The 57,671-nt window shown below is 65.3% G+C and carries 49 protein-coding genes (2 of these 49 running past the window's edge); 31 read left to right on the forward strand and 18 right to left on the reverse strand.

Annotation, left to right across the window (positions count from 1 at the left end; all coding sequences use genetic code 11):
- A protein-coding gene (locus ACQR1H_RS01710) for a TfuA-like protein (RefSeq protein ID WP_434907036.1) crosses the window boundary here: on the forward strand, positions 1 to 794 show its 3' portion. The gene continues 559 nt to the left of window position 1, outside the view; 794 of the gene's 1,353 nt are visible here — the last part of the coding sequence; the start codon falls outside the window, past its left edge; its stop codon occupies positions 792 to 794.
- Positions 795 to 840: 46 nt separating this feature from the next.
- Here the strand turns inward: ACQR1H_RS01710 and ACQR1H_RS01715 are convergent, their stop codons facing one another.
- Together ACQR1H_RS01715 and ACQR1H_RS01720 are read right to left on the reverse strand one after the other, a co-directional pair.
- Entirely contained in the window at positions 841 to 2,325 is a 1,485-nt protein-coding gene (locus ACQR1H_RS01715) for a UdgX family uracil-DNA binding protein (protein WP_316183639.1), read from the reverse strand.
- Between the two features lie 91 nt (positions 2,326 to 2,416).
- Positions 2,417 to 3,655 carry a putative DNA modification/repair radical SAM protein gene (locus ACQR1H_RS01720; protein WP_316218568.1) on the reverse strand — a complete coding sequence of 413 codons (1,239 nt, stop codon included), beginning with the start codon at positions 3,653 to 3,655 and terminating at the stop codon, positions 2,417 to 2,419.
- Positions 3,656 to 3,839: 184 nt separating this feature from the next.
- Here ACQR1H_RS01720 and ACQR1H_RS01725 point away from each other — a divergent pair, with 184 nt between their 5' ends.
- From ACQR1H_RS01725 to ACQR1H_RS01745, 5 genes are all read left to right on the forward strand, one after another.
- Positions 3,840 to 4,628 carry an ImuA family protein gene (locus tag ACQR1H_RS01725; protein WP_315801242.1) on the forward strand — a complete coding sequence of 263 codons (789 nt, stop codon included), beginning with the start codon at positions 3,840 to 3,842 and terminating at the stop codon, positions 4,626 to 4,628.
- Positions 4,528 to 6,114, forward strand: a complete 1,587-nt coding sequence (locus tag ACQR1H_RS01730; RefSeq protein ID WP_316238777.1) for a Y-family DNA polymerase — start codon at positions 4,528 to 4,530, stop codon at positions 6,112 to 6,114. The genes ACQR1H_RS01725 and ACQR1H_RS01730 overlap by 101 nt, the downstream gene beginning before the upstream one ends.
- A 199-nt stretch (positions 6,115 to 6,313) precedes the next feature.
- Positions 6,314 to 9,874: an error-prone DNA polymerase gene (locus tag ACQR1H_RS01735; RefSeq protein ID WP_316238778.1), complete on the forward strand. Its 3,561-nt coding sequence runs from the start codon at positions 6,314 to 6,316 to the stop codon at positions 9,872 to 9,874.
- A gap of 1,377 nt (positions 9,875 to 11,251) precedes the next feature.
- Positions 11,252 to 12,490 (forward strand): efflux RND transporter periplasmic adaptor subunit, encoded by a 1,239-nt coding sequence (locus tag ACQR1H_RS01740; RefSeq protein ID WP_410053178.1) that lies wholly within the window; start codon positions 11,252 to 11,254, stop codon positions 12,488 to 12,490.
- Positions 12,491 to 12,532: 42 nt separating this feature from the next.
- Entirely contained in the window at positions 12,533 to 15,655 is a 3,123-nt protein-coding gene (locus ACQR1H_RS01745) for an efflux RND transporter permease subunit (protein WP_434907037.1), read from the forward strand.
- Here the strand turns inward: ACQR1H_RS01745 and ACQR1H_RS01750 are convergent.
- From ACQR1H_RS01750 to ACQR1H_RS01795, 10 genes are all read right to left on the reverse strand, one after another.
- Positions 15,652 to 16,353, reverse strand: a complete 702-nt coding sequence (locus tag ACQR1H_RS01750) for a branched-chain amino acid ABC transporter ATP-binding protein (protein ID WP_315801237.1) — start codon at positions 16,351 to 16,353, stop codon at positions 15,652 to 15,654. The genes ACQR1H_RS01745 and ACQR1H_RS01750 overlap by 4 nt on opposite strands.
- Positions 16,350 to 18,113 (reverse strand): branched-chain amino acid ABC transporter ATP-binding protein/permease, encoded by a 1,764-nt coding sequence (locus tag ACQR1H_RS01755; RefSeq protein WP_316238781.1) that lies wholly within the window; start codon positions 18,111 to 18,113, stop codon positions 16,350 to 16,352. Before ACQR1H_RS01755 ends, ACQR1H_RS01750 begins: the two co-directional genes overlap by 4 nt.
- A 43-nt stretch (positions 18,114 to 18,156) precedes the next feature.
- Entirely contained in the window at positions 18,157 to 18,993 is an 837-nt protein-coding gene (locus ACQR1H_RS01760; protein ID WP_315801235.1) for a branched-chain amino acid ABC transporter permease, read from the reverse strand.
- Positions 18,994 to 19,055: 62 nt separating this feature from the next.
- Positions 19,056 to 20,219: a substrate-binding protein gene (locus ACQR1H_RS01765; RefSeq protein ID WP_316215918.1), complete on the reverse strand. Its 1,164-nt coding sequence runs from the start codon at positions 20,217 to 20,219 to the stop codon at positions 19,056 to 19,058.
- Positions 20,220 to 20,265: 46 nt separating this feature from the next.
- Entirely contained in the window at positions 20,266 to 21,141 is an 876-nt protein-coding gene (locus ACQR1H_RS01770) for a nitrilase family protein (RefSeq protein WP_316238782.1), read from the reverse strand.
- Between the two features lie 240 nt (positions 21,142 to 21,381).
- Positions 21,382 to 22,005, reverse strand: a complete 624-nt coding sequence (locus tag ACQR1H_RS01775) for an ANTAR domain-containing response regulator (protein ID WP_172131072.1) — start codon at positions 22,003 to 22,005, stop codon at positions 21,382 to 21,384.
- 14 nt (positions 22,006 to 22,019) lie between these two features.
- Positions 22,020 to 23,195 carry a transporter substrate-binding domain-containing protein gene (locus ACQR1H_RS01780; RefSeq protein ID WP_315801231.1) on the reverse strand — a complete coding sequence of 392 codons (1,176 nt, stop codon included), beginning with the start codon at positions 23,193 to 23,195 and terminating at the stop codon, positions 22,020 to 22,022.
- A gap of 918 nt (positions 23,196 to 24,113) precedes the next feature.
- Positions 24,114 to 25,427: an ATP-binding protein gene (locus ACQR1H_RS01785; protein WP_316238783.1), complete on the reverse strand. Its 1,314-nt coding sequence runs from the start codon at positions 25,425 to 25,427 to the stop codon at positions 24,114 to 24,116.
- Entirely contained in the window at positions 25,424 to 26,086 is a 663-nt protein-coding gene (locus ACQR1H_RS01790) for a response regulator transcription factor (protein WP_316238784.1), read from the reverse strand. Before ACQR1H_RS01790 ends, ACQR1H_RS01785 begins: the two co-directional genes overlap by 4 nt.
- A gap of 58 nt (positions 26,087 to 26,144) precedes the next feature.
- A complete protein-coding gene (locus ACQR1H_RS01795) occupies positions 26,145 to 26,435 on the reverse strand; it encodes a PepSY domain-containing protein (protein ID WP_316238785.1) in 291 nt (96 codons plus the stop codon).
- Between the two features lie 235 nt (positions 26,436 to 26,670).
- On the opposite strand from ACQR1H_RS01795, the gene ACQR1H_RS01800 reads away from it, so the two are divergent.
- The 5 genes from ACQR1H_RS01800 to ACQR1H_RS01820 all read left to right on the forward strand — a co-directional run bounded on the left by ACQR1H_RS01800 (position 26,671) and on the right by ACQR1H_RS01820 (position 31,913).
- Positions 26,671 to 27,426: a COG4705 family protein gene (locus ACQR1H_RS01800; protein WP_316238786.1), complete on the forward strand. Its 756-nt coding sequence runs from the start codon at positions 26,671 to 26,673 to the stop codon at positions 27,424 to 27,426.
- Positions 27,427 to 27,476: 50 nt separating this feature from the next.
- Positions 27,477 to 27,875, forward strand: a complete 399-nt coding sequence (locus tag ACQR1H_RS01805) for a hypothetical protein (RefSeq protein ID WP_316238787.1) — start codon at positions 27,477 to 27,479, stop codon at positions 27,873 to 27,875.
- 94 nt (positions 27,876 to 27,969) lie between these two features.
- Positions 27,970 to 28,743, forward strand: coding sequence for a COG4705 family protein (locus ACQR1H_RS01810; protein WP_316238788.1), 774 nt, complete (start codon positions 27,970 to 27,972; stop codon positions 28,741 to 28,743).
- A 481-nt stretch (positions 28,744 to 29,224) separates the two neighbouring features.
- Positions 29,225 to 30,307 carry an AI-2E family transporter gene (locus ACQR1H_RS01815; RefSeq protein ID WP_316238789.1) on the forward strand — a complete coding sequence of 361 codons (1,083 nt, stop codon included), beginning with the start codon at positions 29,225 to 29,227 and terminating at the stop codon, positions 30,305 to 30,307.
- Between the two features lie 481 nt (positions 30,308 to 30,788).
- A complete protein-coding gene (locus ACQR1H_RS01820) occupies positions 30,789 to 31,913 on the forward strand; it encodes a fatty acid desaturase (protein ID WP_434907038.1) in 1,125 nt (374 codons plus the stop codon).
- Here the strand turns inward: ACQR1H_RS01820 and ACQR1H_RS01825 are convergent.
- Positions 31,910 to 32,875 (reverse strand): amidohydrolase family protein, encoded by a 966-nt coding sequence (locus ACQR1H_RS01825; RefSeq protein ID WP_316238790.1) that lies wholly within the window; start codon positions 32,873 to 32,875, stop codon positions 31,910 to 31,912. The two genes, ACQR1H_RS01820 and ACQR1H_RS01825, sit on opposite strands and share 4 nt — an antisense overlap.
- A gap of 362 nt (positions 32,876 to 33,237) precedes the next feature.
- Between ACQR1H_RS01825 and ACQR1H_RS01830 the strand changes: the two genes are divergently transcribed.
- Positions 33,238 to 34,392, forward strand: coding sequence for an IS4 family transposase (locus ACQR1H_RS01830; protein ID WP_315800429.1), 1,155 nt, complete (start codon positions 33,238 to 33,240; stop codon positions 34,390 to 34,392).
- Between the two features lie 103 nt (positions 34,393 to 34,495).
- On the opposite strand, the gene ilvD is transcribed toward ACQR1H_RS01830, so the two are convergent.
- Complete coding sequence (gene ilvD / locus ACQR1H_RS01835; RefSeq protein ID WP_316238791.1) at positions 34,496 to 36,337, reverse strand: dihydroxy-acid dehydratase; 1,842 nt, start codon at positions 36,335 to 36,337, stop codon at positions 34,496 to 34,498.
- Positions 36,338 to 36,649: 312 nt separating this feature from the next.
- On the opposite strand from ilvD, the gene ACQR1H_RS01840 reads away from it, so the two are divergent.
- Both ACQR1H_RS01840 and ACQR1H_RS01845 read left to right on the forward strand, forming a co-directional pair.
- The gene (locus ACQR1H_RS01840; RefSeq protein WP_316183066.1) at positions 36,650 to 37,015 is read left to right on the forward strand and encodes a copper resistance CopC family protein; all 366 of its coding nucleotides are present in this window, start codon (positions 36,650 to 36,652) and stop codon (positions 37,013 to 37,015) included.
- 2 nt (positions 37,016 to 37,017) lie between these two features.
- Entirely contained in the window at positions 37,018 to 38,676 is a 1,659-nt protein-coding gene (locus ACQR1H_RS01845) for a copper resistance D family protein (RefSeq protein ID WP_316183067.1), read from the forward strand.
- A gap of 6 nt (positions 38,677 to 38,682) precedes the next feature.
- Here ACQR1H_RS01845 and ACQR1H_RS01850 read toward each other — a convergent pair whose 3' ends face one another.
- Both ACQR1H_RS01850 and ACQR1H_RS01855 read right to left on the reverse strand, forming a co-directional pair.
- A complete protein-coding gene (locus tag ACQR1H_RS01850; protein WP_434907039.1) occupies positions 38,683 to 39,189 on the reverse strand; it encodes a DUF3455 domain-containing protein in 507 nt (168 codons plus the stop codon).
- 99 nt (positions 39,190 to 39,288) lie between these two features.
- Positions 39,289 to 40,503 (reverse strand): NADP-dependent isocitrate dehydrogenase, encoded by a 1,215-nt coding sequence (locus tag ACQR1H_RS01855; protein ID WP_316183069.1) that lies wholly within the window; start codon positions 40,501 to 40,503, stop codon positions 39,289 to 39,291.
- Positions 40,504 to 40,805: 302 nt separating this feature from the next.
- On the opposite strand from ACQR1H_RS01855, the gene ACQR1H_RS01860 reads away from it, so the two are divergent.
- The 4 genes from ACQR1H_RS01860 (at position 40,806) to ACQR1H_RS01875 (ending at position 44,636) form a co-directional block, all read left to right on the forward strand.
- Entirely contained in the window at positions 40,806 to 42,005 is a 1,200-nt protein-coding gene (locus ACQR1H_RS01860; RefSeq protein ID WP_434840341.1) for a TrmJ/YjtD family RNA methyltransferase, read from the forward strand.
- Between the two features lie 256 nt (positions 42,006 to 42,261).
- Complete coding sequence (locus ACQR1H_RS01865) at positions 42,262 to 43,107, forward strand: hypothetical protein (protein WP_434907040.1); 846 nt, start codon at positions 42,262 to 42,264, stop codon at positions 43,105 to 43,107.
- Between the two features lie 155 nt (positions 43,108 to 43,262).
- Positions 43,263 to 44,381 (forward strand): DUF2336 domain-containing protein, encoded by a 1,119-nt coding sequence (locus ACQR1H_RS01870; protein ID WP_316183072.1) that lies wholly within the window; start codon positions 43,263 to 43,265, stop codon positions 44,379 to 44,381.
- 30 nt (positions 44,382 to 44,411) lie between these two features.
- Complete coding sequence (locus tag ACQR1H_RS01875) at positions 44,412 to 44,636, forward strand: hypothetical protein (protein ID WP_316215925.1); 225 nt, start codon at positions 44,412 to 44,414, stop codon at positions 44,634 to 44,636.
- Positions 44,637 to 44,666: 30 nt separating this feature from the next.
- On the opposite strand, the gene ACQR1H_RS01880 is transcribed toward ACQR1H_RS01875, so the two are convergent.
- Positions 44,667 to 45,347: a TetR/AcrR family transcriptional regulator gene (locus ACQR1H_RS01880; RefSeq protein WP_315801217.1), complete on the reverse strand. Its 681-nt coding sequence runs from the start codon at positions 45,345 to 45,347 to the stop codon at positions 44,667 to 44,669.
- A 257-nt stretch (positions 45,348 to 45,604) separates the two neighbouring features.
- Here ACQR1H_RS01880 and ACQR1H_RS01885 point away from each other — a divergent pair, with 257 nt between their 5' ends.
- From ACQR1H_RS01885 to cynS, 7 genes are all read left to right on the forward strand, one after another.
- Positions 45,605 to 46,147, forward strand: a complete 543-nt coding sequence (locus ACQR1H_RS01885; RefSeq protein ID WP_315801216.1) for an OsmC family protein — start codon at positions 45,605 to 45,607, stop codon at positions 46,145 to 46,147.
- Positions 46,148 to 46,180: 33 nt separating this feature from the next.
- Entirely contained in the window at positions 46,181 to 47,302 is a 1,122-nt protein-coding gene (locus ACQR1H_RS01890) for an acyl-CoA dehydrogenase family protein (protein WP_316215926.1), read from the forward strand.
- A gap of 47 nt (positions 47,303 to 47,349) precedes the next feature.
- Entirely contained in the window at positions 47,350 to 48,225 is an 876-nt protein-coding gene (locus ACQR1H_RS01895; protein WP_315801214.1) for a sulfurtransferase, read from the forward strand.
- A 96-nt stretch (positions 48,226 to 48,321) separates the two neighbouring features.
- Positions 48,322 to 49,707: a CmpA/NrtA family ABC transporter substrate-binding protein gene (locus tag ACQR1H_RS01900; protein WP_316183075.1), complete on the forward strand. Its 1,386-nt coding sequence runs from the start codon at positions 48,322 to 48,324 to the stop codon at positions 49,705 to 49,707.
- Between the two features lie 178 nt (positions 49,708 to 49,885).
- On the forward strand, positions 49,886 to 50,725 hold the full coding sequence (ntrB, locus tag ACQR1H_RS01905) for a nitrate ABC transporter permease (RefSeq protein WP_316215927.1): 840 nt from the start codon (positions 49,886 to 49,888) through the stop codon (positions 50,723 to 50,725).
- 246 nt (positions 50,726 to 50,971) lie between these two features.
- Complete coding sequence (locus ACQR1H_RS01910) at positions 50,972 to 51,877, forward strand: ABC transporter ATP-binding protein (RefSeq protein ID WP_316215928.1); 906 nt, start codon at positions 50,972 to 50,974, stop codon at positions 51,875 to 51,877.
- A gap of 47 nt (positions 51,878 to 51,924) precedes the next feature.
- Positions 51,925 to 52,413: a cyanase gene (gene cynS, locus ACQR1H_RS01915; RefSeq protein ID WP_315749292.1), complete on the forward strand. Its 489-nt coding sequence runs from the start codon at positions 51,925 to 51,927 to the stop codon at positions 52,411 to 52,413.
- A gap of 67 nt (positions 52,414 to 52,480) precedes the next feature.
- On the opposite strand, the gene ACQR1H_RS01920 is transcribed toward cynS, so the two are convergent.
- A complete protein-coding gene (locus ACQR1H_RS01920; RefSeq protein WP_316183078.1) occupies positions 52,481 to 52,804 on the reverse strand; it encodes a DUF1476 domain-containing protein in 324 nt (107 codons plus the stop codon).
- A 310-nt stretch (positions 52,805 to 53,114) separates the two neighbouring features.
- On the opposite strand from ACQR1H_RS01920, the gene purC reads away from it, so the two are divergent.
- From purC to ACQR1H_RS01950, 6 genes are all read left to right on the forward strand, one after another.
- Entirely contained in the window at positions 53,115 to 53,882 is a 768-nt protein-coding gene (gene purC, locus ACQR1H_RS01925; protein WP_016843454.1) for a phosphoribosylaminoimidazolesuccinocarboxamide synthase, read from the forward strand.
- A 13-nt stretch (positions 53,883 to 53,895) separates the two neighbouring features.
- Positions 53,896 to 54,138 (forward strand): phosphoribosylformylglycinamidine synthase subunit PurS, encoded by a 243-nt coding sequence (gene purS, locus ACQR1H_RS01930; RefSeq protein WP_316215929.1) that lies wholly within the window; start codon positions 53,896 to 53,898, stop codon positions 54,136 to 54,138.
- Positions 54,139 to 54,155: 17 nt separating this feature from the next.
- On the forward strand, positions 54,156 to 54,572 hold the full coding sequence (locus ACQR1H_RS01935) for a hypothetical protein (RefSeq protein WP_315801207.1): 417 nt from the start codon (positions 54,156 to 54,158) through the stop codon (positions 54,570 to 54,572).
- Positions 54,573 to 54,581: 9 nt separating this feature from the next.
- Positions 54,582 to 55,283 (forward strand): phosphoribosylformylglycinamidine synthase subunit PurQ, encoded by a 702-nt coding sequence (purQ, locus tag ACQR1H_RS01940; protein WP_315801206.1) that lies wholly within the window; start codon positions 54,582 to 54,584, stop codon positions 55,281 to 55,283.
- A 196-nt stretch (positions 55,284 to 55,479) separates the two neighbouring features.
- Positions 55,480 to 56,727 carry a DUF1236 domain-containing protein gene (locus ACQR1H_RS01945; RefSeq protein WP_316216113.1) on the forward strand — a complete coding sequence of 416 codons (1,248 nt, stop codon included), beginning with the start codon at positions 55,480 to 55,482 and terminating at the stop codon, positions 56,725 to 56,727.
- Between the two features lie 236 nt (positions 56,728 to 56,963).
- Positions 56,964 to 57,671, forward strand: partial view of a tetratricopeptide repeat protein gene (locus ACQR1H_RS01950; RefSeq protein WP_316215930.1) — the 5' portion only. 30 nt of this gene lie beyond the right edge of the window; the window shows 708 of its 738 coding nt (coding positions 1-708); its start codon is at positions 56,964 to 56,966; its stop codon lies beyond the right edge, outside the window.

The following is a 57,671-nucleotide window of genomic DNA, read 5'->3' on the forward strand; positions in this document are numbered from 1 at the left end:
CCGCGCTCGAGGCCTGGCTGCCGGATCACCGCATCGACCAGAAGCGCGAGGACGCGCTGGAGATGCTGCGGACGATGCGGCGCCGGTTCGCCGGAGACGTGGTGCCCAAGGCGGTCGAGTACGCCTTCGAACACACGCAGTTGTGGGACGGGCTGATCCAGGACGCGCAGCGCTCGGCGGCCGCAGAACGCGAGTCCGGCATCCCGGACGGGACGCCGCAACTGATGGACGAGCTGCGGCTGCTGGCGGCGCGCGGCGGCGACCTGTCCGACAAGGCGATCGCGCGATTTCTCGCCGCATCGGAGGCCAAGCGCCGCGGCGTCAGGGTCGACGCCCAGGCGCTGAGCGCGGAGATCATCCGGTTTCGCCAGAGCAGGGATCTGATGGACCCGGCCGAGCTCGAGGCGTGGATCGCGCGCAACGGCCTGACCCGCTCGGAGTTTCTGGAGCTGATGCTGGACGAGGCGCGCATACGCTCGTTCAGGAAGGGGCTCAACGGCTCGGCCCTGAATGCGCTGGCCGACTGGGCCCGGATCGACGGCCATTTCGAGGATCTGCTGGCGCGCGCACGCGACAAATGCGAGGTGCTGAAGCAGGCGGAGATCGATGGCGGCGGCTGTCCGGCCGATTTCGGGATCAGCGAGGACGAGCTGATGGCGAGATATCTGCCGGCAGCGCCCGGCGACGGAGGCTGGGACGAGGCGGAGCTGGCGGGATCGCTCGGGTTTCCGGATCGCGCCGCGCTGATCCAGGCCCTGCTGCGCGAGCACGTTTACACGTCGCGCAAATCCTGACCGACGGTTGCCGCGTCGTGCTTCACGCCCGATGGCGGGGAGGCGGTCATGCCGCGTGGGCGCGCTTGAGCGCGGCGGCGGCGATCTTCAGGTCTTGCACGAAGAGTTCGTATTCACGCGCCTTGGCGTCGGCGTCGGGCAGGCGCAAGAGATAGGACGGGTGCACCGTGATCATCGCCCTGACACCATCGGGCAGGTCGACCACATGGCCGCGATTCTTGGTGACCTGGGTGATCTTGCCGAACACCGACTGCGCCGCGGTGGCACCCAGCGCCACGACCAGAGCGGGCCGGACGGCGGCGAGCTCGCGCTCGTACCATTGCCGGCAGGCCTTGATCTCCGGCGTGGCCGGCTTCTGGTGCAGCCGGATCTTGCCGCGCGGCACGAACTTGAAATGCTTCACCGCATTGGTGACGTAGACCTTGGACCGGTCGATGCCGGCCTCTGCGAGCGCACGGTCGAGCATCTGTCCCGCCGGGCCGACGAACGGATGGCCGGCCAGATCCTCCTTGTCGCCCGGCTGCTCGCCGACCAGCATCAGCGGCGCATGCTCAGGACCTTCCCCGAACACGGTCTGGGTCGCATCCTTCCACAGCGGGCAGGCGCGGCAGGACGCGGCTTCTTCACGCAAGGTCTCAAGGTCGGCGGCGACAACATCACGTGAGGTCTCAGCAGCAGCATGCGCGTGGGCTTTCGGCTTGCGGGTCATCGCGGTCTCCTCGACGCGCTTCTGTGGCTTGTGCGGTTCGGTGCCAGGTTCGGCGATCATCTCGGTGGTGCGCCGGGCGGCAGCCGCGATCAGCGGCTGGATCAGCTTGGCCTCGGGCAGGTTCTGCCAATATTTCTTCGGCATCTCCTTTTCCATTGCCTTCACTTTGAGCCGTGCCGGATTGAAAATGCTGGCATAATAGCGCAGCCACACCTCTTCGAGGCGGTCTTCCGACGGCGCTTCGGCCTTGCTCACACCCGGCGTGAACGAGACGTGGCTGCCGTCCCAATGCGCGCAGATTTCCGGGGTGAGGATCGACCAGGGCATGTCGGCGAAGCGCCGGGCGAAGAACGGCGCGGCGCGCTCGACGATGTGATGCTCCGGCTCGAACCAGGCGACGTAGCGTGACTCGCGCTCGCGGCCGACCTCGCGGAAACGGACGAAGGCGTGCATCTTGTGGACGTCGCGGCGCACCGCGCGCGCCAGCGCATTGGCCTGCGCGACGTCGGGATCGGTGGCGATGTCCATGAGATCGTGGTTGGTCCGCAGACGCCACAGCAGCCGGTAGAGCAGGGTGAAGCGGCTGGGGTCGCTGTGCAGGATCGCGCTTTCAGCAAGCTCCATGAAGCTCGCCGGCACCGAAAACGCGCCCTTGGGCACCTCGGGCAGCTGGGTGTCAGCATGGTCGTCGAACAGATCGGGCGCCGCGCCCTTGACGCGCCAGGTGACATCCGCCGGCCTGACGTCGTTCATCGCCAGCGCCCGCGCCGCCCGGCGCCAGCCGTCGAAATCGGTGTCGCTGTCGAGGGTTACGACGTGCATTTGTCTCCTCACGTCATTGCGAGGACGAAGCAATCCAGAGTCGTCGTGTCGCCCCTGGATCGCGTCGCTGCGCTCGCGATGACGGCTTCCGTCAAAATCCAAATCCCAGCTGCTGCGGTTTCGGCCGCAGCCGGGCTCTGAGGCTGGCACCGTCGAGCAAAGACGGAGACGGCCGGTGGTCGGAGAGAACGATGAACGGCAGCGCCTTGTTCCGGACGACGTTGAGCCGGGCGAGATCCGCAAGGCGGATCGTGGTGGTGCGCCGGGTCGCGAGGATGCGCTGCACGGTGCGGGTGCCGAAGCCGGGTACGCGCAGCAGCTCCTCGTGGCTTGCGGTGTTGATGTCGAGCGGGAAGCGGTCGCGGTGGCGCAGCGCCCAGGCAAGCTTGGGGTCGATGTCGAGCGGCAGCATGCCCTCGTTCTCCTCGACGATCTCGTCGGCGTCGAAGCCGTAGAACCGCATCAGCCAGTCGGCCTGGTACAGCCGGTGCTCGCGCACCAGAGGCGGGGCCTGCAGCGGCAGCGCGCGGCTGGCATCGGGGATCGGGCTGAAGGCGGAGTAATACACGCGCTTGAGCTTGTAGGCGCCGTAGAGATTGGCCGAGGTCGACAGGATGACGCGGTCGTTGGCCGCGTCGGCGCCGACGATCATCTGCGTGCTCTGGCCGGCCGGCGCAAAGCGCGGCGGCTTCGCCCGGCGCACCGTCTTCTTGGCTTCCGCCGTCTCGTCGAGCTTCAGCCTGAGACGGCCCATGGTGCGGCGGATCGCGCGCTGGTCCTTCTCCGGCGCGAGCTGCGTCAGGCTCTCTTCCAGCGGCGTCTCGATGTTGATGCTGAGCCGGTCGGCGTAGCGGCCGGCTTCCGCGATCAGCGCCTCGTCGGCTTCGGGAATCGTCTTCAGATGGATGTAGCCGCGGAAGCGATGCTCCTCGCGCAGCTTGCGCGCGACGCTCACGACCTGCTCCATCGTGTAGTCCGGGCTGCGGATGATGCCCGACGACAGGAATAGCCCCTCGATGTAGTTGCGGCGATAGAAGTCGATGGTGAGCTTCACCACCTCGTCGACCGTGAAGCGGGCGCGCGGCACGTTGGAGGAGGCGCGGTTGACGCAATACAGGCAGTCGTAGTTGCAGGCATTGGTCAGCAGAACCTTGAGCAGCGAGATGCAGCGTCCGTCCGGCGCATAGGAATGGCAGATGCCCATGCCGGGCGCGGTCGAGCCGAGACCCTTGCCGTCGCGGGAATCCCGCATCTCAGTACCGCTGGAGGCGCAGGACGCGTCGTACTTGGCGGCATCGGCCAGGATCTCCAGCTTGCGGAGCAGCTCCATACCTTTGAATCCCTTTGATTCCATTCGTTGAATCGTATCCGGGGCAATCCCGATTGACTCTCTCGAAGGCGTTAGCTTTATATTAGAACGTATCATGAACAAAGAGGGTCGTCGCGGGTTCAACTGCCTGCTTCACTTGAGAACGGCAGCGCCCGCACGATGGATTGAAGAGGAGCGGCGACGGATGACCGGCGCACGCATGGATACGCTCGCGCGTCTGCGCGGCCGCATTGCCCGTCTCGAGGCGGGAGATGGCGCACATGATTTGCGCCGGGTCGCGCTCGGCCATGACGCGGCCGATGCGGTGCTGCAGGGTGGGCTCGCCACCGGCGCGCTGCATGAGGTGTTCGCCGAGACCGGCCGCCAGGCGGCGGCCGCGACCGGTTTTCTGTGCGGGCTTGCCGCGCGTGTCGCCGCGCGCCGGCCGCTGATCTGGATCCGGCAGGATTTCGCCGAGCGCGAGATGGGCGCGCTGTCGATGAGCGGGCTCGCCGAGCTCGGCCTCGATCCGCGTCGGATCGTGATCGTGCGCGCGCCCGATCTCGATCACGCCCTGCGCACCGCCGCCGACGCGCTCGCCTGCGATGCGCTGGGCGGTGTGATGCTGGAGGTGTGGGGCGAGACGCAAAAGCTCGATCTCGTCGCCAGCCGCAAGCTGACCCTGGCGGCGCAGGAGTCCGGGGTGACGGCGCTCATGCTGCGCATCGCGGCCACGCCCGAGCCCTCGACCGCCGAGACGCGCTGGATCGTCCGCACCGCGCCGTCGCTGCCCTCGGCGCCCTGGATGGCGTGGGGCGCGCCGCGCCTCGATGCCGAGCTCATTCGCAACCGTCACGGCCAGACCGGACGATGGATCATGGAGTGGACCCCCGATGCATGCCGTTTCAATGAACCGGCGGCGGATCCTCAGCTTGTGGCTGCCGCGCCTGCCCATCGATCGCATCAAGCGCAGCCGCGCCGCCGATCCGCATGATGGCCTTCCGCAGGCCGTCGTCCTCAAGGATGCCAATATGCTGCTGATCCATTCGTTGGACGAGGCGGCGGCGCGTCACGGCGTCAGCCTCGGCCAGCCCTTGGCGAATGCCCGCGCGGTCTGTCCCGATCTCGTCGTGCACGAGGCGGATTTGGCGGCTGATGCAAAGATGCTGGAGGGCATCGCCGACTGGTGCGACCGCTTCACGCCGCTGGTGGCGCTCGATCCCCCGCATGGGCTTTTGCTCGACATCACCGGCTGCGTGCATCTGTTCGGCGGCGAAGCCAGACTGATGCGGTCGGTCTGCGACGCGCTGACCGCGCACGGCCTCATTGTGTCGGCGGCGATCGCCTCCAACGCCGTCTGCGCGCGGACGCTGAACCGGCAGGTGCACGGCCGCATCGTGCCTGATGGCGAGGAGGCGACTGCGGTGGCGCCGCTGCCGGTGGCCGCGCTGGGCGGCAGCGAGGCGATCACGCTCGGCCTGCGCCGCGCCGGCTTGAAGACGATCGGCGACGTCGCCGCGCGCGGCCGCAACGAGATCACCGCGCGGTTCGGCGCCGCTTTCACCCGTGTGCTGGCGCAGGCGCTGGGCGAGGCCGATGCGCCGATCAGCCCGCGCAAAGTCCCGCCGGACTACATCGTCGACAAGCGCTTCGCCGAGCCGGTCGCGACCGACACCGTGATCGCGGCCAGCCTCTCCAGCCTGGCCGCGATGCTGGTGGCGGCGATGGCACAGCAGGGCAAGGGCGCGCGGCGGCTGGAGGCCTGCTTCTTCCGCACCGATGGGCTGGTGCGCGTCATCGCGGTCGACACCGGCCAGCCGGTCACCGAGGCCGCCGTCATCGACCGGCTGTTTCGCGAACGGCTCGAGGCGCTGAACGATCCGCTCGATCCCGGCTTCGGCTTCGACATGATCCGGCTGTCGGCCAGCCGCAGCGAGATCGTGGTGCAGCAGCAGCGCGATCTCGATGCCCATGTCCATGACAATGACGAACTGTCGGCCTTGATCGACCGCATCGCCGCGCGCATCGGCGGCAAGCGTGTGGTCGTGCATCTGCCGGTGGACACGCATATTCCGGAACGCGCGGCGCTGCCGCTGCCGGCGCAGCAGCATCTGGCGGCTTCGAATGTTGCCGACTGGCCGGAGCGCAGCGAAGGCGAGCCGCCGCTGCGGCCCTTGCGGCTGTTCGCGCGTCCCGAGGCGATTCAAGTGATCGCCGGTGTGCCCGACGGCCCGCCCGCGCGCTTCGTCTGGCGTCGTGCCGCGCATGCGGTGGTGCGCGCCGAAGGCCCGGAGCGCATCGCGATGGAATGGTGGCGGCCGGACGGGCGGGGCCTCACGCGTGACTATTTCCGCGTCGAGGACGAGCACGGCCTGCGCTTCTGGCTCTACCGCGACGGTCTGTATGACCGCGAGCTCGAGCAGCCGGAGAACGGTTTGCCGATGCAGCCCGCCTGGTACATGCACGGGCTGTTCGCATGAGGGGCAGGTCCATTCCATATGAGGATATGGGGCTGTCGCGACCAGCGACCCGCTCAATTATTGACTCCGTCATGGCCGGGCTTGTCCCGGCCATCCACGTCGTTCGGCATCCTGGGAGCGACGTGGATGCCCGGGACAAGCCCGGGCATGACGACTGGGGGTGCAGGGCCGCCGCTATTCCAGCACGAGCGCCTCCGCCATGACCTCCATCCCCTATGCCGAGATCGGCATCACCACCAATTTTTCCTTCCTGCACGGCGGCTCGCATCCGCAGGACTATGTGCATCAGGCCGCCGAGTATCGCCTCACCGCCATCGGCATCGCCGACCACAACACGCTCGCCGGCATCGTCCGCGCCTATAGCGAGCTGAGTAGCGACCGGCTGAGCTGCAAGCCGAAGCTGCTCTACGGCGCGCGGCTGGTGTTCACCTGCGGCACGCCGGACATCCTGGTCTATCCGCGCGACCGCGCCGCCTACGGCCGGCTGTGCCAACTGCTCACCCGCGGCAAGCGCGGCAGCGATCTCGACAAGGTCGCCAAGGGCGACTGCCGCCTGAGTTTCGAGGATCTGTTCGAGTTCATCGAAGGCCAGCTCGTGGTGCTGATGCCGCCGCATCGCTTCGACGAGGCTGTGCTCGGCAAAATCCTGGCACGGCTGAAAGACAGCCCCGCCGAAGGCGTGTGGCTGGCCGGCAGCCTGCTGTATCGTGGCGACGACCGCCGCCGGCTGGCGCGGCTCGCGCGCCTTGCGGCGTCCAGCAAAGTGCCGCTGATCGCCACCAACGACGTCCTCTATCATCATCCGCAGCAGCGCATGCTGCAGGATGTGCTCACCTGCATCCGCGAGAAAGCCTCGATCGAGACCATCGGCCGAAGGCTCCAGGCCAATGCCGAGCGCCATCTCAAGCCGGGCCACGAAATGGCGCGGCTGTTCCGTGACCACCCCGACGCTGTGACCGAGACCATCCGTTTCACCGACCGCATCGTCTTCTCGCTCGACCAGCTCAAATACCAATATCCGGACGAGCCGGTGCCTCCCGGCAAGACCGCGCAGGGGCATCTGCAGGATTTGACCTGGGCCGGCGCCAAGACCTGTTTCGGCGACCATCTCGATGACAAGCTGCGCGCTGTTCTCGACAAGGAGCTGGCGCTGATCGCCGAGCTCAACTACGCGCATTACTTCCTCACCGTCCACGACATCGTCCGCTATGCCCGCAGCCAGGGCATCCTGTGCCAGGGCCGCGGCTCCGCGGCGAATTCGGCCGTGTGCTACGTGCTCGGCATCACCTCGGTCGATCCAACCAAGATCGATCTGCTGTTCGAGCGCTTCATCTCCAAGGAGCGGCTGGAGCCGCCGGATATCGACGTCGATTTCGAGCATTCGCGGCGCGAGGAGGTGATGCAATATGTCTATCGCCGCTACGGCCGCCACCGTGCGGCGATCATCGCCACCGTCATCCATTATCGCCCGCGCAGCGCCATCCGCGACGTCGGCAAGGCGCTCGGCCTGACCGAAGACGTCACCTCCGTGCTCGCCGACACCGTGTGGGGCAGTTGGGGCGACGGCCTGTCGGACATGCAGGTGCGCCAGGCCGGGCTCGATCCCGCCAACCCGATGATCCGTCGCGCGGTGGAGCTGGCGGGGGAGCTGATCACCTTTCCGCGCCATCTGTCTCAGCATGTCGGCGGCTACGTGCTGACGCAGGATCGGCTCGACAGCTACGTGCCGATCGGCAATGCCGCGATGGACGACCGCACCTTCATCGAATGGGACAAGGACGACGTCGATGCGCTCAGCATGATGAAGGTCGACGTGCTCGCGCTGGGCATGCTGACCTGCATCCGCAAGAGCTTTGCGCTGATCGAGCAGCATAAGCATATTCATCACGATCTGGCGTCGGTGCCGCGGGAGGATTCCAGAGTCTACGACATGCTGTGCAAGGGCGAGTCGCTCGGCGTGTTCCAGGTCGAGAGCCGGGCGCAGATGAACATGCTGCCGCGGCTGAAGCCGCGCACCTTCTACGACCTCGTGATCGAGGTTGCGATCGTCCGGCCCGGGCCGATCCAGGGCGATATGGTGCATCCGTATCTGCGACGTCGGAACAATCAGGAAAAGGTGACCTATCCGTCGCCGTCGCCCGATCACGGCCCGGCGGACGAACTCTACAAGGTGCTGCACAAGACGCTCGGCGTGCCTTTGTTCCAGGAGCAGGCGATGCGGATCGCGATCGAGGCGGCAAAGTTCTCGCCGGAGGAGGCGAACGGCCTGCGCCGCGCGATGGCGACGTTCCGCAACGTCGGCACCATCGGCTCCTATGAGGAGAAGATGGTCACGAGCATGATCGCGCGCGGCTATGATCCGGCCTTCGCCAAGAGCTGCTTCGACCAGATCAAGGGCTTTGGCTCCTATGGCTTTCCGGAGAGCCATGCCGCGAGCTTTGCGCAACTGGTCTATGTCTCGTCCTGGCTGAAATGCTTCCATCCGGATGCGTTCTGCTGCGCGTTGCTGAACTCGCAGCCGATGGGATTCTATGCCCCGGCGCAGATCGTCGGCGACGCCCACAAGAACGGCGTCGAGATCCGCAACATCGACGTGTCCCACAGCTTCGCCGACAACACGCTGGAGAACACGAACGACAAATACTGCGCCGTCCGCCTCGGCTTCCGCCAGATCGACGGCTTCCGCTGGATCGACCGCGACGAGGAACGGATCAGGAAATTGTCGGAGAAGATGCGGAGAGAGACGCTGGCTGATTCCACACCTTTATTGCCAGCTGTCTCCCCGGTGTCATTCCGGGCCTGCGCCCAAGAGGGCGCATCCCGGAATGACGGTGGGGATACAGCGGGTGACTCACAAAGACTTGATGCGTTTCGAGGGCTCGACGCTGTCGCTTCGCCTTGGAATGACAACGAGCAACAAATTCACTTGTCACTCCCAAACGACGACCGCGAAGACGACTGGGCCGACCGCATCATCAAGGCCCGCGCCCGCGGACCGTTCACCTCGCTGGAAGACTTCGCCCGCGACACTGCGCTGCCCAAGCGCGCGCTGCTGCTGCTGGCCGATGCCGATGCGTTCCGATCGCTCGGGCTCGACCGTCGCGCCGCGCTCTGGGCCGTGCGCCGGCTGCCCGACGACGTGCCGCTGCCGCTGTTCGAGGCCGCCATCGCCCGCGAGCAGCCGGACGAGGGCGCCAAGCCGCTGCCCGAGATGCCGCTGCCGGAGCACGTCGTCGCGGACTATCAGACCATCCGCCTGTCGTTGAAAGGCCACCCGATGGAGTTCCTGCGCCAGCGCTTCGCTGCCGAAGGCGTGCTGGCCTGCCGCGACGTCAACCACGCCAACGATCGGCGCCGCGTCCGCTGTGCTGGCGTCGTGCTGGTGCGGCAGCGGCCCGGCAGCGCCAAAGGCGTCGTGTTCATGACACTGGAGGACGAGACCGGGATCGCCAACATCGTGGTTTGGCCGAAGGTGATGGAGACCTTCCGCAAGGAAGTGATGGGTGCGCGCCTCGTGCTGGTCGAAGGCCGCATCCAGAGCAGCCCCGAGAAAGTCGTTCATCTCGTCGCCATCAGCCTGGTCGACCGCAGCGCCGATCTCACCTTGCTGTCAGACGACCGCCTCGGCGCCGTCCCTCATGGCGCCACGCCCGCCGAGCCGCTCAACGACGACCGCCGCGACCACCCCGACACTCCCTCCCAGCGCGTCAGCCACCCCCGCAACGTCCGCATCCTGCCGCGCTCGCGGGATTTTCATTGAGGTACGGAGAGGTGTTGCCACATGGCTCGCCTAACATGTTGGGCGCGGTGTTTCGTGCGATGCTTCGCATCGCCCGAAGTAACTTCCTCCACCAAGTGCAATGACGATCCGCATCAACGATTGGAATTATCATCGCGGTGTTTGCACGTTGAAAGATCGTGCGCAGTGCAAGTGAATGCGCCCTCTCCCCTTGTGGGAGAGGGCATGTAGGAAGGTGCGGCAAGTTCGGTTGGGTGAGGGGTCTGTCTCCACGGTCGTTGCTTTCGGAGAGATACCCCTCACCCAATCGCGTTTGTGGACAGGTCGGAGATGCCCTCTCCCACAAGGGGAGAGGGCGCTGTATCTCACAGCGCATCCAGGACCTAACTTAAGCTGATAACGGCGCTGCGCGACCTGCCCACCGGCAGAGGTCGCATCATTGGAATTCAGAAATCCGGAAAACTTCGCTCCACTCCAAAATTCCTCTTTCATTTTTTCAGAAATCATGCTCTATTCCGCGCATCCCGCTCCATGAAGAAGGGGCGTAGCGCGCGATCGTCACGACACGCGGGGCGGGGAGCGATGGCTGTGTTCATGCCGCAGCGTAGCTTGGCTACGCGGACGAACGGCGTGGCACGGACGGGAAGGCGTGTGGTCCTGGCGCCCCGACGCTGGCGCTAAGTCCGCGGGTGATGATCCCGCCGACGACGGTGGCTATCAAGCCGGACACCGGGGAGAGCGCGCTATAACCGTGAAAACCATCGCGCAGGGAAGGCCGGGCGTTCTCGGCTGCACCTGTGGTACCTGCCGCCTGCATTCTTTTCGCAGGCGGGCCGCAGGCGCCAGCCGGCGCCTGGCCTTCCCTGCGCCCTCTTCACGAGAGGGTGAAGCGATCGGCAAGAAAATCAGCAAGACTCGGACGCATCTGCGCCGCGAGACTGCGTCTTCATGTGCGCGTCCCAGTCACCTGATCGAGGCTGCCATCGATGATCGCATGGCCGCCAGCCATCGCAGGGCCATGGAAACCATGACTCGATTTTCGCGAACACGCACGACGTTGCGATCTCGCCCGAGCCGGAGCACAAAAGGTGAGGCCGGAGTAGGGGCGTACCCGCGGAGGTTGGCTCATCGACCGGCGACACCGTCCCGGCGATCCGCGGCGCCGTCGATGCGTCCATGGTGCGCCGCGGTGTAACCGCGATTGCCCGGAACGAGCTGAATGCAAGCTGAACGGCTGTCGTTGAACTTTCAAATTTTTAAAGCAAAACAGGGACGAGTTGGGCGATTTTTAGGTTGTTTAAAGCTCCAGTTCCGCACTATTAGCGCCACGATGAGACCGCCAGAGCCGGAATCGTCGACAGATAAAGCGAGCCTATCTGACCAGCCATGGCGTCTGACATGAACCCATCCCCGCAGATGCTCAGCACCAAGCGGCTGCTGATCGGCCTGACTGCCCTGGCGGTGGCCGGCGCGGGCGGCTATGGCTATACGCAATTCCAGTCGGGATCGGCTGCGAAAGACAATATCGAGCTCTCCAGCCAGTCCAAGCGCAACGGCACCACTTTCACGCCATCGGCGGCGGAATGGGCGACGCTGACGATCGAGCCGGTCTGCGACAAGATTTTCCGTGCCGAGCACGTCACCGAGGGCAAGGTTGCCGTCGACGAGGACCGCTCGACGCCGGTGTTCTCGCCCTATGCCGGCCGCGTCACCAAGCTGTTGGCCCGCCCGGGCGACAACGTCAAGCAGGGCCAGCCGCTGTTCGTGATCGAGGCCGCCGACACGGTGCAGGCCCAGAACGATTTCATTGCGGCCATCACCTCGATGAACAAGGCGAAGTCCGCGCTCGATCTCGCCGACATCCAGTACAAGCGCGCCAAGGACCTGTTTGAAGGCAGGGCCATCCCGCTGAAGGATTTCCAGCAGGCGGAGGCGACCTCCGTTCAGGCCCAGAATGACATGCGGTCGTCACAAACGGCGCTGGAGGCCGCCCGCAACAAGCTGCGCATCCTCGGCTTCACGGATGCCGCGATCACCGATTTCCAGAGCAAGGGCGTGATCGACCGCGAGATCACGATCTATTCGCCGATCGCCGGCACGGTCGTGCAGCGCAAGGTCGGCCCCGGACAATACGTAAACTCCGGCGCGAGCGACCCGGTGTTCGTGATCGGCGATCTCTCCACCGTCTGGCTGACCGCGTTCGTCCGTGAGAGCGATGCGGCGCTGGTGAACATCGGCGAGGAAATCCTCGTCAACGTGCTGGCGCTGCCCGGCCGGCCGCTCAAGGCCAGCATCAACTACGTCGCCGCTTCGATCGACCCGGCGAGCCGCCGGCTGCTCGTCCGGGCGACCATCGACAACAAGGACGGCCTGCTGAAGCCGGAGATGTTCGCCAATGTGACGATCTATTCGCCAGGCGAGCAACCCGCCGTCGCGGTGCCCCGACAGGCGCTGATCTACGAAGGCAACCAGGTTCGCGTCTGGGTCGCCCGTCCCGACAAGTCGATCGAGCTGCGCAAGATCAAGACCGGTCTGATCAATGGCGATCAGGTCGCCGTCGAAAGCAATCTGAGCGCAGGCGAGCAGATCGTCACCAAGGGCAGCCTGTTCATCGATCGCGCAGCCTCGGGCAGCTGAGATGCGCGCCTCCCGCCTGCCTTCCTGAAAGTGCCGATCTGAATGGACCGCCTCGTCGCCATCGCCGTCCAGCGGCGCTTCCTGATGGTCGGAATGTTCGTCGCCGTCCTGATCGGCGGCCTGATCGCGTTCCGCCAGCTCAACATCGAAGCCTATCCCGATCCGACCCCGCCGATGGTTGACATCGTGACGCAGAGCCTGGGTCTCTCGGCCGAGGAGATCGAGCGCTACATCACGATCCCGATCGAAACCCAGGTTGCGGGCATCAAGAACCTGCGCACGATCAGAACGATCTCGTTGTACGGCCTGTCCGACGTCAAGCTGCAGTTTTCGTTCGACTACACCTACGACGAAGCTTTGCAGCAGGTGCTGAACCGGCTGTCGCAGCTGTCACCACTGCCGGGCAACGTCACGCCGCAGATCTCGCCCTTGAGCGCGGTCGGCGAAATCTATCGCTACCGGCTGCGTGGTCCGCCCGGCTACAGCGTGCTCGACCTCAAGACCCTACAGGACTGGGTGCTGCAGCGGCGCTTCCGCGCCGTGCCTGGCGTCATCGACGTCACCGGCTGGGGCGGCAAGACCAAGACCTATGAGATCCAGGTCGATTTCAACAAGCTGGTCGCCAACGGCCTGACCCTGCCGCAGCTCTTGCAGGCGGTCGGCAACTCCAACATCAATGTCGGCGGCAACACGGTCGAGATCGGCACGCAGTCGGCGGTCGTGCGCGGCGTCGGCCTGATCCGCTCGATGGACGACCTTGCCAATACCATGGTGTCGCAGAGCGGCGGCAATCCGGTGCTGGTGAAGGACGTCGCCAACGTCACGGTGGCGGAGAAGCCGCGGCTCGGCATCGCCGGCCTCAACAACAACGACGATATCGTCCAGGGCATCGTGCTGATGCGGCGCGGCGAGCAGAGTTCGCCGACGATCGCGCGGGTCGAGCAACTGGTCGACCAGATCAACAACTCGACGATCCTGCCGCCGGGCGTGCGCATCGAGCGCATCTACGACCGCAAGGACCTGATCGACACCACGACCCACACCGTGCTGCACAACATGGTGGTCGGCATCGGTCTGATCGTGCTGTTGCAGTGGATCTTCCTCGGCAATCTGCGCAGCGCGCTGATCGTCGGCGCCACGATTCCGTTCGCGCTGTTCTTCGCCGTCATCATCCTGGTGCTGCGCGGCGAGTCGGCGAACCTGCTGTCGGTCGGCGCGATCGATTTCGGCCTGATCGTCGATGCCACCGTCATCATGGTCGAGGCGATCTTCCGCCGGCTGACGCAGACCACGCCATTGTCCGAGGCCGAGGAGAGCCACATCTCGCCAGAGACGATGATGGGCATGAAGAGCCACGCGATCCTGTCGGCGGCCGCCGACGTGTCGCGCTCGATCTTCTTTGCCGCCGCGATCATCATCGCCGCGTTCCTGCCGCTGTTCACCCTGAGCGGCGTCGAGGGCAACATCTTCGGGCCGATGGCGCGCACCTATGCCTATGCGCTCGCCGGCGGTCTGCTTGCGACCTTCACCGTGACGCCGGCGCTGAGCGCGATCATCCTGCCCGCACATGTCGAGGAGACCGAGACCCGGCTGATGCGGCTGCTGCACGCGATCTATTCGCCGGTGCTGCGCTGGGCGGTCGGCAACCGCAATCTGGTGATGACCGGCGCGATCGGTCTCGTGCTGCTGACCGTGGTGGTCGGCCGGCTGCTCGGGCTCGAATTCCTGCCCAAGCTGGAGGAGGGCAATCTCTGGATCCGTGCGACCCTGCCGCCGACGATTTCGCTGCAGGAGGGCAACGCCTACGTCAACGAGATGCGCAAGATCATCCGCGCGCGGCCCGAGGTCGATGCGGTGGTCTCGCAGCACGGCCGTCCCGACGACGGCACCGATGCCGCGGGCTTCTTCAATGCCGAGTTCTTCGCGCCGCTGAAGCCGGTGAAGGACTGGCCCGGCACCAAGGACAAGGATCAGCTTACCGCGGAGTTGCTGAAGCAGCTCGACGACCGCTTCCCCGGCGTCGAGTTCAATTTCTCGCAATATCTGCAGGACAACGTCTCCGAAGCCGTCTCCGGCGTGAAAGGCGAGAACTCGATCAAGCTCTATGGCAATGATCTGCAGGCGCTGACGGATACCGCCAACAAGATCAAGCAGGTGCTGTCGACGGTGCAGGGCATCACCGATCTCGCGGTGTTCACCTCGCTCGGACAGCCGACCGTGCAGATCGACATCGACCGCGCCAAGGCGGCGCGCTACGGGCTCGCGCCTGGCGACATCAACGCCACCATCAAGGTCGCGATCGGCGGCGACACCGCGGGCGATCTCTACGAGCCCGGCTCCGACCGGCATTTCCCAATCATCGTTCGTCTGGCGCCGGAATATCGCAAGAGCGCGGAGGCGATCGAGAATCTGCGCATCGGTGCGCAGGGGCCGAACGGCATTACGCAAATTCCGCTGAGCGAGGTCGCCGCCATCAAGCTGGTGTCGGGCGCGGCCTATATCTATCGCGAGCAGCAGGAGCGCTATCTGCCGATCAAGTTCTCGGTGCGCGAGCGCGACCTCGGCAGCGCGATCCAGGAGGCGCAGCAGAAGGTCGCCGAGCAGGTGCAGTTGCCGCCCGGCTCGCATGTCGAGTGGGTCGGCGAGTTCGGCAATCTGCAGGATGCGATCAAGCGGCTGTCGATCGTGGTGCCGATCAGCCTCGCGCTGATCGGCGTGCTCCTGTGGTTCAATTTCGGCTCGATGGCCGATACCTTGCTCGCCATGAGCGTGATCCCGATGGCGATCTTCGGCGGCGTGGTCGGCCTCGTCTTGACCGGAATCCCGTTCAGCGTCTCGGCGGCGATCGGCTTCATCGCCTTGTTCGGCATCGCCGTGATGGACGGCATCATCATCCTGTCGCAGTTCAACCAGCTGATCGACGAGGGTGTCGACCGCATCGAGGCCGTCATCCGCACCGGCGAATTGCAGTTGCGTCCGGTGCTGATGACCTGCGTCGTCGCCGGCATCGGCCTGATGCCGGCCGCGGTGTCGACCGGCATCGGCTCGCAGGTGCAGAAGCCGCTCGCGATCGTCGTGGTCACCGGCATGATGCTGGCCCCGATGGTCATCCTGATCACGCTGCCGGTGCTGATCTCGCTGTTCTCCCGCCGAGGCGTTCGCTAGATCCGCATGTGCTCGTCGATGCGCGCGGCGGAGTCACGGTCGACCGCGGCGGCATCGACGATCTCGCCGCGCTTGAACACGAGGTATCTGTCGCTGATCGAGAGCGCGAACGGCAGATGCTGCTCGACCACGATCATCGAGGTGCCGATCTCGCGGCGAGCCCGCACCAGCACCTCGGACAGCCGGTCGACGACGGACGGCTGCAGACCTTCCGTGACCTCGTCGAGCAGCAGCACGTCGGGCTTCGCCATCAGCGCGCGCGCCACGATCAGCATCTTCTGCTCGCCGCCGGACAGTGTGCCGGCCCGCTGGCTCAGCCGCTTGGTGAGCACGGGGAACCAGCCGCCGACCTGCTCGAAACGCGCGGTCATGTCGTCGTCCGTGAGCACGCCGAGCCTGAGATTGTCGCGCACCGACAGATCCTGGAACAGCGCATGCTCCTGCGGCACATAGACCAGCCCCATCTTCCGCTTCAGATGCGGCGCTATCCGCGTCACGTCCTTGCCTGCAAGTCTCACTCGGCCGCGCCAGGCCGGCAGGAAGCCGACGATGGCCTTGAGCAGCGAGGTCTTGCCCATGCCGTTCTTGCCCACGATCGCGAGGGTTTCGGCTTTGCCGAGCGCAAAACCGACATTGCTGATCACCTCCGACGAGCCGTAGCCGCTTGCCAGCTCGTGAACATCCAGAACGCTGCTCATGCGAGGGCCTCCGCATGCGGAACATGCTGTCCGGTGTATATTTCGCGCACCAGCTCGCTGTTCACGACCTCGTCGACCGAGCCGTCGAGCGCGAGGTGCCCCTGGTGCAGCACAATGATGCGCGACGAGATCTCGCGCACGAAATCGAGATCGTGCTCGACCAGGAGAATGCAGAGCCGGTCGCGGCGGGCGAGGGCGGTGAGGATGTCGGCGAAGCTCTGCCGTTCCGCGCGCGTCAGTCCGGCGGTTGGCTCATCCAGCAGCAGCACGTCGGGCTCGAGCGACAGCACCATCGCGAGCTCGAGTGCCTGCTTGAGCCCGTGGCTCAGATTGCGCGCTTCCTCATCGAGCCGCTCGCTGAGCCCGGAGCGTTCGACGACCGACATGGCTGCAGGCGGCAGCGCCAGCGTCACCGCGCGCGAGGTCAGTGCGGGAGGATCAGCATGTGTCCGCGCGACGCGCAGGCATTCCGCGACGGTCAGGGTTTCGAACACCGACGCGGTCTGGAACTTGCGGCCGAGACCAAAGCGAACGACGCGATCCGGTGGCAACCGCGCGATGTCATGGCCGGCGATCGCGACGTCGCCGGCCGAGCGCTCGCGGCCGTCGGAGAGGCAGCGGATCAAGGTGGTCTTGCCAGCCCCGTTGGGACCGACGAGGCTCAGCAATTCGCCGCGATATGCCGTGAACTGCACGCCGTCCAGCACTGCGAGACTGCCATAATGCTTGCCGAGCGCGCGAACTTCGATGGCAACGGCGTCCGGATTGCTGACCGCCGTGGCGGCAGCGGCCGGCCGCAGCGTCGTCGCAGTGCGCCGTCCCGAACCGCCGCGCTTGACCAGGCGCATCACAGCGCCAAGCAGGCCGTCCGGGAAGACAAGGATCACGATGATCAGCGCAAGCCCGACGATCAGCTCCCACACATAGGGGAGGCTATTGGCAAGGTAGGCGCTCGCCACCTCGATGCACAGCGCGCCGATCACCGGACCGATCACGGTGCCGCGGCCGCCGAGCGCGACCATGATCACGAGGTTGGTTCCGAAGCTGAAGCTCGCGTTTTCGGGCGCGGCGATACCGCCGAATCCGGCATAAAAGAATCCGGCCAGCGCGGAGACGATCGCGGATAATACCAGCACCGTGATACGCAGCCGCGACGTGTCGATGCCGAGATAGGTGCAGCGTGCGTCGTTGTCGCGCAGCGCCGCCAGCAGACGTCCGGTGTCACTGCGCATCACGACGAGCGCGAGCGTCGCCGTCGCCAGCAATCCGAAACCAGCGAGTCGCAGCCAGGTCTCGATCTCCAGATCGAAGCTTTCGAAGCCGACAAGTCCGCTCGACGAGCCGGTGAATGTGCCGCCGGAATAGAGGATCTGCACCAGCACGATCGGCACCACCAGCGAGATCACGGAGGCGTAGAGCGGCGTCGAGCCAGGGTAGAACGACAGCCAGCCGGTGAAGGCGGCGACAGCGGCCGCCACCACCACGGCTGCGCCGATCGCGGCGCAGATCTGCCAGGGGCCGAAGCCATATTCGGTGAACATGATCGCGAGCGCATAGGCCCCGATGCCGAAGAAGGCGGACTGGCCGAACGTCAGCGTGCCGCAATAGCCCCACATGATGTCGACGGTGATCGCCGCGATGGCGACGAAGCAGGCGCGCACCAGGATGTTCACGAGGTAGGTATCGAGCAGCAGCGGCGCCACGACGATCACGCCGGCGGCGAGCGCGACCAGCAACGCGGGGACGATCAGGAGCGGCATCGCGCGCTTCGTTGGGGACACAGGAGAGGCGAGGGGGCGCGCATCAGGCACGGGCAAAACCCTCCGGGCGGATCCGCAGCACGACGGCGGCGCAGATCGCGATGGTGAGACCGCCGAGGATCGGATTGACGAAGGTCGAAACCAGGACCTGAAGGGTGCCGAGGACCGCGCAGGAGCCGGCCAGCGCCAGCAGCGAGCCGCCGGACACCATGACCAGCATGAACGCACCGATCAGCCAGGGCACGCCCATGTTCGGGTCGACGCTCGACAGCGGCGTGATCAGTGCGCCCGACAGCGCGGCGAGCCCGCTGCCGAGTGCGAAGGTGATCAGCCTGACCCGTGAGGAGTCGACGCCGAGGCCCTGCGCCAGCATCTCGTTCATGATCACGGCCTTGGTCGACAGACCAAGCCGCGTGCCGTTGAGAAGAGCGGTGAACAGCAGGCCGACGATGATGGCCGCGGCGATCATCACCAGCCGGTAGGCCGAATAATCGGCGCCGAACAGATGCACCGTTCCCGAGATCGGCGCTTGCACAAACTGCACCTCGCGGCCGAACATCAGCGTGATGAGCTGCCCGAGTACGATGCCGAGGCCCCAGGTGGCGAGGATCGCATCGAGCGGACGCTTGTAGAGCCGGCGGACGATCACGATCTCCGTCACGCCGCCGCAGACCGCGCCGGCGACGAAGGCGAGCGGCAGGATCAGAAACCACGGCAGGCCCAGTTGCGCGCCGACCAGGGCTGCATAAGCGCCCACGGTCAGGAAGGCGGCATGGGCGAAGTTGATGATCTTCATCACGCCGAACACGATCAGAAGGCCGGCGGCGATGATGAAGAGCATGGCGGCCGTCGTGACGGCATCGAGGGCGACGGTCAGCATGGTCATTCCCGGTCGAGAGGTTGCGGGGCGGACGCGCGTCCGCCCCGCGGGAGCATACGCGATCAGGACTTGCCCGGGCACTGCGCTCCGGGATCGACGTTCGCAAAGCTCTGGATCACCTTGACGCTGCCGTCGGCCTGGACCTGGCCGAGATACATCGTCAGCGGCGCATGGCGCTGCTTGTCCATCTTGATCGTGCCGCGCGGGCCGTCGACCGAGACCTCGGCCAGCGCCTTCAGCACCTTGTCCTGGTCGGTGCTGCCGGCCTTCTCGACCGCCGCCTTGTAGGCGTACACCGCCTCATACTCCGGAACCGACAGATCGTTCGGCGTCTTCAGCTCGGCACCAAACTTCTTGGCCATCGCCGCCAAAAAGGTCTTGTTGGCAGGGGTGTCGATGCCCGTGACGTACGAGGCCGACAGATAGATGCCGGCGGCATCAGCACCCATGCCCTTGGCGGTGCCCTCGTCGACGGCGAGGTTGCCGTAAGGCAGATTCACGCCGGCGGCGCGCAGTTGCTTGGTCAGGGTCACGTTCGGCGCGCCGCCCGCCGTCGAGGTGATCAGCGCGTCAGCCCCGGAAGTCTTGAGCTTGGAGATGATCGAGGTCCAGTCCGAGCCGTCCATCGGCAGATATTCCTCGCCGACCACCTTGCCGCCGGTCTTCTCGATGTAGCTCTTGGTGAAGCCGAGCATGCCGCGGCCGAAGGCGTAGTCGGAGCCGATCAGGAAATAGTTCTTCGCCTTCTTCTCCTTGTTGAAGTAGTCGACGATCGGCGGCACCTGCTGGTCCGGCACCCAGGCGTTGACATACAGATAGGGGCTGCAGGACTTGCCCTCGTAGAACGAGGTGTAGATGTAGGGCGTCTTGCCGCGGGCGACGATCGGCAGGCCGGCGTTGCGGGCCGCGCTGGTCTCCATCGAGATCAGCACGTTGACCTTCTTCTGAAAGATCAGCGCGTCGAATGCCTTCTGGGCGCCGGCCGCGCCCGAGGCGTCATCGGCGACCTCGAGCGCGAGCTTGCGGCCGAGCACGCCGCCCTTGGCGTTGATCTCCTCCACCGCGAGCTCGGCGGATTGCACCACCGACGGTGCAACGACGGAGTTGGCGCCCGACAGGCCGACGGGAACGCCGATCTTGATCGGATCGGCGGCCAGAGCAGGCGAGAGTGCCGTTCCCGCCGCAAGGGCGAGCGCCAGCGAGGTGGTGATCAAACGCGACGTCATCGATTGTCCTCCGTGAATGGTCGAGATGAAAATTGCCGTGGAGCAGTCAGTACCACCCCCGTTTGACCTCGCTGCCGAGCATCTCGTCATAGACATCGGAGCGGCGGTCGCGCAGGACCTGGTTGAAGGCGTTCCAGTTGCGGGCGCGGCGGGCCTCGCCGAGCGAGACGTCGGCGACCACGATCTCCTCCTTGTCCCGGCTCGCGGGACCGGCGACAGGCCAGCCGGTGTAGCTGACGATCAGGCTCTGACCCTCGAACGGCTGGCCGCGCTCGATGCCAACGCGATCGGCGCAGGCGATGAAGATCGAGTTGGAATGTGCGGCGGCCATGGCGAGAATGTTGGCCATCGCCTCGCGGCCCGGCGCCTGGCCGGGGATCGGCACCCAGTTGGTCGGCACGCAGACGATGTCGGCGCCTTGCAGCGCATTGAGACGATAGCTCTCGGGGAACCAGCCGTCGTAGCAGATCGCCATGCCGATGCGGCCGATCTCGGTGTGGTAGACGGGGAAGCCGAGATTGCCGGGCTCGAAATACAGGTTCTCCTCGTTCCACAGGTGCACCTTGCGGAACGTGCCGATATAGCCGTTCGGTCCGATCAGCACGGCGCTGTTGTAGAGCTTGGCGCCGTCGCGCTCGCAGATCCCTGCCACGAGATGCAGGCCGTGCTCGGCGGCGATCTCGCTCCAGGCGGTCACTGCGGGACCGCCTGGAATGGTCTCGGAGGCGGCGAAGGCCTCCTCGCGCGATTTGAATACGTAGCCGGAGGAGGCGAGCTCGGGGAGCACCACGAGCCTGGCGCCTTGCGCCACGGCCTGGTGAATCAGGTCGAGGCTGTGGGCGAGGTTGGTTGCCAACTCGCCGACCATCGGCTGCATCTGGATGCAGGCGATCCGCAGTTTGCTGTCGTCATCCGTCGTCAAGGCACGAGTCTCCGTTGCGTTCGCGAGGGTCGCGCGCGCCAAACAAAAAGCCCCCGACTGCGCCTTGCGGCGCAATGCGAGGGCTGCATAGCCTGATGTGAAATGGCCGACCGGCCATTGGCGGACATCCGATGTCCGCGACGTCCTCAAGTAATTCCCATGCTTGATACGAAGTCAACGCCATCGGCTGCAAAAATTTCGGGCCGCGGCTGCCCAGCGCATGAGCGCGGAAACACCCGCTCAGCGCGAGGCCGGCGCATCCAGCACACCCAATCCGCCGAGCGTCTCCTGCGCATTGATGATCGAGATCGCGATATCCGCCATCGCGACGCGCTTCTGCGTCGCCTGCGCGCGGATCAGCTCATAGGCCTCGACCTCGCCGACCTGCTTCAGCCCCATCAGGATCTTCACCGCCTTGTCGACGTCGCGCCGCGCCTTCAAGGTCTCCTCCAGCTTCTGCACCTTGCCCTCGAGCCTGCGCGTGTAGCCGCGTAGCGAGCGCGCGAGCACCAGCGACGACAAGATGCCGAACGAGCGGATCGGCTTGTTGACGACGCCATGCGCGTTGCTGTCGAGCAGCCGCTTCAGGATGGTCGGATTCTCGTAGTCGACGATGGCGATGAAGGTGAGGGGATGCTCGCTGGTGCCTTCTGGAAAGATCATCTCCTCGGAGGTCTCGATCAGCTGGAACACGGTGTCGATGTCGTGCGGGATCGCGGCCGGCGGCGGCCACACGCCGCGCACGTTGCAGCCGATGCGCTTGAGCTGGTCGATCAGCGCATCGCCCTCGGCATCGCGCGGATGGATCACCAGCACGCGCGCGCCGCGCAGCTCCTCGATCAGCCGGCGCACCCCCGGCTTCATGCGGTCATCCGGTCTCATGCTGAGAGCGCCTCTTCGCTCAGCCAGCGGCCACCGATCGGCGAGACTGACAGATACGGGTCCGGCTTGATCGGGCTTTTGCTCTCCCAGACGATGTCGAACTGCCCGTCGGCGCGCACGCGCCCGATGCGCGGCGTGGTCCAGACGTGGTTGTTGTCGGGATCGATCCGCATCGGTCCCTCCGGCGCCTCCAGGCTGAGGCCGAGCGCGGCTTCGACCAGCTTCTGGGTATCGAGGCTGCCCGCCTGCGCCAACGCCAGCGCGAACAGCTTGATCTGCGCATAGGCCGAGGCGCTCCACATGCTGACCGGCTTGTCGGCGCCGAAGGCGGCCGCGAACGCCGCCTTGAAGCGGTCGTTGCTGTCGCGCGCGAGCGTGCCGAAATAGCTCGCCGCAGTGAGGTGGCCGGCGCAATATTCGGGACCGATGGCGCGGACCTCGCCCTCGGCCATCGTGAGACTGGCGATGGGCAGCCGCTTCGGATCGAAGCCGGCCTGCGCATACATGCGATAGAAGCGCTGCGCGGTGCGGCCGACGATGGTCGAGAACACGACGTCGGGCGCGGCATCCCTGATGGCATCGAGGCCGCGCGAGAGCTCGGCATCTGTCGCCTCCATCGCCACATATTGCTCGCCGACGACGCGGCCGGCATAGGACTCGACGAGGTCGCGCATGATGCGGTTGGATTCGCGCGGATAGATGTAGTCCGAGCCGATCAGGTAGACCCGCGGCCCATGCTTGCGCACGATGTATTCGGCAAGCTGGAACGCGTTCTGGTTCGGCGCCGGCCCGGTGTAGATGACGTTCGGCGAATATTCAAAACCCTCGTAGAGCGAGGGATACCACAGCAGGCCGTTACGACGCTCGATCGCCGGCAGCACCGCCTTGCGCTCGGCCGAGGTCGAGCAGCCGAAGATGACGGAGGCGCCGTCCTCGGTCAGCAGCCGATCGGCGAGCTTGCGGAACGTCTCTGGCTGCGAGCCCGGATCATAGGCGATGACCTCGATCTCGCGGCCGAGCACGCCGCCATCCCGGTTGATCTCCTGGATCGCCAGCGCGGTGCCGAAGAAATGCTCGGACTCCGTGACCTCCATCAGGCCGCTGCGCGAGAACAGCACGCCGACGCGCCAGACATCCTTGTCGGATGATTTTGCGGTCGGTCTCGTCGTCATCATCATGCCTCCAGGTCGACGGGCCGGTCGCGCCGGCTCGGAAGCGCTGTTTATTGCGACTCATCGCGCGGTTGGCAACCGGGGCGGAGGCCGCAGACGAGGATCCGGATCAGGACGAGCCGCAGCATCGCCGCGACGCCCAGTGCGTCCGGGTCATGCGATAGGCGGGCCCTCGTGACATGATGAGGGCGCAGGGAATGCCGGGCGCTGGCCGCACCCATGGCCCGCCTGCAGAAAAAAAGCAGGCGGCAGTCACCACAGGTCAGCCGAGACATCCCGGCATTCCCTGCGCGGAGGTTTTAACGCTTATACGCGCTCTCCTCGGTGCACCGGGCTTGTTGGCCACCGTACGCGACGACGCGCTTCTCGCACGCCGCCGCGGGGACACCAGCTTCGGGGTGTCAGGACCACGCGACTTCACGTCCGCAAGTGCATCGTTCGTCCGCACATGATGCGTGCCGATGCCCTCACGTCCACCGCATTGCCGGCCCAACGTATCGTGACGACGCGTACGTCCCTCATCCGGACCGGAACGCGGGCAGCATACGCCTGATTTGCTGATTTTCGGAAGCGGTTTATTTTTCGCGCAGGCTCTTGAAATGGGCGTTGTTGTTGAGCGTTCAGGCCAAATCCGCGTTTCAGCGCACCGCTTCGCCGCACATTGGGACGCTGTTTACGAAGCTGCCGTGCCGGCGGCTAAGCCGGGAATCCCTAGCCAGCCGCGCCTGGCCGTCCGTGGTCATCTTTCGTACGGACCCGTCGAGCCTGGGGTGACGAGGTGCCTGGTTCAAAGGCCGCATGCGGTGCGGATTTTCGTGCAGCGGGGCTGCCTGCAACCGCTGCCGGGTGAGATTCACGTGGTAGGCGGCGCGCCGCGCCGTCATAGTCCGAACCGAACAATACCAGGGAAGCAGGTCACTATGCGGGCACCTTGTCCGAGGCGGGCAAGCGTAGAATGACGCGAAGGCCGGAGCGATCCGCCTCCACGATATTTTCGACGTAAATCGATCCGCGATACCTCTCGACGATGCGTTTGACGATCGAGAGACCGAGCCCCGATCCTTCGCCGCCGGCCTGTCTCGACCGGAAAAAAGGCTCGAAGATGCGTTCGAGATCCGATAGCGGGATGCCTGGCCCGGTATCTTCGATCTGCACGATCGCTGTTTCGCCCTCCCGATAGATACCGATATCGACTCTGCCGCCGTCTGGGGTGAATTTGATCGCGTTTTCGATCAGGTTCCGAACGGCCGATATGACGAAGAACGCCGTGCCTTCCACCACGACCGTCTCGGCCATCGTGAAACCGACGTCGATGTCGCGGCTGGCGGCTTCAGGCAGAAGATCGGCCACCACGCCCTTCGTGATCCTGTGCAGATGTAACGGCTCGTGGGTTGCGGGCATTTCGGCGTCGTGACGGGCGAGGGCCAGAAGCTGCTCGAGCAGATGCTTCGTTCGCCGCATACCGCTTTTCAAAGCGGCGAGGCGTTCCCGAGACGCCGCCGGCATCTCCATGAGGTCGAGATTTTCCGCCTGCAGGCTGAGAGCCGTAATCGGCGTCCGGAGCTCGTGCGCCGCGTCGTCGATGAAGCGCCGTTGCTGCTCCATCATGGCGCGCATGCGCCGAAGCAGACCGTTTATGGAGTCGAGGAAAGGTTGCAGCTCGCTGGGGCCGGTCGTGGCCTTCAATAGTTCGATATCGTCAGGCTTCCTCGCATCCAGCTCGCCGGCCAGAACGATCAGGGGCCGCAGGGAGCGGGCGATCACGATCGCGATGACCAGCATCAGGCACGGGATCAGCGCGAGGATGGGAAGCAGCGTGCGCAGCGCCATATCGCTCGCGAGCTCGGTCCGGATTTCCGTTCGTTGCGTGATTGCGAGCCGGGTCCCGTCGGGACGCGTCCGGAGCAGAGCACGCACCGGTTGCCCCTGATACGTATCGTTGTGCAATCCATCCTGAAGACCCCAGAACCGACGATTGTCGGCCGGACCACGCGGGATCTCGCCCAATTCGACGATGGCGATCTCCGACTCGGCGTCGACCCCATTGAGCGGCTGGCTCTGCCTGATCGGGGAGCTCAGCGCGAAGACCCCGATCTGGTTGAGGACGGAGTCCTGCATCTCGATGGCCTCGTCGTAAGCCCAGACATATGCAAATGCTCCTCCGACCGCTCCTGCAACGACGATGACGGCAGTGAGTCCGGCGAAGAGGCGGCCGCGCAGCGATCCGATCATGTAGAGCGATCCACCATCCAGCCGACGCCTCGAACGTTTCTGATCGACGTATTGCCGAGCTTCTTCCGCACGGCGTGGATCAGGAACTCGACGGCGTTGCTTTCTACTTCTTCGCTCCATCCGTAGATATGTCCCTCCAGCTCGCTTCGGGACAGGATCGTTCCAGGCCGTGCGAGCAGCGCCCGAAGCAGCGCGAATTCGCGCGCGCTGAGAACCGCCTTTTCCTCGAAATAGGAGGCTTCGCGCGTCGCCGGGTCGAGTTGAAGCTTTCCGTTCGTCAGAATTGGCGCCGCACCGCTGCCCTCCCGCCTCGTCACCGCCCGCATGCGCGCCAGCAGCTCCCCGATCTCGAACGGCTTGACGAGGTAGTCGTCGGCTCCGAGATCGAGACCTCTGATGCGGTCGTCCAGCGCGTCACGCGCGGTCAGTATGATCACCGGCAGGCGCGCGCCGCCGCTGCGGACTTTCCGCAGTATCTCCAGACCGTCGATCTCGGGCAGGCCGAGATCGAGCAGCGCGATATCGTAGGCCTCGCTTCTCACCGCGTCGATCGCGAGTTCGCCGTCCCGCACCCAATCCACTGCGTAGGCGGCGTCCTTCAACGCCTGCGAAACCGCGGCACCGATCATCGCGTCGTCTTCCACGAGCAATACACGCATCTGTCCGTCCCCGAACGGCGACCGGAAGATAAGCCTGCCGGCCGCCGAGCACCTTCGATCAATCGGCCTTGTCGTTGTCCTCGTCGTCCCTGTCCGCCGCAGACGCCACGATCGTTCCCTTCTCCGGATCGACCTTGACGTCGGTCACTCCGTTGTCGGCCTTCACTTCGACGTCGTAGACCCAGCTTCCATCTTTCTGCTTTTCGTATTCCGCCCGGACCGTCTTGCCGTTGGCGTGCCTCTCGGCGATGTCGATCGCGGACGGCAGCGAGATTCTGGCCGTTGCGATCGGACCGGCCTCATTCGGGGCTGTGCTCGGAGTTTCCGCCGAAGCCGCGACGATCGTCAACAGAAGGATGGAGCAGGCGGCGATTGGTGAACGTAGCATTCCGTTTCTCCGTTTCATGTCCCCCTCCGGCACCATGACGATCGCGACTTAGGGGCGACTTAGCCGCGTTCAGAGGTTCCCTCTAAGGCGGAGCTAAGTCTGAGCAGGCACCTTGCATGGGAACGACGAAACGTCGCCAGACCAGATCGAACAGGAGTTGCGCGAAATGCCCGGGAACGAATGGACAGGCCACAGGATGCTCAACAAGGTCCCCGAGGTCAGCCTCGTTTTCTGGGTGATCAAGATCATGTCGACCACCGTCGGCGAAACCGGCGCTGACTATCTTGCCGTGCACGTCGGGTTGGGAACGACGGTGACCGGTCTCGTCATGGCGGGCCTTCTTGCAGCGGTGCTCGCGGTCCAGCTAAGCATGAAGAGGTACGTGCCCTGGATCTACTGGCTGACCGTGGTCCTGGTCAGCGTGGTTGGCACCCAGATCACCGATGCGCTGACCGACAAACTCGAGGTCAGCCTGTATGTCAGCACGGTGGCGTTTGCCATCGTCCTGGCTGCGATCTTCGCGGTCTGGTACGCGTTCGAACGGACGCTCTCGATCCATACCATCTTCACGACGAGGCGCGAGGCCTTCTACTGGTCCGCGATTCTCTTCACGTTCGCGCTCGGTACCGCCGCAGGCGACCTCGCGACCGAGGCTTTGGGGCTTGGCTTCAACGTCGGCGTCTTTGCCTTTGCGGGTCTGATCGCCGCCGTCGCCGTTGCCTCTTTGCTGGGCGCGAACGCCGTGCTGACCTTTTGGCTCGCCTACATCCTGACCCGTCCGCTCGGAGCCTCGCTCGGAGACCTCCTTTCGCAGTCACGCGAATATGGCGGACTCGGACTAGGCACCATCCATACCAGCCTGGCCTTCCTCGCCGTCATCATCGGGCTGGTCGCATGGTTGTCCTTCGAAGACGACCGCCCTCGGAAGACCGAGGCCTATCTGAGCGAATGATCTAGTTCCTCGCAAACCGATCCAACCCAGACCACCATCGGAGTCCAACAATGAAGAAGACCCTGTTCACGAGCACCGCAGTCATCCTCGCCCTGTCCATCGCCCAGTTGGCCCCGGTCGCCCGCGGAGGCGCTTTCCTGGTGCCGCGCGCGGAAGCGGCGCAGTCGAAGCTCGGCGACCTGACCGCCTTCAGAAGCATCGCCGCCGAAGTCGCGGCTCTCGTCGACAAGGGAGACCTTTCGGGCGCCAAGACCCGCATCAAGGACCTAGAGACCAAGTGGGACGAGTCGGAGGCTGGCCTGAAACCGCGCGCCGCGGCCGACTGGCACACCGTCGACAAGGCGATCGACCGGGCGCTCGAAGCCGTCCGCGAGACCAAGCCGGACGCAGCGAAGTGCAAGACGGCCCTCGCCGTTCTGCTGTCGGCGATGGACTCCATGAAGGCCTAGCCCGCGTCTCCAGAGCCGGTGGCGGCCCATTTCGCAATGGGCCGCCACGTTCCGGCGCACCGGAGCAATCTACAATCAAATGAAAGATCGCCGCATGAACGACGGCATCGAGACGAGCAAGGTTCCGGAAGTGACCCTGATATTCTGGGTCATCAAGATTTTGGCGACGACGCTTGGCGAGACGGGTGGCGACGCCGCTTCGATGTCGATGAAACTTGGATACGGGGTCAGCAGCGCGATATTCATCGGCCTCTTCCTCGTTGTTGTCGCCGCCCAGATCGCGGCAGGAAAATTTCGCCCCTTCCTCTATTGGTTGGTTGTCATCGCCACGACCACGGCCGGCACGACCGTGGCCGACCTTGCCGACCGCTCCTTGGAAATCGGATATGCTGGCGGCACGTCGCTTCTTTTCGCGCTGTTGATGCTCTCCCTCCTCGTCTGGTACCGATCGGAAGGATCAATCTCGGTCAACACCGTTTCGACTCCGCGTGTCGAGGCCTTCTATTGGATATCGATTCTGTTCTCTCAGACGCTGGGTACCGCGCTTGGGGACTGGATGGCCGACACCAACGGTCTCGGCTACGAACGCGGTGCTCTCGTCTTCGGCGCCGGCCTAGCGGCGATCGCCGCTGCCTACTATTTCACCTCGCTGTCGCGCACGACGCTGTTCTGGGCCGCGTTCATTCTCACCAGACCGCTTGGTGCGACGCTCGGCGATTTTCTGGACAAGCCGATCGCGAACGGCGGGCTGGCGTTCAGCCGGTACTACGCGTCGGCAATTCTGGCGGCAGTGATCATCGGATGCATCGCGCTCCTCCCGCAGCGAGCCGGTATCTGCCCAGGCGAGCGCTTGAGCAGCCGGGTCTAACGCACGCCATCTCGGAAGTCCTTCGGCGCGACCCGCCCTACGACCTCATAGCAGCGCGCAGGGCGGATTGCCGTAGCACAATCCACCATCTTCTCGCGCCAAGCTTTCGGCGGGTTACGCTGCGCCAACCCCCGCCCTGTGAACTGATCTGCTGGTGTTCAGAAGCGATTGATTTTTCGCGGAAACTCTTGAAATTGGCGTTGTTGTTGAGGGTTCAGGCGAAATCCGCGTTTTGGCGCACGCTCTCGCCGCTGCCCCGGAATGACGGCGGGGAGGCGGGGGCGTCCCTGACACCGCGCGTGATATGAGCGCGACGCGATGATGGATGTCATGCAACGTGCCGCATCGATCTCGCGACCAGCTTGGAGCCCGAATGGCGCGTTCGCGCGTTGACCCCTGTTGGATTCGGCGATAGCCGACTCGCGATGCTCGAAAGACCACGGCACGCGTCCAGATGTCGCGGCCAGACTGGAAAGTTGACATGCGCAGCTTCGAAGACCGAGTTCTGTTGTTCCTGCTCGTGGTGATCACGCTGATGCTCGGCTGGATCCTGCTGCCATTCTACCCTGCCGTGCTGTGGGGAGTCGTGGGGGCCATCGTGTTTTCTCCCCTTCACCGCCGATTGTCGCGGTCGATGCACGGCAGAGATGGGCTTGCCGCAGCCGTCGCCGTACTGCTGGTCGTCCTGATCGTCATTCTGCCGCTGTCGCTGATCGGGGCGGCGCTGGCGCAGCAGGCCTCCGGTGTCTACGGCCAGGCGCAGTCGGGCCAGTTGGACCTCGGGCAGTATTTCCAGAAGATGCTGGAGGCGCTTCCGACATGGGTGGTCGATCTCCTCAACCGTTTTGGACTTGGCAGCCTGGCCGGACTGAAGGACAGGCTGTCGGCCGGCCTGCTGAAAGGCAGCCAGATGATTGCGGGCCAGGCGCTGAACATCGGCCAAGGGACCTTCGAGTTTTTCGTCAATCTGTTCCTCATGCTGTATCTGCTGTTCTTTCTGCTTCGCGATCAGGAGGCGTTGTCGGCGCGTATCGCCAACGCCATTCCGCTGCGCGCGGAGCAGCGGCACGCGCTGCTGGGCAAGTTCACGGTCGTCATTCGCGCGACGGTGAAGGGCAATCTGGTCGTGGCGCTGGCGCAGGGCGCTCTGGGCGGTCTGATCTTCTGGTTCCTCGGCATCACCGCGCCGCTGCTATGGGCCGTCGTGATGGCGTTTCTGTCGCTGCTTCCGGCTGTCGGAGCTGGGTTGGTGTGGTTTCCGGTCGCGCTCTATCTGCTGGCCACCGGATCGGTCTGGCATGGCGTGATCCTGATCGCCTATGGCGCCCTGGTGATCGGGCTTGTCGACAATCTGCTGCGTCCCCTCTTGGTCGGCCAAGACACCAAGATGCCCGACTATGTCGTGCTGATCTCGACCCTCGGCGGGATCGAGGCGTTCGGTCTGAACGGCTTCATCATCGGGCCGGTCATCGCCGCAATGTTCATCGCGATCTGGAACATGTTCTCCGACGCGCGCGGCGATGGGGCGTTCGTGCACGACACCACGCAGGGTACTGGACGATGAGGCACGTCACGATGGGCCGATGACCGCCACCGTGAGGATGACTCGAATTCTGCTCCCGTCATTCCCGGGCAGAAGCGCCAGGGGTCGGCCCGGATTCATGACCACCAAAAGGCCGTCATTGGCGGGATCATCGCTGCGCTCGTCTCATCTCGTGCAGTGGTGGCTACGGAGCCCGGGCCCACCCCGCAATAACCCGGAGAAAACAGCGCAGCGCCATATCGGCGCGGCAAACAAGAGGGAATTAACGGATCGTAATCCGCCATCTCCTAGCAATGCGGAGTCCGGCGGGTTACGCTGTATGATCTGTCCTGCGCGCCCTTGACCTCTCTCCTGCGGGCATGTCTCAGACTGCTCTTCCAGACCGGCTCATCGTCGGGCGCACGATGAATCATTTGGCTTCGACCCCCGGTTGAATCCGCGAAAGCTCTGGTTTCGAACGCCTGCGGCGGTCCGCAGGGGTCCATTTGGCCGCGGTCCCGCCATGCGCGATCGCCAAGAACACAAGGTGGAGACGACATTGCAGTTCGATCAGCCAGTCGCGATGGCGACTGTGCCGCCCAAGGACCGCGCCACGCTGCGCGCCGGCGACGACGAGGGCCGCGCGGCGGCCGACGCAAGGTACTGGATGCAGATTCTCAGCAGCTATCGCACGCCAAACCGCCTGCGCAGCGTGACCGAGCTGGTGATCACGGCCGTGCCGCTGGTGGCGCTGTGGACGGCCGCCTGGTTCGCGTTCTCGCTCGGCCATGCCTGGGCGTCGTTGCTCATCGCGATTCCTGCCGGCGCCTTTCTGGTGCGTCTGTTCATGATCCAGCACGATTGCGGCCACGGCACCTTCTTCGCCGGGCGTCAGGCGAACGACTGGGTCGGCCGCATCCTGGGCGTGCTGACCCTGACGCCTTACGACTGGTGGCGGCGCACGCATGCGATCCACCACGCCAGCAGCGGCAACCTCGACAGGCGCGGCATCGGCGATATCGATACGTTGACCGTGCGGGAATATCAGGCGCGGTCGAGCTGGGCCCGGCTGCGCTACCGGCTTTACCGCCATCCCCTGGTCATGTTCGTGGCCGGTCCCGCTTACCTGTTCTTCCTGCAGCACCGTCTTCCGTTCGGTCTCATGCGGGCTGGCTGGTCGCCCTGGGTCAGCACGATGGCCACCAATCTCGGCATCGCCCTGGTGGTCGCCGGGCTGATGTGGCTGATCGGCATCCAGGCGTTCCTGGTCGTGCATCTCCCGATCATGCTGCTCGCCGCCATGGCCGGGGTGTGGCTGTTCTACGTCCAGCATCAGTTCGAGCACACCGTCTGGGAGCGGGGCGAGCGCTGGACGCAGCAGCAGGCTGCGCTCTACGGCAGCTCACATTACGACCTGCCGGCATGGCTGCACTGGCTCACCGCCAACATCGGCATCCACCACGTCCACCATCTCTCGAGCCGAATTCCCTATTACCGGCTGCCGGTCGTGCTGCGCGATCATCCCGAACTGCGCGAGATCGGCCGCATCACGCTGCCCGAGAGCCTGCGCTGCGTCCGACTGGTGCTGTGGGACGAACAGCAGCGCCGGCTGGTGTCGTTCCGAGACGCCAGGATCGCGAGGAGCTAGAACCCGTAAAGCTGCGCCGGATTATCGACCAGGATCTTTTTGCGGACCGCGGCGTCTGGCGCCCAGACCGGGAGCTGGTTCATCAGGCGGCCGTCGTCGATGGGATAGAAGGGCCTAACATCCGTGACCTTCAGCTCGGGATGCGGCGACGAATCCGGGTGGGGCCAGTCGGTGCCCCAGACGATGCGGTCGGGGTTGGCCTCGATCAGGGCCTTCGCGAACGGGATCACATCGGTGTAGTCGGGACCGCGGGTCGAGGCGCGATAGGCGCCGGAGATCTTCACATAGGCCTTGCCGCTGCGGACGAGCTCGACCAGATCGGCAAAGCCCGGCTGCCCGAGGCCGAGATCGGCCTGCGCCCCGCCGAAATGGTCGAACACGGCCGTCACGGGCGATTGCATCACGAGGTCCTTGATCGCCGCGATCATCGCCGTGTTGGTGTAGAGCTGGACGTGCCAGCCGCGCGCCTTCATCCGTTCGACCGCGGCCTGGAAGCGGGCGCGGCCGACATTGGGGTCATTGATGCCGCCGGTCGCGAGATTGAGGCGGATGCCGCGGAAACCTTCCGTTGTCATCGTATCGAGCTGCGCCTCGGTGGTCTTGTCGTCGATGACGGCGACGCCGCGCGCGTCATTGCCGCGCGCCTTCATCCCGTACAGCGTCGCGGAATTGTCGGTGCCGTAAACGCTCGGCGTCACGATCACCACGCGCTGGATGTGCAGCGCCTTGTGCAGCGCCGCCATCTCTTCCGGTGAGGCGGGCTCGGGCGTGTAGACACGGTTGGCCGCGAACGGAAACTTCTCGGGATCGCCGTGGATGTGGGTATGGCAGTCGCAGGCGCCGGGCGGCACGTCGAAATCGACTGGGGTGGAAGGCTGCGCGGGCTTGGCGCGTGCGGCTGTCGTGGTCATCGTCACTCCGGCGGCCAACGATCCGAGCAGCAGGCTGCGGCGGTTCAACATGGCGGTCTCTCCACGGAAAGGCGCATGCGTTGCGGCTGACGCGCTCGTTGTGGAGGATGAGCGTGAACCTGCTCGCGCGAGGGGGCAAGAGCGAAATGATGGAAACGTCGTGCATCCGCGTGGAGTGTAACGCGGCCCTCGGCAGGGCTCGGTTGCAACGAACGATCCTGCCGATGAGTTACTCCGTCATGCCCGGGCTTGTCCCGGGCATCCACGTCGTTCTCAGTATGCCGCACGACGTGGATGGCCGGGACAAGCCCACGGCTGTCCGGTTCAGACAGACTGGACATGGTGCATGGCGTGGATTCTTCTGCGGTCTTGAGCATCGCCAAATGTTCGAGACACACCAGGAAGGTCCCGCCATGCCGCATCAGAATACAGTATTCCGAGACATTCTGAAGTTGGTCCCCTGGCATCGCTTCGAGGCGCTTGTGGACGAGCATGGCACGGACGCGCGGATTCGACGGCTTTCCACCAAAGACCAATTTGTGGCGCTGCTGTACGGTCAGCTTTCGGGGGCTTCCAGTCTGCGTGAGATTGTCACCGGGCTGTCGAGCCACACCGCGCGGCTTTATCACCTGGGTGGGGGCCCTGTCCGCCGCTCGACTTTCGCGGACGCCAATATGAATCGGCCTGCGGAGATGTTTGCCGCCCTGTTGGCCATCATGATGAAGCAGGCCCATCGCCGGTTACGCCGCAAGCTTGCCGAGACGACGTATTTGATTGATTCGACCAGCGTACGGCTGACAGAAGCCAGCGCTGGCTGGGCACGGTTCTCTACCGGTGTCTGCGGTGCCAAGGTGCATGTGATCTATGATGCCGACGCCGACCGGCCGATTTATGCGGCAATCAGCGGAGCCAACGTCAACGACAATACTGCAGCGCATCAGATGCCCATCGAGCCGGGAGCAACCTACGTCTTCGATCTCGGCTATTATGAATATGCTTGGTGGGCTCAACTGGACGCCGCCGGTTGTCGAATCGTGACCCGGTTCAAATCCAATACGCCGCTGCGGGTCGTGGAGGAGTTGCCTGTCATCGCGGATGGCAACATCCTCTCCGACCGCATCGGCTTCCTTCCACAACGCCAAGCCTACAGCCGCCGCAATCCAATGCAGACTGCGGTGCGCGAAGTGCGCGTCACCTTGGAAACGGGAAAGATCCTGCGCATCCTGTCGAACGACCTCGATGCCAGCGCTCAAGAGATCGCCGACCTCTATCGTCGCCGCTGGGCCATCGAGTTGTTCTTTCGTTGGGTCAAGCAGACCCTCAAGATCACCAGGTTCCTCGGGACTTCTGAGAACGCCGTTCGTATCCAGATCGCCGTTGCCCTGATCGCCTTCCTCTTGCTTCGCCTCGCGCAAGACCTTCAGAAGGCAATCCAAAGCCCCTTGGTCTTTGCCAGATTGGTCCGCACCAACCTCATGCATCGCCGCCCCATCGATCAATTGCTCACGGGGCCACCCCAACTTGCCAAAAACCCACAACAGTTGAGCCTCGCAATATGCGGAAGCTGAACCGGACAGCCGTGGGACAAGCCCGGCCATGACAGTGGAGACAGATCGGCGCAAAACTCCGATCATCGTAGACGATAGTCCTGGCTAGGGACCGTCGAGCGTCCTAGTCCTTCACGATGCGTACCGCGCCCTTGGCGGCGCTGCTCGCGAACGCGGCGTAGGCCTTCAGCGCGGTCGACACCTTGCGGGCGCGGGTCTTCGGCTTCCAGGCCTTGTCGCCCTTGGCCTCCATTGCCGCGCGACGCTGCGCGAGCTCGGCATCCGAGACCGCCAGATGAATGGTGCGGTTGGGGATGTCGATCTCGATGCGGTCGCCGTCCTGCACCAGGCCGATCAGGCCGCCCTCGGCGGCTTCCGGCGAGACATGGCCGATCGACAGCCCCGAGGTGCCGCCGGAGAAGCGGCCGTCGGTGATCAACGCACACGCCTTGCCGAGGCCCTTCGACTTCAGATAGCTGGTCGGATACAGCATCTCCTGCATGCCTGGGCCGCCGCGCGGGCCCTCATAGATGATGACGACGATGTCGCCGGCCTTGATCTTGTTGGTGAGGATCGCTTCGACCGCGGCGTCCTGGCTCTCCATCACGCGCGCAGGACCCGAGAACTTCAGGATCGAGGCATCGACGCCCGCGGTCTTCACGATGCAGCCGTCGCGCGCGATGTTGCCGGTCAGCACGGCCAGGCCGCCATCCTTGGAATAGGCATGCGCGAGGTCGCGGATGCAGCCCTTCTCGCGGTCGAGATCGAGCTCCTGGTAGCGGCGGTCCTGGCTGAACGCGACCTGCGTCGGCACGCCGCCGGGGGCGGCCATGTAGAAGTTCTTGACGCTCTCGCTCGCCGTGCTGCGGATGTCCCAGCGCTCCAGCGCTGATGCCAGCGAGGCCGAATGGACGCTCGGCAATTCGGTGTGCAGCAGGCCGGCGCGGGCGAGCTCGCCGAGGATGCCCATCACGCCGCCGGCGCGGTGCACGTCCTCCATGTGCACGTCGGCCACGGCGGGAGCGACCTTGCACAGGCAGGGGACCTTGCGCGACAGGCGATCGATGTCGGTCATCGTGAACGGGATCTCGCCCTCATGCGCGGCGGCGAGCAGATGCAGCACGGTGTTGGTCGAGCCGCCCATCGCGATGTCCATGCTCATCGCGTTCTCGAACGCCTTGAAGTTGGCGATCGAGCGCGGGAGCACGGACGCATCGTCCTGCTCGTAATAGCGGCGGGCGAGATCGACGATCAGGTGACCGGCCTCGACGAACAGGCCGCGGCGGTCGGCATGCGTCGCCAGCACCGAGCCGTTGCCGGGCAGCGACAGGCCGAGCGCCTCAGTCAGGCAGTTCATGGAGTTGGCCGTGAACATGCCGGAGCAGGAGCCGCAGGTCGGGCAGGCCGAGCGCTCCATGACCTCCACGTCGGCATCGGACACCTTGTCGTCGGCGGCCACGATCATCGCATCGATCAGATCGACCTTGCGCAGCTTGCCCTCGATGTTGACCTTGCCGGCCTCCATCGGACCGCCGGAGACGAACACCGCGGGGATGTTGAGCCGCATTGCGGCCATCAGCATGCCGGGCGTGATCTTGTCGCAGTTGGAGATGCAGACCATGGCGTCGGCGCAATGCGCGTTGACCATGTATTCGGTGCTGTCGGCGATCAGCTCGCGCGACGGCAGGCTGTAGAGCATGCCGTCATGGCCCATCGCGATGCCGTCATCGACCGCGATCGTGTTGAACTCCTTGGCGACGCCGCCGGCCTTCTCGATCTCGCGGGCGACCAGCTGGCCGAGGTCCTTGAGGTGGACATGGCCCGGCACGAACTGGGTGAAGGAGTTGACGACGGCGATGATCGGCTTGCCGAAATCCTCGTTGGTCATGCCGGTGGCGCGCCACAGGCCGCGGGCGCCGGCCATGTTGCGGCCATGGGTGGAGGTGCGGGAGCGATAGGCGGGCATGACGGGTTTCCTCAGGCGTTCCTCGAAAGGCAATGTTGGTCCGCGGGCCGGCAGGCCGGGCCGGACAGACGGAATGATGCGGCGAGGCATACAGCGAAGTGCTTGATGATTCGACCCTAAATTTCGCCGTTCCGGGATGCTCCGCGGGCAGGGCCGGCGCGCGGCTGTCCACAGCCGCAGGTCCCCGTTCGGCGCAGTCACGACTTTGTGGCTACGCGGGGAACAGGAAGGGCGCTTAGATTTGAACGGTAGAGTTTTGTTCGACCCGGTCCAGCCCGAACGTTCCCGCCGCAGCCTCCGCCCGCGCGTCCCATGTCGTCCGTCATCCGATTCCGTCACCTGCCGACCCTTGCCGCGCTGCTTCTGGCCGCCCCCGGCGCCGCCTCGGCCCATGCTATCATCGTCTCGTCGCAGCCCGCGGCGGGCGGGACCATCGAGAAGCAGCCGACACTGATCCGGCTGCGCTTCAACAGCCGCATCGATCACGCCCGCTCGCGGCTGAAGCTGCGCGCGCCCGACGGCGCCGAGCAGGCGCTCACGCCGGCCGCCGACGCGCCGGCCGACGAGATCGACGCCGAGGCCAGGGCGCTCAGCCCCGGCGCCTGGCATCTGCAATGGCAGGTGCTCAGCGTCGATGGCCACATCACCCGTGGCGACATTCCTTTCAACGTGCGCTAGCCGTGTCGCTCTTCCTCGACATCTTCGGCTATCTCTCGGTGGTGCTGCGCGGCCTGACCCTGCTGGCACAATCCTTCACCGTGGGCGGCCTGGCGTTTCTGCTGTTGCTGCTTCGCCCGCTACAGCAAAGGCTGTCCGCCGACGCGATCGTCGTGGGGAAGCGCAGCCAGCGCTTCCTGCGCCGAAGCGCGTTCGGCTGGTTCGCGGTCGTGCTGGCCTCGCTCGCGGTCAACATGGCGGCGCTGATCGGGACGCTCGACCTCTCGCTCGGCGAGGCGGTCGGCGCCGACTTCGCGCGCTCCGGCATGGCCGTTGCCGCCTGCGCGCTCGGCATCGCGGCGCTCGCCCGGACCGGCAGCTGGGCCGCCTGGCGCGTCGTGGCACTGGCCGTGCTGGCTGGTGCCGCGCTGCTGCTGCAGCTCAACCTGACGCACGCGGCGAGCCGGCTCGAGGTGCGCTGGCCGCTGCTCGCCGCCGACTTCCTGCACATGCTCGGCGCCGGAATCTGGATCGGCGGCCTGCCGTATTTCCTGATGGCGCTGAACGGCTGCAAGGCGGATGACGATCAGCGCCTGATCGGACGGCGCTACTCGCTGATGTCGATGGTCTCGGTGGCGGCGATCGTGCTCGGCGGCATTGTGATGGCGATCGCCTATCTCGGCTCGTTCGAGGCGATCTACGGCACCGCCTATGGCGTGATGATGTCGGCCAAGGTCGCGATGCTGCTGATGCTGCTGGCGCTCGGCGCCGGCAACTTCTTCGCCGTCGAACGTTTGCGCCGCCGTGATCCCGCAGCACCGCTCTCGCGCATGAAGCGCTTCGTCGAGGTCGAGCTCGGCATTGGGCTGACGGTGCTCCTGACCGCGGGCTCGCTGACGTCGCTGCCGCCCGGCATCGATCTCAGCCAGGACCGGTTGAGCTTAAGCGAGATCGTCGAGCGCGCCGCGCCGCAATGGCCGCGGCTGACGAGCCCCTCGGTCGACCAGCTCACGATCTCGCAGCTGCAGGCGAGGATCGACGCCGCCGACGCGCAGCGCCTGACGGCGCCGCAAGCCTATGTGCCGGGCGAGGGCGTGATCCTGCCGCGCAGCGCCGCCGACATCGCCTGGTCGGAATACAACCACCATTGGGCCGGCATCTTCGTCGTGCTGATCGGCCTGCTCGCGCTGATCGAGCGCTTTGCCTGGGGCAGGTGGGCGCGGCACTGGCCGCTGTTGTTCCTGGTGATGGCGGCGTTCCTGTTCCTGCGCGCCGACGAGATGGCCTGGCCGCTCGGCCCGATCGGTTTCTGGGCCTCGTGGCGCGATCCGGAAGTGGCGCAGCACCGGCTGTTCGTGGTGCTGATCATCTTGTTCGGCCTGTTCGAATGGCGGGTGCGGCTGCGCGGGCAGCAGGCGGGGCGGGCGGCGCTGGTGTTTCCGCTGACGGTCGCCGCCGGCGGCGCGCTGCTGCTGACGCACTCGCACGCCATCGCCAACATCAAGGACCAGCTCCTGATCGAGATGAGCCACACGCCGCTGGCGCTGTGCGGCATCACCGCCGGCTGGGCGCGCTGGCTGGAGCTGCGCATGGACGGCCGCATCAGCCGCGTCGCCGCCTGGGTCTGGCCGGTGGCGTTCGTGCTGGTGGGATTGATCCTGCTGGATTATCGCGAAGCGTGAGGCGCCTTACTGCTTCCGCAGGCACACGTAGTCCGCGGAATAGGCGACGCTGCGGAGTTGCCCGGCGGCGTCGCAGGCGCCTGCCAGCTTGCCGCCGGCCGTGTTGATCCGCTGCACGGTGGTCACATCCGAGAGCACGCCCTTCGCGCCACGATGGGAGACGACCTCGAGCTTCAGCCAGGGGATATCGTTGTCGGTGGCGCCGACCGCGGTGCCCTGCACGCGGCCGCCGACGATCGAGCCGTCCTGATGCTCCCAGCTCGGGCCGGCGTAGTGCCGGCCGACGGTCTTGCCGTCCTCGAACAGACTGGCGATCGGTTCGCGAAAGGTCCAGGCGAGCTTGCCGTCCTTGTCGGCCTTGCAGTCGTAGACCTGCGCGCCTTCGGCATGCAGCGTCAGCACGGCCTTTTCGCCGGCGGCGACCAGCGCGTCGGGAATCGTGGTCTCTGCGGCGTGGGAGGAGCCGATCTGGGCACCGAGCACCAGCAGAGCGAGCGATGAGGTCAAGCGCATGATCAGGTTCCTCGACGGCAGGAGTGAAACGAAAACGGGCCGCGCTGGCGGCGCGGCCCGTTGATAGGTGACGAAACCAGAAGGCGAAAGTGGGGAAACTTACGCCGCCATCGCCTTGGTGAGGTTCTCGGCGATCTTGTCGAGGAAGCCGGTGGTCGAGAGCCAGCGCTGGTCGGCGCCGACCAGCAGCGCGAGGTCCTTGGTCATGTAGCCGGACTCGACGGTGTCGACGCAGACCTTCTCCAGGGTGGTCGCGAACTTCGCCAGCTCGGCATTGTTGTCGAGCTTGGCGCGGTGCGACAGGCCGCGGGTCCAGGCGAAGATCGAGGCGATCGAGTTGGTCGAGGTCTCCTTGCCCTTCTGGTGCTCGCGGAAGTGACGGGTCACCGTGCCGTGGGCGGCCTCAGCCTCGACGGTCTGGCCGTCCGGGGTCATCAGCACCGAGGTCATCAGACCGAGCGAGCCGTAGCCCTGGGCCACCGTGTCGGACTGCACGTCGCCGTCATAGTTCTTGCAGGCCCAGACATAGCCGCCCGACCACTTCAGCGCCGCGGCGACCATGTCGTCGATCAGGCGGTGCTCATAGGTGATCTTCTTGGCCTCGAACTTGTCCTTGAACTCCTTGTCGTACACCTCCTGGAAGATGTCCTTGAAGCGGCCGTCATAGACCTTGAGGATGGTGTTCTTGGTCGACAGGTAGACCGAGTAGTTCTTGGCGAGGCCCATGTTGAGCGAGGCGCGGGCGAAGTCGTAGATCGACTCGTCGAGGTTGTACATCTCCATCGCGACGCCGGCGCCGGGCGCCCTGAAGACTTCCTTCTCGATCACGGTGCCGTCGTCGCCGACGAATTTCATCGTCAGCACGCCCTTGCCGGGGAACTTGAAGTCGGTGGCGCGGTACTGGTCGCCATAGGCGTGGCGGCCGATGATGATCGGCTTGGTCCAGCCGGGGACCAGGCGCGGCACGTTCTTGCAGATGATCGGCTCGCGGAACACGACGCCGCCGAGGATGTTGCGGATGGTGCCGTTCGGCGACTTCCACATCTCCTTGAGGCCGAACTCCTTCACCCGGGCCTCGTCCGGGGTGATGGTGGCGCACTTCACGCCGACGCCGACCTTCTTGATGGCGTTGGCGGCATCGATCGTGATCTGGTCGTTGGTCTTGTCGCGGCTCTCCATCCCCAGGTCGAAATACTGCAGATCGATGTCAAGGAACGGGTTGATCAGCTTGTCCTTGATGTACTGCCAGATGATCCGCGTCATCTCGTCGCCGTCGAGCTCGACGACCGGGTTGGTCACCTTGATTTTTGCCATGATCGATGGGGCCTTCTTGGGAACAGCGCGCCAGGAATGGAAAGCGCTTGTGAAATCAAGCGCGTCATAGCACTGCTGCACCGCGGGCGGAAGCGCACCCGGTATGCGTCCGGTGCTGATTTTCGCAGCCCGCTCATGCGGTGGGCAACGGCGGCGAGGCGGCCGGCTGCGGTTTCGCGCAAACCGTAAAATTCTTGGCTAAGCCGATTATTTTGCTTGAGAATTCTCGCCAGCCGGGCCAACGGAGCGGGCAGGGCGCGCGGGCGCGCCCTTCAACCGGATCTGGAAGTCGAGGATTGACCGTGTCGGGCACCGACAAGACGAAGGCGGGATTGGAGATCACGGGCCCGGTGGTGATCCTGGTCGAGCCGCAGCTCGGCGAGAACATCGGCATGGCCGCGCGCGCCATGGGCAATTTTGCGTTGTCCGAGCTGCGACTGGTCAACCCGCGCGACGGCTGGCCGAACATCGCCGCCCAGCGGGCCGCCGCCGGGGCCGACCACATCATCGATCATGTCCGGCTGTTCGACACCCTGCCGGAGGCGATCGCCGACCTCGACCTGGTGTTTGCCACCACCGCCCGCGCCCACGACCAGGCCAAGCCGGTGATGGGCCCGGAGGCGGCCGCGCGGGAGATGCAGGGCCAGATTGCCGCCGGCGGCCGCGCCGGCATTCTGTTCGGCCGCGAGCGGGCGGGGCTCACCAACGAGGAGGTCGCCCGCGCCAATCGCATCATCACCTATCCGGTCAATCCGGGCTTCGCCTCGCTGAACCTCGCGCAGGCCGTGCTGCTGATGGGTTATGAGTGGTTCAAGCTGGCGACGTCGGGCGCGCTGCCCTTCGCCATGCCCGAGCGCTCGGAGCGCGCCAGCCAGGGGCAGATGGAAGCGTTCTTCGAGAACCTGGTGCGCGAGCTCGACCGGGTCGAATTCCTGCGCCCGCCGGAGAAGCGCGAGACCATGCTGGTCAATTTGCGCAACATCTTCTTCCGCATGGAGCCGTCGCGGCAGGACATCCACACCCTGCACGGCGTGGTGATGGCGATCGCCGAGGGACGCAAGGGACCGGCCAAGGGCGGCGTGCTCGACAGCGAGCAGGCGACGCGGCTGCGCGCGCTGATCGCCGAGCAGGGTACCGTCGCCAACCTGCCGGATTCGCGCGGCTCGCTGCGCGGGCTGGCGCGGCTGCTCCGCCGCAATCCCACCGACGCCGAGCGGGCGCTGTGGCACGCGCTGTCGCGCGACCGCCGCTTCGCCGGCCAGTTCAAGCGCCAGACCCCGGTCGGCCGCCACATCCCCGATTTCGTCTCCTTCATCCACCGCCTGGCCATCGAGCTCGTCGGCCCCGACGAGAGCGAGGGCGTCGTCGCCGATCGCAGAGCACGGCGGGCATGGCTGGAAAGCCGCGACTATCGCGTCACCGAGGTGAAGGCGGCGGATGTCGAGGCGAATCTGGAGGCCGAACTGGTGCGGCTGCAGGCGCTGATCGGCGCAGCCAAGTAGTCGCCGACGGTCGCATCGCGTGCCGCGTGGCGGCTATCGATGGCTTCGCGCATCCGTCCATCGCGCGCAATTGTCGATTGAGTTGTCGCGCGGCTCACACGGCCCTGGCAATTCATCCGCGCCCCGGCGGGCCTCGAGTCTGCGATCACGTTTACACCGGCTGAACGATGATTTGCGAACGCAATTCCAGATTGTGGCTCGTCCGATCGGTTCTGGTTAGATCGCAGCACAAAGAGCAAGACCTAAGGGGGCATTCATGGCTACGCGACGATGGCGCTCGTTTTTGAGTGGTGCGTTGATCACCGGTTCGATCTTCGGCTTGTCGGCGAGCGCCGAGGCGGCGGCACCGAAGCGGTGTACGACCGCGGCCGATCTCGGCGCCGACGAGCGCATCGCCGGCTGCACTGTCGTGATCGAGCACGGCAAGCCGGCGACGCCGCAGGTGATCGAAGCCCGTTTCGCACGCGCCGGCGCCTATTTCCGCAAGGGAGATGTCGAGCATGCGATCGACGACTACAAGATCGTCATCGAGCAGTCCTCGGCCGGTCTTCTTGCCGCATTCGATCGCGCCGGCCCCGATCTGCGCGAGAGCGAGCCGCAGCCGGGGTCGGGTTTCGGGCGGGCGTTCGGTCGCAATGGCTACCGCGCGCAAGCCTATCGCGCGCTGGGGATCGCAAGCTTCCAGGCGGGTCTCCTGGAGCAGTCGCAGGACGACTTCCGATGGCTCAGCGAGATCGATCCCAACAATGCCCATGCGGCCTTGTGGCTGGACCTGGCGCGCCGCCGTGCCGGGCTCGCGAGCGAGCTCGCCGACCACGCCAAGCGGCTCGACATGGGCAAATGGCCGGCGCCGATCGTCCGCCTGTTCCTCGGCCAGGAAACGCCAGAGGCCGTGCTTGCGGCGGCGGACCGCGGTGCTCCCGCCACGCGCCAGGCACGGCGCTGCGAGGCGAGCTTCTTCGCCGGCGAGTTGATGCTCCACCAGGGTCGCGAGCGCGACGCCATGCAGCTGATCGACCGGGCTCTCGCCGAGTGCCGGTGGACGTCGCGCGAACGGTCGGTCGCCGAGGCGGAGGCGCGCGCACTCCACGTCATGCCGTAGACAGCATGCGCGTGCGCGCATGCTTAACGCGCACGCGCGCATTTGAGTGAAAATGCCCGGTCAAATCCGCACGCGGCGGGTTACGGAACGCTCGGGTTCGAACGGTATGATCTGCGCATTGCCCTTCCATTGTTGCAGCGGTGCGGCCTTTCATCATGAACGAAACCAGATCGGTGTTGCGGGACCTCGAGGATGCGATCGCGCGGGGGACCGCCGACAGCCGGGAGCGCGCGCTGTGGCATGCGACCGACCTGCTGATCGCGGGACGGTACTGCGAGGAGGAGATCGCCACCTTCGGCGAGGTCATCGGCCGGCTGGCTGACGAGATCGAGGTCGAAGCGCGCGCCAAACTCGCCGATCGCCTCGCCAGGATCGAATATTCACCGGCCAGCGTCATCCGCAAGCTCGCCTTCGACGACGAGATCTGGGTCGCCGGCCCGGTGCTGCGCGAATCCGAGCGGCTCGATGACGCCACGCTGGTCGAGAACGCCAGCACCAAGAGCCAGGACCATCTGCTCGCGATCGCCGAACGCCGAACGCTGAGCCCGGCGGTGACCGATGTGCTGGCGACGCGCGGCAACCGCGCGGTCGCCACGGCGGTGGCGCGCAACCAGGGCGCCCAGTTCTCCGGCGCCGGATTCCTGCACATGGTCAAGCGCGCCGAGAACGACTCGATCCTCGCCGAGCATCTCGGCCGTCGGCTCGACATCCCGCGCCATCTGTTCCAGCAGCTCATCGCCAAGGCCTCGGACGATGTCGGCAAGCGGCTGGCCGGCGAGCGCCCTGAACTGCTCGGTGAAATCAACAGCTCGGTCGCCAACATCGCCGGCGACCTGCAGTCGAAGTTCGGACCCGGCTCGCGCAACTACTTCGTCGCCAAGCGCACCGTGACGATCCAGCACCGCCTCGGCAATCTGCACGAGAGCACGATCGCCAGCTATGCGACGGCGCACAAGGTCGAGGAGGTGACGATCGGCCTCGCGCTGCTGTCGGGACTACCGGTCGATGTCGTCGAGCGCGCCTTGTTCGACCGTAACCGCGAGATGCTGCTGATGCTCGCCAAGGCGCTCGGCTTCACCTGGGATACGATGATGGCGCTCGCCTTCCTCGGCGCCCGCGAACATCGCATCACGGCCGGTGAATTGCAGGAGCTGGAGCGTGACTATGCCAAGCTCCAGTCGCAGACGTCGCGCAGCGTGCTCGAATTCTATCAGTCCCGCAAGAATCCGGGCAAAGGCGGCAAGGCGTCCACGCCGCGCGCGGCGGCGTATTGAACCTGCAGCGATGGACGGAGGTGATCGCGGATGAACGGCACGGAACTCCCTCTTCGCAGAGAGCAACGGCTTGGCCATCGCGAGGCGCGTGCGGACCGCGCGGCGGCCGATGCGGCCTGGCACGTGCTCGAAGCGGCCAACGAGCTCGGCGATGAGGCTGCGGTCGCGGCCTGCCGCCGCGTCATCGATGCCAGCCTCAACGGCGCGTGCGCAGACCGGGCCGACCTGAAGCTGGTGACGGAGTATTTCCGCTAATCCAGACGCTCGGTCGCAGAGCAGGGCGGCTCACGCCGTCGCGAGCTGCGGGTTCGCCTTGCTGTTGCGCTGTGCCGCCTTCAGCTTCGCCGGCTCGATCAGCGCCTTCGCGGCCAGGCCGGCCGTGTCCGCGACCTCGGGATTGCGTGACACCATGGCCGCCACGATCGCGCCGTCGATCAGCAATGCGAGCTGATGCGAGAAGCTCTCCGGCTCGGCGGCGCCCATCTCGCGGGCGAGCCTCTCGATATGCGCCAGCACCACCTTCTTGTGGCGCATCGCGATGGTGCGAAACTGCTTCTGATCCTTGTCGTGCTCGCCGACCGCATTGATGAAGGGGCAGCCGTAGAAGCGCTCCTCGCCGAACCAGCTCTTCAGCGCCGGAAAGATGCGTGCCAGCTTGGTCTCGGCGTCACCGCCGCCGCTCTCCATTTCCGCGATGAACCATTCGCGCCACTGTTTGCCTTCGCTTTCGAGCACGGCGGTGACCAGCGCGGTCTTAGAGCCGAACAGCTTGTAGAGCGTGGTCTTCGCGGTGCCGGCCTCGCTGATGATCGCATCGATGCCGGTGGCATTGATGCCGTTCTTGCAGAACAGCCGCGTGGCGGCGCCGAGCAGACGGCCGCGCGCGGATTCGTCATCGCCGGCCGCGATCGTCCTCGCGATCGCCTGCTTCTTGCCGGTTTGTTTGCCCGCAACTGACTTTGCCATGCCTGCAAGCTTAATCGCTGTGCGCGTGAGTCAGCAAGACCGCTGACGTGCGCGAGGCAGCGTTGCGCGCAATTTGATCTCCGAGGGCGGCATTCTGCACCGCGCTTGGGCAACGGAGGGGACGCAGCGGGTCGCCGCTTGCCGCGATGATCGCGTAAGCCGCGAGGATCACTCCGGCTTTTGATTTTCGGCCTCTCTGGCACGCTTCGTGCAGGATACAGACCGTTCGGTATCCTCATCCCAGGGAGAGAAATGAGATGACCGCTGTGGTTCAGAAGACGGCGCTGACGGGCTGCCTCGCGCCCATCGACAGAGGTGGGCTCGAGCAGCTCATCGTCAACGGCAAGGCCAACCCCAAGGTCATCAAGACCCTGAAGTGCAAGACCGTCGCCGAGGGCAAGTTCCGCCACGCCAACTACATCCGCAACCTCGCGCCCTACATCGTCGACGAGCCGCCGGGGCTGCTCGGTGACGACACCGCGCCCAATCCGTCGGAAGCCTCGCTCGCCGCGCTCGGCTCGTGCCTGGCCGTCGGCCTGCACGCCAATGCGGTGCATCGCGGCTGGATCGTCAACAAGCTCGAGCTGGAGCTCGAGGGCGATCTCAACATCACCGCAGTCTGGGGCACCGGCGACGTCAGCGAGAAGCCGGTCGGCTTCACCGACGTCCGCGTCAAGGTCGACATGGAGTGCGAGGGCATTCCGCAGGAGGAGGTCAAGGCGCTGATCGATCACGTCAAGAAGTGGTCGCCGGTCGCCAACACGTTTACCCGCCCCGTCAATCTCGAAGTCGGAATCTGATCGGCCGAGGGCCTGCGAGTAGCGGAGGACGTCATGGGTTCACTCGGACAGCATCTGGCAGTCGACAGCGCGGGCGTGATGCCCGTGCCGTCGACCGTGGAGCAGGTCACGGCGATCGCGCGCAAGGAGCTCGCGCCGCTGGCCTCTGGCATCGACGCCGGGACGGTGTACCCGGCCGACGTGCTCCGCCGCTTCGGCGAGGTCGGCGCGTGGAGCAGCCACGTGCCGGACAATGGCGCGGCGGATCTCAACTGCGCGATCGACGCCATCGGCGCGATCGGCGAGGTCTGCGGCGCCTCGGCCTTCATGGCGTGGTGCCAGAACACGCTGGTCTGGTACATCGCCAACTCGCCCAACAAGGCGCTCGTCGACCGTCTTCTCGACGACGCCGCGAGCGGCCGGTTGCTCGGTGGCACCGGCTTGTCCAACCCGATGAAGAGCTTCTTCGGCATCGAGAAGCTCAAGCTGAAGGGCCGCAAGGTCGAGGGCGGCTACGTCGTGCGCGGCGTGCTGCCCTGGGTCTCGAACCTCGGGCCGGACCACATGTTCGGCACGATCTTCGAGCGTGAGGACGCGCCCGGCGAGATCGTGATGTTCATCGCCGACTGTGCCGATCCGGCGGTGACCCTGCAGCCATGCCAGCCGTTCCTGGCGATGGACGGCACCGGCACCTACGGCATCCAGTTTCGCGACCTGTTCGTGCCGGATGAACTGATCCTGGCCGATCCCGCCGGTCCCTTCGTCAAGAAGATCCGCGCCGGATTCATCCTGCTGCAGGCCGGCATGGCGCTCGGCCTGATCAAGGACTGCATCAAGATCATGCAGGAAGTCGAGGCGCCGCTCGGCCACGTCAACCGCTATCTGCCGCAGCAGCCGGTCGACTTCAGCGCGCTCGCCGATGAGCTCGCAAAGGAAACTTCTGAGCTCGCCAGCGATCCGTTCAACCTCGACGAGACCTATTGGCGCAAGGTCGTCGCGCTGCGCCTGCGTGCCGGCGAGGCCAGCGTCGCTGCGGCTCATGCCGCGATGCTCCATTGCGGAGCCCGCGGCTATCTCAAGGGCAATCGCGCCGAACGTCGCCTGCGCGAGGCCTATTTCGTCGCGATCGTGACCCCCGCGACCAAGCAGCTCCGCAAGATGCTCGCCGACGGCTGACGCCGGCGAGAACGGCAACCAACAAATCCCACCAGGAGAGGCCTGCCATGACGGACGTTCTGATTACTGCCGGTGAACTCGCCGAGTTCATCAAGACCGAGCCGTGTGTCGTGATCGACACCCGCAATCCCGATGCCTATGCCGCGGGACATCTTCCCGGCGCGGTCAACGTCCACGAGATCTTCACCTATCTCGCGACCTCCACGCCGGAAGGCATCACGGAGCTGAAGACGAAGTTTGCCGATGCGTTCGGCGCCGCCGGCCTGTCGGGTGCGGAGACCGCCGTGGTCTACGAGCAGTCGATGAACTCCGGCTTCGGCCAGTCGTGCCGCGGCTATTTCCTGCTCACAATGCTCGGCTATCCCAAGATCAAGGTGCTGCATGGCGGCTACGACGCCTGGGTCGCCGCCGGCCTGCCCGTGACGACCGACGTGCCGTCGCCGGCGAAGGCATCGTTCAGCATCGTTCCGGAGGCGGGGAGCATCCTGATCGACGCCAAGGCGATGCTGGCCGCCGTCGGCAATCCCGCGATCGCGATCCTCGACGTCCGCGATGTCGACGAATGGATCGGCGATTCCTCCTCGCCCTACGGCAAGGATTTCTGTCCGCGCAAGGGCCGCATCCCCGGTGCCGTCTGGCTCGAATGGTACCGCATGATGAAGCCGACCGGAGAGGGGCCGCGCTTCAAGTCGAAGGACGAGATCCTCGCCGAATGCGCCACCGTCGGCATCACCGTCGACACGCCGGTGTATCTCTACTGTTTCAAGGGCGCGCGGGCCTCGAACACCTTCCTGGCGCTGAAGAACGCCGGCGTGAAGGATGTGCGGATGTACTTCGGCTCGTGGAACGAGTGGTCGCGCGATCCGTCGCTGCCGATCGAGGAAGGTCTTCCGATGCCGGCGATGACCAGCAAGGCGGCATAGAAGCTGCATGTTGAGCACGTCCGGCCGCTGAAAAACGCGGCCGGATGAGCAGTTCGAAGGCGCTGATAGCGCAGGTGTGACAAAGGGGCGCAGCACATGTCGATTTTCGATGATCCGTTCGATGCCGATTCACGCGTGAATGCTGGTTGTATCTGCGGCCAGCATCGCAGCCCGGCCGAACATGAGCACGCCATGCTGGCGCTGCGCTGCGAGCCCGTGGCGGAGTCCACCGAGAAGCGCTACGAGAACGTGGTCGCGTCCGCCGTGCTGCGCGCGGTGTTTCCGCAAGCTGCCACCCGCCGCGCGTTCCTGAAGTCGGTCGGCGCCGCCACCGCGCTCGCTGCCGTCTCGCAATTCTTTCCGCTGAAGACGGCGACTGAAGCTTTCGCCGAAGCGGGCGCGCCGGAGAAGAAGGATCTCAAGGTCGGCTTCATCCCGATCACCTGCGCCACGCCGATCATCATGGCAGCGCCGCTCGGCTTCTATGCCAAGGCTGGGCTGAACGTCGAGGTCGTCAAGACCGCCGGCTGGGCCGTGATCCGCGACAAGACCATCAACAAGGAATACGACGCCTCGCACATGCTGGCGCCGATGCCGATCGCGATCTCGCTCGGCCTCGGTGCACAGCCGATCCCGTTCACCGTGCCCGCGATCGAGAACATCAACGGGCAGGGCATCGTGCTGGCGATGAAGCACAAGGACAAGCGTGACCCGAAGGACTGGAAGGGCATGAAGTTCGCCATTCCGTTCGACTATTCGATGCACAATTATCTGCTGCGTTACTATCTCGCCGAGCACGGCATCGATCCCGACACCGACGTGCAGCTGCGCTCGGTGCCGCCGCCGGAGATGGTCGCGAACCTGCGCGCCGACAACATCGACGGTTTTCTCGCGCCTGACAACATCTGCCAGCGGGCGATCTTCGACGGCGTCGGCTTCCTGCACGTGCTGTCGAAGGAGATCTGGGACGGTCACCCCTGCTGCAGCTTCGCGGCGAGCCGCGAGTTCATCACGACGGCGCCGAACAGCTTCGCGGCGCTCACCCGCGCCATCGTCGATGCCACCGCGTACGCGTCGAAGGCCGAGAACCGCAAGCAGATCGCGGAGGCGATCGCTCCGGCGAATTATATCAATGCGCCGGTGACCGTCATGGAGCAGGTCTTGACCGGCACCTACGCCGATGGCCTCGGCGGCGTGAAGACCGATCCGAAACGCGTCGATTTCGATCCGTTCCCGTGGCAGTCCTTCGCGGTGTGGATGCTGACGCAGATGAAGCGCTGGGGGCAGATCAAGGGCGACGTCGACTACAAGGCGGTCGCCGAGCAGATCTATCTCGCCACCGACACCCGCAAGGTCATGATCGACATGGGCCTGACGCCGCCGAAGGACTCCTACAAATCGTTCTCGGTGATGGGCAAGCCGTTCGATCCGACCAAGCCGGACGACTACGTTGCGAGCTTCAAGATCAAGAAGGCGTCGTGATGGGAGCGATGGGCACGCTGCCGGCCACACCACCGGTGTCGTCCTCGCGAACGCGGGGACCCATACGCCGTAACCTGGCTTGTGGCAGGAGCAGTAGCGACAATCTTATCCATCCATTGATTTCGGTGGTTATGGGTCCCTGCGTTCGCAGGGATGACGCCGGTGGTGGAGCGACGGCATGACCGCCTCACTTCGTCTGCGCGCCGCCGTCGTCTCAATCGTGCTGCTCGCCGTCTTCCTCGGCGCCTGGCACATCGCCACGCGCAGCACCGGCACGGCTGCCAACATGAGCCCGGAATACGCCAAGCTGATGGGCATGACCGCGACGCAAGGCAAGTCGGCGATGCCCGGGCCGCTCGATGTCGGCGCCAAGCTGTGGGAGCATCTCCGGCGGCCGTTCTACGACAATGGCCCGAACGACAAGGGGCTCGGCATCCAGCTCGCCTTCTCGCTGGGGCGGGTCATGCTCGGCTACCTGATCGCGGTCGCGGTCGCGATCCCGCTCGGCTTCCTGATCGGTATGTCGCCGTTGATGAGCAAGGCGCTCGATCCGTTCATCCAGATTCTCAAGCCCATCTCGCCGCTCGCCTGGATGCCGCTGGCGCTCTACACGATCAAGGATTCCAGCCTGTCGGCGATCTTCGTGATCTTCATCTGCTCGGTCTGGCCGATGCTGATCAACACCGCCTTCGGCGTCGCCAGCGTGCGCAAGGAGTGGATCAACGTCGCGCGCACACTTGAAGTCGGGAATTTCCGCCGCGCCTTCACGGTCATCCTGCCGGCTGCGGCGCCGACGATCCTCACCGGCATGCGGATCTCGATCGGCATCGCCTGGCTCGTCATCGTCGCCGCCGAGATGCTCGTCGGCGGCACCGGCATCGGCTACTTCGTCTGGAACGAGTGGAACAACCTCTCGATCACCAACGTGATCATTGCGATCCTGATGATCGGTCTGGTCGGCATGATGCTCGATCAGATACTGGCCCGTGTCGCGCGGCTTGTGACGTTTCCGGAGTAGGGGGATGACGGTCGTGATCCCAAGCAGAGCGGCCGTCTTACCTCTCCCCGCTTGCGGGGAGAGGTCGGATTGCATCGTAGATGCAATCCGGGTGAGGGGGTACAGGTCCATCCACGGACACTCCCGGCGCGTGTGCCCCGAATCATCTCTTTCCATAGGCACCTTTCGTGCGGCTGCCCCTCACCCCAACCCTCTCCCCGTGAAGAACGGGGAGAGGGAGCGCACCGTCCTCGCGGAGTCTGCTCGATGACCTCAGACAAGTTCATCTCCATCGAGGGCATCGCCAAGCGCTACGACGGGGCGCGGAGCACGACGATCTTCGAGAACCTGTGGCTCGCGATGGCGCGCGGCGAGTTCGTCTGCGTGATCGGGCATTCCGGCTGCGGCAAGACCACGGTGCTGAATGTTCTTGCCGGCCTCGACGCACCGAGCGAAGGCGCCGTCATCGTCGACGGCCAGGCCATCGAAGGCCCGAGCCTCGACCGCGCGGTCATCTTCCAGAGTCATGCGTTGCTGCCATGGCGGACGGTGCTCGGCAATGTCACCTATGCCGTCTCGTCGAAATGGCGCAAATGGGATCGCGCCAAGGTCAAGGCGCATGCGCTGAAATATATCGAGCTGGTCGGGCTTGCCGGCTCCGAGCACAAGCGTCCCTCGGAGCTGTCCGGCGGCATGAAGCAGCGCGTCGGCATCGCGCGGGCGCTGTCGATCACGCCGAAGATCATGCTGATGGACGAGCCGTTCTCCGCGCTCGATGCGCTGACGCGCGGCACCCTGCAGGACGAGGTCCGCCGCATCTGCGTCGAGACCGGGCAGACCGTGTTCATGATCACCCACGACGTGGACGAAGCGATCTATCTCGCCGACAAGATCGTGCTGATGACCAACGGTCCCGGCGCGGTGCTGGCGGAGATCGTCGAGAACCCGCTGCCGAAGGACCGGCTGCGCGGCGACCTGCATCGTCATCCGCTGTACTACGCGCTACGCAATCACATCATCGATTTCCTGGTTAGCCGCAGCAGGACCTTCACTGCCGAGACGCCGGATCACGACCCGCGCAAGGTGCCGGTGGTGAAGATCGGGCGCACCGAGCCGGCGATCGTCGCGTCCAAGCCGGTCGAGAGCGATACGCCGCTGGCGGTCGCCCGCTGAGGCTCGGAAGAAACCCATCAACGAAGGTCCATCAAGGGAGACCAAGCATGAAGCGATCCGACCTCACCGAGAAGCTGCTCGACATCAAGCGCGAGAAGGGCTGGAGCTGGAAATATATCTGCGAACAGATCGGTGGCTATTCCGAGGTGCTGATCGTCGGCGCCGTTCTCGGCCAGATGAAGCTGACCAAGCCGCAGGCTGCCAATGCCGGCGAGCTGTTCGGCCTGTCGAAGTCCGAGATCGCGATGCTGAACGAAACGCCGATGCGCGGCGAGGGCGTGCAGATGCCGCCGACCGATCCCCTGATCTATCGCTTCTACGAGCTGGTGATGATCAACGGCCCGGCCTGGAAGGAGCTGATCCAGGAGGAGTTCGGCGACGGCATCATGTCGGCGATCGATTTCGACATGGTGATGGAGCGCCTGCCCAATGCCAAGGGCGACCGCGTCAAGATCACGATGTCGGGCAAGTTCCTGCCGTACAAATATTACGGCGCCAGCGGCAACGTGCCGGAGTACGGTTTCAAGGAAGAATAGGCGAATAGGGAGTGGCGAATAGGGATCTTCTTGCCCTATTCGCTACTCGCCATTCGCAACTCGCCCGTTATTGTCCCGCCTTGACCTGCGCCACGGCGGTCGACAGCAGCTCGCTCATCTTCGCGCGCACGTCCGCCTCGGTGACGGCGGCGCCCTTGGCGTTGAGGTCTCCCAGCACCTTGCGCAGCACGTCGGCATCGCCCGCTTCCTCGAAATCGGCCGCGACGACCTCCTTGGCGTAGGCGTCGGCGTCAGCGCCGGACTTGCCGAGCTTTTCGGCGGCCCACAGGCCGAGCAGCTTGTTGCGGCGGGCTTCTGCCTTGAACTTCAATTCCTCGTCATGGGCGAATTGCTTCTCGAAGGCGTCCTCGCGCTTGTCGAACGTGGTCATGGTCGGAACTTCCAGTGTTGCCGAAGAGGGTTAACCGCGCAGGCGGTTGCGGGGCGGTGGCCGCACGCCTAAATAATTGGAACATCTTGCCAATACAACGGGTACGAGGCCGCAGGGAAGGGCGGTAAAACTCCGCCCCCGAGGTCTGGATCGATTGTGCTCGGGACACCAATGAGATAGGTTTCCCACAGGCCCGGTTCCTGTTCTGTTTCCGTCCGTCCGGGCCCTCGCGGCAGCTCCGTCGTGGTCCTGTCCAAAGTCATCCGGAGCCCACCATTTCATGGATTTCAACAAAACACGGTACATCCCAATGAGCCGTCGGCGTCGCATTTATGAAGGCAAGGCCAAGGTCCTGTACGAAGGCCCCGAGCCGGGCACCCTGATCCAGCACTTCAAGGACGACGCCACCGCCTTCAATGCCAAGAAGCATCAGGTGATCGAAGGCAAGGGCGTCCTCAACAACCGGATCTCGGAGTACCTGTTTCAGCACCTCAACGACATCGGGGTCCCGACTCACTTCATCCGCCGGCTCAACATGCGCGAGCAGTTGATTCGCGAGGTCGAGATCGTCCCGCTCGAGGTCGTCGTGCGCAACGTGGCGGCGGGCTCGCTGTCGCAGCGCCTCGGCATCGAGGAAGGCACCCAGCTGCCGCGTTCGATCATCGAATTCTATTACAAGAACGACCAGCTCAACGACCCCATGGTGTCGGAGGAGCACATCACCGCGTTCGGCTGGGCCACGCCCCAGGAAATCGACGACATCATGGCGCTGGCCATCCGCGTCAACGACTTCCTGACCGGGCTCTTCCTCGGCATCGGCATCCGCCTGGTCGACTTCAAGATGGAGTGCGGCCGGCTGTTCGAGAACGAGATGATGCGGATCATCGTCGCCGACGAGATTTCCCCCGATTCCTGCCGGCTGTGGGACATCAAGTCGAACGAGAAGCTCGACAAGGACCGCTTCCGCCGCGATCTTGGCGGCCTTCTGGAGGCCTATACCGAGGTCGCCAAGCGGCTCGGCATCCTCATCGAGAACGAGCGTCCGGCGGGCTCCGGCCCGGTCCTGGTCAAGAGCTAAAGGGAAGCAAGACGTGAAAGCGCGTGTCACGGTGACACTGAAAACCGGCATCCTCGATCCCCAGGGCAAGGCGATCGAGGGCGCCCTCAAGTCGCTCGGCGTCAACGGCGTCGCGTCCGTGCGCCAGGGCAAGGTGTTCGACATCGAGCTCGCCGGCGCCGACAAGGCCCAGGCGGAGGCGGCCCTGAAGGCCGCCGCTGACAAGCTGCTCGCCAACACGGTGATCGAGAATTACCGGGTGGAACTGCTGGGGTAGGGCGCTGAGGGGGAGACATGATCCGCCGAAACGAAGTCAGACTGGGCGTCGCGGCAGTTGGTCTCCTTCTATCGGTATCGATGGCGAGCGCAGCGGCTCCGGTCACTATGGACGGATGGCGCTACACCGCTGGACCGAACGGCCTGCATGTCTTCGTATGCGCACGTGTCGACTGTGTGCCTGGGTCTCGGCTTGTTTGCCAAAGCAAGCCGCCCCATTCGGCGCTGCTTCCGGGCATCCTGCGCAAGTGGGATGAGATGGCCGCTGAGCTCTCGGGCGAGCCGCCCGAGGTGCGAACGACGAGCCACAGACTCTCCGGTATCGTCGACAGCGCTACATCACAATACGTTTTGATCAGTTCGTCGAACGACGAATACGCCAGCCGAGCCAATCTCGCGCGATTCGAGAAGGCTCTGCAGGAAGCCAGCAAATAGGTCGCAAGCATGAAATCCGCCATCCTCGTCTTCCCCGGCATCAATCGCGAGCGCGACATGGCGCGCGCGCTGCGCATGATCTCCGGCCATGAGCCGGCGATGGTCTGGCACGCCGAGACGTCGCTGCCGAAGGGCACCGATCTCGTCGTCGTCCCCGGCGGCTTCTCCTATGGCGATTACTTACGCTGTGGCGCGATCGCGGCGCGGGCGCCGGTCATGGACGCGGTGCGCGATCACGCCGCCAAGGGCGGCCTCGTGCTCGGCGTCTGCAACGGCTTCCAGATCCTGTGCGAGTCCGGCCTGCTGCCGGGCGTGCTGATGCGCAACGATAAGCTGAAATTCATCTGCAAGGACGTGCATCTGCGGGTCGAGCGCTCGGATTCTCCGTTCACCCGCGGCTACAATGCGGGACAGGTCATCCGCGTGCCCGTCGCTCACGGCGAGGGCAATTATGCGGCCGACGAGGAGACCTTGAAGCGGCTCAATGGCGATGGGCGCGTGCTCTATCGTTACTGCTCGGCCGATGGCGAGGTTGGCGACCTCAGCAACATCAACGGCGCTGCGCATTCGATCGCCGGCATCGTCAACGAGAACGGGAATGTGCTCGGCATGATGCCGCATCCCGAGAATCACGTCGAAGACATCATGGGCTGCACCGACGGCCGTGGGCTGTTTGCCGGCCTCGTCGCCCATCTCGACCGCGCGGCCTGACGCCGTTCATCGAAATCGTTCCGTAGTTTTTTCTCGCGCCGTCCGGCAACGCCGGGCGGCTGTTTGCGTTGTCCGCCCGATTCCACGGGACAGGAACCAAGGAGGTTCTCATATGACGACGAAACATTGGCTGGGAACGGCCGCGATCATTCTGGCGATCGGCACGGCATCAGGTGCCGCATCGGCGCAGTCCGAGATGAAGCGCGAGGGTGGCGCCGCTGCCCCGACCGCACGCGAAGCGATCCGGCCCGGCAGCGAGGCCAAGAGCGCTGGCGCGGCCGTGGAACACGGCGCGTCGGAGGCGAAGCAGAGCGCGCAGGGTCGCAGCGAGCCGTCATCGGCCGCGCGCGAGCAGGCTCAGGAGCGCTCGGCGCACGATGCGAAGCAGAGCGCGGAGCAGAGCAAGGGCGAGCGCGGGCCGGACTCGGCACAGCGCGAGCGCGACGCCAAGGACAGCGCCGAGAGCAAGTCGCAGGCCGACAGCAAGCAGGCCGACAAGCAGTCTGACAGCAAGAGCAAGGCTGAGTCGAAGCAACAGCAGGGACGCGCCGACGAGCCGCGCAAGGGCGAGGATCGCGCCGCCGAAACCAAGTCGGGCGCCACGGATCGCAAGTCCGACCGCGAGGCCGAGCGCAGCGGCAGCGACAAGAGCCGGCAAAGCCAGGACGAGCGCAAGGCCGGCACGTCGGACCAGGCGGCCGACAAGCAGACCGGCCGCAGCAAGCAGGCCAATCAGCCGGGCGCAACGGACAGCAAGAGCACGACCGCGCAGCAGAACCAGCAGACCGGTCCGGCCGGTGCCGCTGCGGGCAAGCCGGACGCGACCGGGCAGGCCAGCAACCAGACCCAGACCAACAACACCCGCTCCAGCACGCAGGTTTCGGTCAACGAGCAACAGAAGACCCGCGTGGTCGACCAGCTCAAGCGTGATCACGACTTCGACCGTGCCCGCACCGACATCGACATCCGCATCAACGTCGGCGAGCGCCTGCCCGAGCGCGTGCGGCCGCGTCCGCTGCCGTCGGACATCGTCACCATCGTTCCGGAATATCGCGGCTACGAGTACACCGTCGTGCATGACGAGATCGCCATCGTCGATCCGCGCAGCCGCGAGATCGTCGATGTCATCCCCCAGGACGGCATGCGCGCCGATCGCGGCTATGAGCGCGGCGGCTACGGCGTGAGCTCGACCCGCATCGTGCTGTCCGACGATCAGCGCCAGATCCTGCGCCGCGCCGCGACCGAGACCGGCACCGTCGGATCGACGACATCGTCATCGACCTCGTCCGGAACGAGCTGCCTGAGCCTGCGACGCGTGCCCGATGAGCTCGCGCGCAGCAATCCGGAGCTCGCCAACTACCAGTATCTGGCGATCGGCGAGCAGGTCGTGCTGGTCGACCCGCGCGATCAGAAGGTGGTGCAGGTCATCGACCAGCAGCAATAGCGGCGTGGCGATACGACGGCGGCTCGAGGGCGGGAGCGCGACGCGCTTCCGCCCTTTTTCGCGACAGGATCGCCTTCCGTACGGCCATCGAACGAGCCTTGCTCCGCTGCTCGAACCGGCCGTTGTCCTCATGCGTCAAACCGGCATCGTCAATTGAGCTGGCGCGGACGGGATTGTCGGCCGCGCGCGGCCACGCTATCAACGTTGGCGTGTAGGGATTGGCCGTGGGGACCGCCGTGCCGGTTGCACTCGTCATTATACTTCTTCAGATCTCGCTGATCTATCATGCGTCGCGGACCGGGCGGATGCAGCCCTGGGCGTTCATCATCTTGTTGGTCCCCTTGATCGGCGCGCTCGCCTACATCGTCGTCGAGCTGGTGCCGGAATGGCTGGGCAGCCACGACGTCCAGAAGGCGCGCAAGCGCGTCGCCAACAAGCTGGACCCTGAGAAATACTATCGTGAGTTGTCGGATCGCGTCGCCGTGACGGATACGATTGCCAACCGCGCCGCGCTCGCCGAGGAATGCGTCGCCGTCGGTCGCTATGACGAGGCCGAGCAGCATTATGATCACATCCTGAGCCTGCCGATGGGCCACGAGCCGCTGTTCGCGCTCGGCAAGGCCAAGGCGCAGTTCGCGCGCCGCCGCCCCGCGGATGCACTGGCGACGCTCGACGAGCTGCAGAAGACCTGGCCGGACTACAATTCGGTCGAGGCGCATCTGCTCTATGCTCGCGCCTTGCAGGAAGCCGGCCGCACCGACGAGGCCCTGGAGGAGTACCAGGCCTTGCTGGACTACGCGCCGGGCAGCGAGGCGAAGGTCCGCTACGGCTTGCTGCTCAAGCTGGCCGGCCGCATCGACGAGGCCAAGATCGTATTCACCGAGCTGCTGATCCAGATGAAGCGCGCCCCGCGCCATGTGCGCAAGGCGCAGGCCGAGTGGATA

Source organism: Bradyrhizobium sp. HKCCYLRH2015 (assembly GCF_051168215.1).
Taxonomy (GTDB): Bacteria; Pseudomonadota; Alphaproteobacteria; order Rhizobiales; family Xanthobacteraceae; genus Bradyrhizobium.

Coding starts and splice junctions, on each gene's coding strand:
- ACQR1H_RS01715 (WP_316183639.1), bottom strand. CDS start 2,325: ATGCACGTCGTAACCCTCGACAGCGACACCGATTTCGACGGCTGGCGC.
- ACQR1H_RS01720 (WP_316218568.1), bottom strand. CDS start 3,655: ATGGAGCTGCTCCGCAAGCTGGAGATCCTGGCCGATGCCGCCAAGTAC.
- ACQR1H_RS01725 (WP_315801242.1), top strand. CDS start 3,840: ATGACCGGCGCACGCATGGATACGCTCGCGCGTCTGCGCGGCCGCATT.
- ACQR1H_RS01730 (WP_316238777.1), top strand. CDS start 4,528: ATGCATGCCGTTTCAATGAACCGGCGGCGGATCCTCAGCTTGTGGCTG.
- ACQR1H_RS01735 (WP_316238778.1), top strand. CDS start 6,314: ATGACCTCCATCCCCTATGCCGAGATCGGCATCACCACCAATTTTTCC.
- ACQR1H_RS01740 (WP_410053178.1), top strand. CDS start 11,252: ATGAACCCATCCCCGCAGATGCTCAGCACCAAGCGGCTGCTGATCGGC.
- ACQR1H_RS01745 (WP_434907037.1), top strand. CDS start 12,533: ATGGACCGCCTCGTCGCCATCGCCGTCCAGCGGCGCTTCCTGATGGTC.
- ACQR1H_RS01750 (WP_315801237.1), bottom strand. CDS start 16,353: ATGAGCAGCGTTCTGGATGTTCACGAGCTGGCAAGCGGCTACGGCTCG.
- ACQR1H_RS01755 (WP_316238781.1), bottom strand. CDS start 18,113: ATGCCGCTCCTGATCGTCCCCGCGTTGCTGGTCGCGCTCGCCGCCGGC.
- ACQR1H_RS01760 (WP_315801235.1), bottom strand. CDS start 18,993: ATGCTGACCGTCGCCCTCGATGCCGTCACGACGGCCGCCATGCTCTTC.
- ACQR1H_RS01765 (WP_316215918.1), bottom strand. CDS start 20,219: ATGACGTCGCGTTTGATCACCACCTCGCTGGCGCTCGCCCTTGCGGCG.
- ACQR1H_RS01775 (WP_172131072.1), bottom strand. CDS start 22,005: ATGAAGCCGGGGGTGCGCCGGCTGATCGAGGAGCTGCGCGGCGCGCGC.
- ACQR1H_RS01780 (WP_315801231.1), bottom strand. CDS start 23,195: ATGACGACGAGACCGACCGCAAAATCATCCGACAAGGATGTCTGGCGC.
- ACQR1H_RS01785 (WP_316238783.1), bottom strand. CDS start 25,427: ATGATCGGATCGCTGCGCGGCCGCCTCTTCGCCGGACTCACTGCCGTC.
- ACQR1H_RS01790 (WP_316238784.1), bottom strand. CDS start 26,086: ATGCGTGTATTGCTCGTGGAAGACGACGCGATGATCGGTGCCGCGGTT.
- ACQR1H_RS01800 (WP_316238786.1), top strand. CDS start 26,671: ATGCTCAACAAGGTCCCCGAGGTCAGCCTCGTTTTCTGGGTGATCAAG.
- ACQR1H_RS01805 (WP_316238787.1), top strand. CDS start 27,477: ATGAAGAAGACCCTGTTCACGAGCACCGCAGTCATCCTCGCCCTGTCC.
- ACQR1H_RS01810 (WP_316238788.1), top strand. CDS start 27,970: ATGAACGACGGCATCGAGACGAGCAAGGTTCCGGAAGTGACCCTGATA.
- ACQR1H_RS01815 (WP_316238789.1), top strand. CDS start 29,225: ATGCGCAGCTTCGAAGACCGAGTTCTGTTGTTCCTGCTCGTGGTGATC.
- ACQR1H_RS01820 (WP_434907038.1), top strand. CDS start 30,789: ATGCGCGATCGCCAAGAACACAAGGTGGAGACGACATTGCAGTTCGAT.
- ACQR1H_RS01825 (WP_316238790.1), bottom strand. CDS start 32,875: ATGTTGAACCGCCGCAGCCTGCTGCTCGGATCGTTGGCCGCCGGAGTG.
- ACQR1H_RS01830 (WP_315800429.1), top strand. CDS start 33,238: ATGCCGCATCAGAATACAGTATTCCGAGACATTCTGAAGTTGGTCCCC.
- ilvD (WP_316238791.1), bottom strand. CDS start 36,337: ATGCCCGCCTATCGCTCCCGCACCTCCACCCATGGCCGCAACATGGCC.
- ACQR1H_RS01840 (WP_316183066.1), top strand. CDS start 36,650: ATGTCGTCCGTCATCCGATTCCGTCACCTGCCGACCCTTGCCGCGCTG.
- ACQR1H_RS01850 (WP_434907039.1), bottom strand. CDS start 39,189: ATGCGCTTGACCTCATCGCTCGCTCTGCTGGTGCTCGGTGCCCAGATC.
- ACQR1H_RS01855 (WP_316183069.1), bottom strand. CDS start 40,503: ATGGCAAAAATCAAGGTGACCAACCCGGTCGTCGAGCTCGACGGCGAC.
- ACQR1H_RS01865 (WP_434907040.1), top strand. CDS start 42,262: ATGGCTACGCGACGATGGCGCTCGTTTTTGAGTGGTGCGTTGATCACC.
- ACQR1H_RS01870 (WP_316183072.1), top strand. CDS start 43,263: ATGAACGAAACCAGATCGGTGTTGCGGGACCTCGAGGATGCGATCGCG.
- ACQR1H_RS01875 (WP_316215925.1), top strand. CDS start 44,412: ATGAACGGCACGGAACTCCCTCTTCGCAGAGAGCAACGGCTTGGCCAT.
- ACQR1H_RS01880 (WP_315801217.1), bottom strand. CDS start 45,347: ATGGCAAAGTCAGTTGCGGGCAAACAAACCGGCAAGAAGCAGGCGATC.
- ACQR1H_RS01885 (WP_315801216.1), top strand. CDS start 45,605: ATGACCGCTGTGGTTCAGAAGACGGCGCTGACGGGCTGCCTCGCGCCC.
- ACQR1H_RS01890 (WP_316215926.1), top strand. CDS start 46,181: ATGGGTTCACTCGGACAGCATCTGGCAGTCGACAGCGCGGGCGTGATG.
- ACQR1H_RS01895 (WP_315801214.1), top strand. CDS start 47,350: ATGACGGACGTTCTGATTACTGCCGGTGAACTCGCCGAGTTCATCAAG.
- ACQR1H_RS01900 (WP_316183075.1), top strand. CDS start 48,322: ATGTCGATTTTCGATGATCCGTTCGATGCCGATTCACGCGTGAATGCT.
- ntrB (WP_316215927.1), top strand. CDS start 49,886: ATGACCGCCTCACTTCGTCTGCGCGCCGCCGTCGTCTCAATCGTGCTG.
- ACQR1H_RS01910 (WP_316215928.1), top strand. CDS start 50,972: ATGACCTCAGACAAGTTCATCTCCATCGAGGGCATCGCCAAGCGCTAC.
- cynS (WP_315749292.1), top strand. CDS start 51,925: ATGAAGCGATCCGACCTCACCGAGAAGCTGCTCGACATCAAGCGCGAG.
- ACQR1H_RS01920 (WP_316183078.1), bottom strand. CDS start 52,804: ATGACCACGTTCGACAAGCGCGAGGACGCCTTCGAGAAGCAATTCGCC.
- purC (WP_016843454.1), top strand. CDS start 53,115: ATGAGCCGTCGGCGTCGCATTTATGAAGGCAAGGCCAAGGTCCTGTAC.
- ACQR1H_RS01935 (WP_315801207.1), top strand. CDS start 54,156: ATGATCCGCCGAAACGAAGTCAGACTGGGCGTCGCGGCAGTTGGTCTC.
- purQ (WP_315801206.1), top strand. CDS start 54,582: ATGAAATCCGCCATCCTCGTCTTCCCCGGCATCAATCGCGAGCGCGAC.
- ACQR1H_RS01945 (WP_316216113.1), top strand. CDS start 55,480: ATGAAGCGCGAGGGTGGCGCCGCTGCCCCGACCGCACGCGAAGCGATC.